Below are 57,671 nucleotides of genomic sequence, written 5' to 3'. Positions count from 1 at the left end.
GGAAGCTTTGGAGCAGATATGTTGGTTTCTATAGAAAATGACGGACCGGTTACCCTTCTTATAGATAGTAAAAAACAATTTTAAATTTACTTATAAAAATATTTGTTATGGTAATTTAAAAATAACAAAATGGATTTTGTACTTTATGAGGTGAGGCTATGCTTATTAAGAGAATTCCAGCTGGAGTATATGCTGCAAACTGCTATATATTAATGGACGAAGTAACAAAAGAATGTGCAGTTTTAGATCCAGGTGGAGACCCTGAGGATATAGATAATTATTTAAGTAAAATAGGTGCAGAGGTAAAATATATACTGCTAACTCATGGGCACTTAGATCATACAGGTGCTGTAGGCTATTTTATGGAAAAATATAAGACTCAAGCACACATAAATGAGGCCGACGGAAGACTTATTATAGAAAATAATTTTATGTTAGGGCCGCTAAAATACAAGGGGCAGGATGTAAAGCTTACAATGGATGTTAAGGAAAATACTAGCTTTAATATTGGAAGCGTTGCAATTGAAGTTATAGAAACTCCTGGACACACTCCAGGGGGAGTATGCTACAAGGCAGAAAATAACCTATTTACAGGAGATACACTTTTTCTTCGTTCCATAGGAAGAACGGATTTAACTGGTGGAAACTTTGAAACCTTAATTCACAGCATTAAAAGCAAGCTTTTAGTACTGGATGAGGCAGTAAATGTTTATCCCGGTCATGGACCAATGACTACAATCGGCTATGAAAAAGAGAATAATTCTTTCCTTTAAACTTAAGGGCTTTAATTAGACCCTTGCAAAGTTTTAATTGCATTTAAAGCTAGGTATTACCTGCATTAAAAAGGGAGTGAAAAATATCCTTTTACAGAATATAAGGAGAGAATTATGATTAAAGTTTACCTTAATGACTTAAAATATAGATATGATGTTTTTCAGATAATAAATTTGTATTTTACACTTTATGACATAGAATTTATAAATGCTAAGGAAGGTAAGGAAAGCAATATTACTAATAATGGTAATGAACCCTTAGCAGATTATTATATAACAATTACAGATGATGAAATTTTAATAAAGGAATCTACAGAAGAATTTAAATATGTTTTTACAAAGGATATAAAGCTTTCAGATGAAATTAAACTAGGAATTTTTTTGTTTTTTAAGAATAAAACTAAAATGAATTTTCCTTGGGGTACTATGCTAGGTATTAGGCCAAGTAAAATAGCCGTTAAGCTTTTAAAGGAAGGCAGCAGGGATAGTGAGATAATAGATTACTACAAGAAACATTACGAAGCTTCAGAAGAGAAAACAAGACTTTGTATAGACATAGCTAGGCTTGAAGACAGCTTTATAAATTCAGATGACAAAAATATTAGTATTTATATAGGAATGCCATTTTGCCCAACAAGATGCTCCTATTGTTCCTTTGCCTCAAATCCAATAGCTAGCCTAGGCAAGCTTGTTGAGCCTTACTTAGAAGCCTTAACTAAGGAAATTATAAATACAAGCAGGTATCTTGAAGAAAAAAATTTAAAGCTTCAGTGTGCTTATTTTGGAGGTGGTACACCTACCTCCATAAATGAAATGCAATTTGAGAACCTAATGAAAACTATATATAATGAAATTATAGTAAAATATAAACCTCAGGAATTTACTGTGGAATGCGGAAGACCAGACAGCATTACCGAAAATAAGCTTATAACAATGAAAAATTATGCTGTAAATAGAATTAGTATAAATCCTCAAAGCATGAATGATGCTACCTTAAAACGAATTGGCAGGGCTCATTCAGCTAAAGATGTAGTAGATAAATTTAATTTAGCTAGGGAAATTGGCTTTGATAATATTAATATGGATATTATTGTAGGGCTTGAAAATGAAGGCTTAGAGGAAATAAATAATACCTGTAGTGAAATTTTAAAACTAAAGCCTGACAGCATTACCGTACATGGCCTAGCTATTAAAAGAGCTTCCAGAATTCATGAAAAGCTTATAAATGGTGAAGAAATAAAAAGGCTATGTCAAGATGAAATCATAAAGATGTATAATAAAACAGCAGAACTTGCAAAGCTTTTAAACATGAAGCCTTATTATATGTACAGGCAAAAAAATATGATAGGCAATATGGAGAACATAGGCTATGCCTTAGATGGCAAAGAAGGACTATATAATATTCAAATGATTGAGGAAAAACAGACTATAATAGCTCATGGAGCAGATGCAGCCTCAAAGGTTGTTTTCCTTAAGGAAGACAGATTAGAAAGGCACTTTAATGTTAAAGATGTAAAAGAGTATATTTCAAGAATTGATGAAATGATTGATAAAAAAAATAAGCTATTAAATAGTTTATATAAATAATTCAACTAGTAGATTTACTTTGAATTATATAAATAATATTTTGGAGGAATGAAAATGGGAGAAGCATTATTAGGACTTAAAAGAACCATAATGTGCGGTGAACTTAGAGACACCCATATTGGAAATAAAGTAACTGTAATGGGCTGGGTTCAAAGGAAAAGAAATCTTGGCGGGCTTATTTTCGTAGATTTAAGAGATAGAACCGGCATACTTCAGATAGTGTTTGGTGAAGCTATAAACAATGAAGCCTTTGTAAAAGCTGATACAGTAAAATCCGAGTACTGCCTTGCAGTGACTGGAGAAATTGTAAAAAGAGAGGCTCCAAATGCCAATATGCCTACAGGTAATGTAGAATTAAAGGGAATGAGCATTAAAATATTATCTGAATCAGAAACACCACCTATATACATAAAAGAAAACTTAGATGCCTCTGAAAACATAAGAATGAAATATAGATATCTTGACTTAAGAAGACCAGATATGCAAAGCATCTTCATGATAAGACATAAGGCAGCTAAGTCTATAAGAGATTACTTAGATGAAAATGGCTTCCTAGAATTAGAAACACCAATGCTTACAAAGAGTACTCCAGAAGGTGCAAGAGACTATTTAGTTCCAAGCAGAAATTATCCTGGAATGTTCTATGCACTGCCTCAGTCACCACAGCTATTTAAGCAGCTTTTAATGGTTTCAGGCTTTGATAAGTATTTCCAAATTGTAAAATGCTTTAGAGACGAAGACTTAAGAGCAAATAGACAGCCAGAGTTTACACAAGTGGATATTGAAATGAGCTTTATTGAGCAGGACGACGTCATTGCCATGAATGAAGGACTTATTAAAAAGGTATTTAAAGATGTATTAGATGTAGAAGTGCAAACACCAATAAAGAGAATGCCTTATAGAATTGCTATGGAAAAATACGGCTCAGATAAGCCAGATTTAAGATTTGGAATGGAAATAGTTAATATAAGTGAAGTTGTTAAAAACGCTGATTTTAAAGTGTTCAAGGATGCCTTAGAAGCTGGCGGCAGCGTAAGAGCCATTAAGGTTCCGAGTTCAGCAAACATGGGCAGAAAAGATATAGATAGACTTGGAGAATTTGTTAAGACCTATAAGGCAAAGGGCCTAGCTTATATTGCCTATAAGGAAGATGAAATAAAATCACCTATATCTAAGTTCCTTAAGGAAGAAGAGATTAAAGAAATATTAAATGTTATGGAAGCTAAACCATCTGATTTAATATTAATACTCTCTGACAGCAATAAGGTAGTTCTTCAAGCACTAGGAGCACTTAGATTGGAACTTGCTAAAAAATTAGAAATATTAAAAGATAACAAAGAATTTAACTTTGTATGGGTAACTGAGTTCCCACTGGTATCTTATAATGAAGAAGAAAATAGATATCAAGCTGAACATCATCCTTTCACAGCACCAATGGATGAAGATATAGAGTATCTTGACACAGATCCATCAAAGGTACGTGCAAAGGCCTATGATATAGTACTAAATGGAGAAGAGCTAGGAGGCGGAAGTATAAGAATTCACGACAGCAGCCTTCAGGAAAAAATGTTTAATATTCTAGGCTTTACAAAGGAAAAGGCCTGGGAGAGATTTGGCTTCTTACTTGAGGCATTTAAGTTTGGACCTCCTCCACACGGCGGATTGGCTTTTGGTTTTGATAGACTTATTATGTTCTTAAGTAATAGGGATAATATAAAAGACGTAATAGCATTCCCTAAGAATCAAAATGCCTTTGATCCAATGACTGAAGCTCCAAATATAGTTGATGATACCCAGCTTAAGGAATTAGGACTTTCAATAATAAAGTAGTATCAATTTCAATTTGAATAGGAAAAAGAGGGAAATAAATGGATACAAAAAAAGACGTCCAGAACCGCTTAAGAAGAATTGAAGGTCAAGTTAAAGGCATTGAAAAGATGATTGATAATGAGGCAAACTGTAAGGATATATTAATTCAGATTGCAGCTATCCGCTCCGCCTTAAACAAAGTAGGGGGAATAGTGCTAGAAAACTTTGCAAAAGACTGCATCGATGGTACTGAAGGAAACTGCTTTCCAAAAAACAAAATTGATGATCTTATGGACTCTCTACTGATGTTTATAAAGTAAAAAACATAATAAAAGCTGCAAGATTTGCTCAATAAGGGATAATGGAGAAAAAGAAGAAACAATAAGACTTGTACGGATTATATTATACTACATAAGAAGTGATTCTTATGTAGTATATTTTTTTAGGGAAACTTATGCAATCAAAGGATAATGATAAGAAAGAAGTATGCTGTTAAGAGTCAAGATATCTATAACACCCTTGTAATCATTTATTTAAAATAAGCATATATTTTAGAGTAATAAAATTACAGGGGGAAAACCAAATGCTGAAAATTCATCAATTGAAGATGAAAAGGTCTTTAATTGCCTTTGTCTGTGTTGTACTTATGGTGATTGGAGCTGTAAATTTTAATTCCAAACCTAATGTAAAAGCAACAAGCAGCAAAGCTAAAAATGTTATTATGCTTTTACCAGATGGTACGAGCATAGAGGCAACAACAATAGCTAGGTGGTATAATGGGGGGGAATCGCTAGCAATGGATGAAATTGCAGTAGGTCTTACAAGAACTTACTGGAATGAAGGTCCTATAACTGATTCTGCACCTGGTGGAACTGCCTATGCTATAGGTTATAAAACTGATGACAAGCACGTTGGGGTAATGCCTAATGACAAGCCAGCAGCAACTTTGATTGAGGCTGCAAAATTAGATGGCAAAGCTACAGGCGTAGTTGTTACCTGTGAAATGATGCATGCCACTCCTGCAGATTTTACTGCTCATGATCCAGATAGAGCAAATTATAATTCACTAATGAAACAGCAGGTTTATAATGGAGTAGATGTAATGCTTGGTGGTGGAGATCTTTACCTTTCACCTGAGGCAGGTAATGCTTCAACTGGTATTAAAAGAGCTGATAAAAAGGACTTAAGAGAAACAATAAGGAGTCTTGGATATGATTATGTAACTACTAAGGCAGATATGGAAAATTCCAACTCTTCAAAGCTCTGGGGGGCTTTTGCACCAACAGATTTAAAATATGATATAGATCGTCAAACAACTAATGATACAACTCAGCCAACTCTTGCAGAAATGACTAAGAAGGCTATAGATATCTTATCTAAGGATAAGGATGGTTTCGTTCTCATGGTTGAAGGAAGCAAGGTGGACTGGGCGGCTCATGCCAATGATCCTGCTGGAATGGCAGGTGATATTGTAGCATTTGATAATGCTGTTAAGGTAGCATTGGATTTTGCTAAGAAAATGGTCATACAGTTGTAGTATCTTCTGCTGATCATGGTACTGGCGGACCTATTATAGGAGGTATAAACCCAAATTACTCAAGTGTAACATTTAAAGAGAGCATAGATAACCTTAAACCAGCCAAAGCTTCCTTGGATTTGGCTAAGGCTGAACTAACTGGAGCAGATGAAAATAAAATTAAAGAGGTTTTAAAAAGTTTATATGGAATAGAGAATCTTACAGCTGATGAAATGGCTATTATTAAGGCAGGAAATGTTAATAAGGTAGTAAGCAATAGAGCTAACATAAGCTGGGCTTACGGCGGACACGTGGGTGGAGACGTTGCTTTATATAACTATGCTCCTGTTGGTATAGAAAAACTTCAAGGTGTGGTTGAAAATACTGATGTAGGAAAATATATGGCAAGAGTTATTGGACTTAATCTTGATGAAACAACAAATAGACTTTTTGTAAATGCAAAGGAAGCCTTTAATGCAGTTGGTGCAAATGTAACTATTGATACATCAGATATAGATAATCCAGTGCTTAAAGTGAAAAAGGGTAATAGGACGCTTGAACTTCTTGGATATACTAACATAGCAAAGTTAGATGGTAAGGAAATTAAGCTTGAAGGTGTAACAGTATGTAATAAGACCAAGACAGGATATAGTGTTGAGAATTCCTTTGTATCTACTCAGGCAGTAAATCTTATTAAATAATCCTTTCTTATATATAATATTTGCATTGTCCAGCAGTAGAGATAAAATACTGCTGGTTTTTACTTGGAAAGATTCTTGCCTTTGAAATTATTTGCTAAATAATGTTATTGATGTTATAATATTGTATATTGTTTAAGTTATAATTTGAAAGGGGTGGCCAAACTTATTGTAGCTAGATAAATTTCATTTATGAGGGGGAATTTTTATGTCAAAACCTAATGTTATAGAAATCATAGAAATTATTATTTTAATTTCTACATTAATATTTTATATAAAAAACTATTTTATTGACTTTAAAGAAAGTACTAATTCTTTTAAAAATATATTATTTCTTTTACTAGGTCTAGTTTTAGTATTTAGTTCTGGTCTATCAATTCTCTATAGTATTGATTTGAATGGTATAGTTATGGATCTTAGCGATGAATTATACAAGGATTCTATTGAGTTGTTGGAATATTTAAATGGTCAAAAACTTCAATATGAGCATATAATTACTATATTAGGTATACTTCAAGGTGTTAGTTTATCTATAATAACCATATTGTTTATAAGTATAAGAAAAGAAATAAAAGAAGCCTCTGCAAAATTTAAAAGTCGTTGGGATTGGGATAATATAAAAAAGAATATGTTATAAATTAAGGCTATGTAAAAAAATAGTGTTGAAATTTTGTTTAGAAAACCCGTCTATATGACGGGTTTTCTAATTGTATTTAAAATCAGCACTATTCTTAAACAGAGCCTATTTTTAAAATTATTTTGTATGAGCACCTAATCTTGCCTTTTGAATAACAAGAAGCAGCTTTGTAATGGTTGAAGCAACTAGGATTCCAACGGCAATTGCTCCGGCGCTTGCTAAGGTATTGAGGCCTGTAGTTAAAAACTTATTTATATCTCCCTGTACAGATGCAAGCATTGTATAATACATACCGCCTCCTGGAACTAGTGGAATAACTGCACAGATTGAAAATATTGTAACGGGAGCCTTTAAGTAACGTGCCTGTATTTCAGAATAAATCCCTGCTGTTAAGGAAGCTAGAAAAAGTGCAATCATAACTGAGGCATTTACACTAAGAGCCAATAGGTAAACAAACCAAGTTACAGCGCCTCCAACGGAAGCAAATATTAGATTCTTTCCTTTTATATTAAAATAAATACCAAAGCCTAATGTGGCAAGTAATGCGTATATAGATTTAATTAACATGTTTAAAACCCTCCGAAATAAGTGAACCATAGTTTGAGCACTGTACCTGAGCCAACAGCTATGGCAACAGCAATTAATAATGCGTCTGTACCTCTGGAAACGCCAGATACAAAATCTCCTGCAATAGTATCTCTAATTGCATTAGTAATGGTAAGCCCGGGAACAAGAAGCATTATAGACCCAATTATGATTTTATCAACATTAGTTGCTAATCCTATTTTTGTTGAAAGCAGTGCGAATAGTGCAGCTACAGCACCTCCGATTACATTTATAATAAAGTCATTAATACTTACTTTACTAAGTAAAATTATAAAGGTTTCAAGTATCATGCCTATAAAAAAGGAAACTAAGAAATCATAAAAGTTTCCTCCAAAGAGTAAGGTGAAAAAAGAAGTAGTTACGGCAGAAAAAAACAAAGTGGTTATAGCTCCGTATCTCTTTTTTTCTGAGATTTTTTGAAGTTCACTAAATACATAATCTACCTCAAGCTTTTCAGGCTCTATTCTTCTAGAAATGTCGTTTACCAAGGCTATTTTTTCTAAATTAACTGTTCTATTTTTTATTCTTTTAACTAGTGAAGTAGTTATGCCTGCAGTATCAGTAGCTGAAATCATAATACCAGTAGGAGTAACATAACTGTCGGCATCCTTTAAACCATAGGCAGTACAGATTCTATTAATGGTTTCTTCTACTCTATAGGTTTCCCCGCCATTTTGTAATATTATTTTACCTGCTTCTGCAGCTAAATGAATTACTCTATTCATATCCATTAAATTCATCCCTTCAAAAAAATATAACATGAAATTTACAGAAGACTCTAGTACACTAAAGAATCCATGATTAAATTTAAGTGTATTAAGCTTATGTAGATTATTTAGTTTCTAATTTATTTTCTTGATTATTATATCATATCTATTTATTGAAATTCATCCACTTCTTATTAAATATTGGTTAAAAATAAGGTGCAGCATTGCAGAAAATTTAGAAGAGTTTTATAATTTACTTATTAATAATGTTATAATTGTGATAAATGTCTAGAGCTTGAAGGCTATTATATGAAAGCCATCAATAGAGAAGGATTATCCTAAGATGCAGTATATACATAATGGGGTAGCTGCAAATGTGGATAAGTAATGTAAGATTAACTACGGGTATAGGCATATGGAGGGTTTATGAATAATACAGAAAACATATTAAAATGTCTTCTTGAAAATTTAGATGTGGGTGTACAAGTTTTAGATATTGATGGAAAAACCATCTATTATAACGAGGCCATGAGCAGGGTTGAAGGTTTTAATATTAATGAAGTTTTAGGAAAAAGGGTAACTGAGTACTTAAATGGTGTGGAGGAGGATTCTTCAACCTTAATGAATGCCCTTAAAACCGGTGAAAAATATGTAGACATTATTCAGCACTACAGCAGCTTTCACGGTAAGGATATAGTTACAATAAACAATACCATTCCTGTAACTCATGACAATAAGGTTTTAGCAGCTATTGAAATCTCAAAGGACTTAACTCAGCTTAAGGAACTAAATGAAAAGATTATAAAGCTTCAGGCAATTAATGAAAATAATACTAAGTATTATACCTTTAAAGATATTATTGGAGAAAGCAGCCAATTAAAAGCAGCAATAAACAAAGCCAAAAGAGCAAGCTTTTCTCATTCCTCAGTTTTAATTTATGGGGAAACAGGCTGCGGGAAAGAGCTCTTTGCCCAAAGCATACATTATGACGGAATAAGAAAGGAGAAACCCTTTATAGCTATAAATTGTGCTGCAATACCCAGTAGTCTTCTTGAAGGCATGCTCTTTGGAACTGTTAAAGGCAGTTTTACTGGTGCTGAAAATAAAAAGGGAATCTTTGAAGAAGCAGATGGAGGGACTCTTCTTTTAGATGAAATAAATTCCTTAGAGCCTAGCTTACAATCCAAGCTATTAAGGGTGCTGCAGGAAGGCTACATCATGCCCATAGGAAGTAATGTGCCAATAGATATAGATGTTAGAGTTATAGCTACCTTAAATGAAGAGCCGGAAAAGCTTATAAAAGAAGGTAAACTGAGAAAGGATTTTTATTATAGGCTAAGTGTTATAAGAATCGACATTCCTCCTTTAAGGGAGAGAAAAGAGGATATTAATTTATTAGTAAAAGACTTTATTAAAAAGTACAATAAGCTTCTGCATAAAAATATTTTAGATATTGATGAAGAAGTAAGAAGTATGTTTATGGAATATTCCTGGCCGGGCAACATTAGAGAACTTAGAAACATAATTGAGGCAGCAATTAATATGGTAGATAATGCGGCTTATTTAACTAAGGAATACCTAGACAGCAGGGTACTAAAAGTAAAGAATGGCTTAGAGCTGGATAATTTAGAATTTAATTTATTGGAGAAGGGATTGGATGATTATTTAGGTGATCTTGAAAGATCAATAATTCAGGACGCACTAAATAAATTTAATAATAACATAACTAAAGCTGCATTATATTTAAAAATTACTAGGCAAAGCCTGCAGCATAAAATTAAAAAATACAAATTGCCGTAATTTCGGCAGTACAGCTGCAAAATAATTTGCAGTAATTTAAAGTTGTTTGACAAATGTATAAGATTCAGATAATTCGACTAAATCGGAGGTTTCTAAAGTGCTGCAAAAATATTTGCAGTAAATGAAAACCTTTACTTAAAGCAATTTAAAATGTGTATAAATATAACAAGATTGAGTAATTTATTCATGCTTGTTATATTTTTTTTGTATTTTTTTAATGTGGCTTTAATAAAAATAAGAAAATTAAGTTGGCATGAATTTTGCTATATATTATTTTGTAAGAAAAATTTTCAAATTTTATTAAGGGGGATTTATTAATGGAAAACGTAAGAGTAATAATGTGCGGACTTGGGGCTATGGGAAGCGGAATGGCAAGAATGATTCTAGACAAAAAAGGAATTGAAATAGTAGGTGCCATTGACAGCTATGAAGGAAAAATAGGCAAGGATTTAGGAGAAGTTTTAGCTATAGATAAAAAGGTTGGAACTATAGTTAGCGGAGACTTTAATAAAACTATAAGTGAAACAAAGGCAGATATCGTTATACTAGCTATAGATTCCTTTGTTAAAAATGTATATCCATATATTAAGACTATAGTAGAAAACAAAATTAATGTTATTACAATAGCTGAAGAAATGTCCTATCCTTTTGTAGTTGCTAAAGAGCTTTCTGAGGATATGGATAGACTAGCTAAGGAAAATGGAGTTACAATCCTTGGAACAGGAGTAAACCCTGGTTTCGTATTAGATACATTAATAGTAACATTATCAGCAGCATGCAGAAAAGTTACTTCAATTAGTGCTTCTAGAGTAAATGACTTATCACCATTTGGAACAACAGTTATGAGGACTCAAGGCGTTGGAACTACACCTGAAGAGTTTGAAAAGGGACTTAAGGACGGATCAATAGTAGGACATGTAGGCTTCCAACAATCAATACCAATGGTTGCTAAGGCACTTGGAATTGAAATTGATGAAATAGTAGAAACTCGTGAACCAATAATATCAAATACTCATAGAGAAACACCATATGTTAAAGTTGAACCAGGAATGGTTGCAGGCTGCGCACATATTGGTTATGGAATGAAGGATGGTAAGGCTGTTATTACACTTGAGCATCCACAACAAATTCACCCACAAAGCGAAGGAGTAGATACTGGAGACTACATAGATATTAAAGGAGATCCAGATTTACATCTTTCAATTAAGCCTGAAGTTCCTGGCGGAATTGGAACTATGGCAGTTGCTGTAAATATGATTCCTCAGGTTATAGCTTCAAGACCAGGACTTAAGACAATGTTAGATATGCCATTACCTCATGCTATAGAAAACAGCTTTGCAGAGGCAGTAAAATATTATAAATAAGGATGGCGAAATACTATGCTAAGTAAAGGAAGCTATGTAGAAGTTGAAAGACAGGTATTAAGCTCAGAAGAGAGAGCTTCTAATATTCCTGAAGAAACTAAAAATACACCTCTTATGCTTTGGGCAAAGGGCTTTTTAGAGGAAGCTAGTGATATGGGAAAGTTAGGAAAGATAGTTACAGTTAATGGACGAAAAGTTGAAGGTATAATAACTGAACTTAATCCTTCCTACACTCATGACTTTGGCGAATTTGTGCCTGAAATACTTTATATAGGTGCGCAGGCCAAGGCTATACTAAGGGGTGAGAAAAATGACTAAGTATGAAGAGATGATGGCTAGAAAAGGCGAGATAATGCTTAAATCTGTAGGTGTAGATTACTCAAAATATGAAAAGGGCAAATTATCCTTTGATTATGAGAAGATGATGAGAGAAGAAGGCTACACACTGCAGGATATTATGAAAATACAAGAGGAGGTTGGAGTAGGAAATACTCCTCTCCTTGAACTAAAGAATATTACAGAGCTAGCTAGAAAGGTTTCTAAAACAGGAAAGGCAGCAAGAATCTTTATTAAGGATGAAAGCGCAAATCCATCTGGGAGCTTTAAGGACAGAAGAGCATCAGTAGCAGTTTATGATGCTAAGAAAAGAGGCTACACAGGAGTTGCATCAGCAACCTCAGGAAACTACGGCTCAGCTGTGGCATCACAAGCGGCAATGAGGGGACTTAAGAGCCTAATTGTACAGGAATGCTATGATTCAAAAAAGATAGGTCAGCCGGAAATACTTGAAAAGACAAGAAAATGTGAGTGCTTAGGAGCTGAGGTTTTAAGACTTACAGTAGGTCCAGAGTTATTTTATACCTACTTAAAGGCACTAGATGAAACTGGGTTTTATAATGCCTCACTATATTCCATTAACGGAATAGCAGGAGTTGAAACCTTAGGCTATGAAATAGCAACTAACTGCAGGGAACGCTTTGGAAAAGATCCAGATGCTGTTGTTATAACTAATGCCGGGGGTGGAAATGTAACTGGTACAGCAAGAGGCTTATTAAAAGCAGGTGCTGTAGATACAAAGATTATTGGAGCATCAGTTGATTTAAGCGGACTTCATATGGCTTCAGATATTGATTTTAATAGAAAATCCTTTACCACTGGACACACAGGCTTTGGAATTCCGTTTATGACAAACCCAGATAGATCAGATGTACCTAGAAGTGCTGCTAGACCTCTTAGATACTTAGACAGATATGTGACTATTCCTCAAGGCCAGGTTTTTTATATGACTGAGCTATTAGCCCAGTTAGAAGGACTTGAAAGAGGACCAGCGGGAAATACTTCCTTAGCAGCTGCCTTTGTTATTGCCCAGGAAATGGAAGATGACCAAATATTGGTAGTTCAAGAAACAGAGTATACAGGAGCTGGAAAGCACATAATTCCACAGCTTAGCTTTGCAAAGAAAAATGGTGTGGAAATAAAAGTAGGAAATCCAGAAGAAGAGATTCCAGGAAAGAATATAATACTGCCAAGTCATCCTTCAAAGCTTACTGCAAAGGAAATAGACTTAGGCAATACAAGAAAATCCTATATTTCAAATGCAGTTAAAAATAAAGGCGTTACTGAAATAGGGAGCTGTGACTTAGACTATCTAAGTGAAGAAACTAGATTAGATAAAGATGCAGTTCTAGAAATACTTAAAACTTTAGATATAAAGGTAGGGTAGATATAAATGAAAAGAGAAGACGATTTTAATACTAGAAGAGAGCATTTAAAAAATTTAAGTGACGAGGAATTATATAACCGCTTTTGGAGCTTAACAGAGCAAATAGTAAAACCTATGGTAGATTTAGCATATAAACATACCTCACCTGCAGTTGAAAGATCAGTTCTACTTAGAATGGGCTTTTCAAGCTTAGAAGCTGGAAGCCTAGTTAAAGAAGGCACAAAGTGGAACTTACTTGGAAAAGGTCTTGGAAATGTTGTGTTAACTTATTCCAAGCTTAAAAATGTTCCTTATTTAGAGGCTGGAGAAGAACTAAGCAGAGGAATAGGCTGGGAGAAAGTTCATGCTGTAATGAGAGGTGAAAACAATGCTAAATAGAAATGAGAAGCTAGATATTAATGAAATATTAAAGGATCTTGAGCACTATGCTCCTAAGAGAAGAGGCTGGCATTGGAGAGAAGACTACCATGAAAAAATGGGAGAATTTGAGTACCAGGAAATATCAAAGCCCCTAACTCAAAGTGAACCACTTCCTGCAGCTAGATCCTTTGCTAAAATAGACCCTCAGCCAAGGCCTGTTATAACAACAGAAATAGCTTCTGGAAGATTTGAAGATGATATAAGAAGAATGAGAATGGCAGCTTGGCATGGTGCTGACCACATTATGGTTATAAGAACTGCAGGACAAAGCCATTACGACAGCTTAATTGAAGGAACACCTGAAGGCATAGGCGGAGTTACAGTTACAAGAAAAGAGGTAAGAGCTTCAAGAAAGGCACTAGATTTAATTGAAGAGGAAGTAGGAAGAGAAATAAACTTCCACTCCTATGTATCCGGAGTAGCTGGACCTGATATAGCTGTTATGTTTGCTGAAGAAGGCGTTAATGGAGCTCATCAGGATCCTCAATATAACGTTTTATATAGAAACATAAACATGATTAGATCTTTTGTAGATGCTGCAGTAGCTAAAAAGGTTATGGTTTGGGCAGATATGCTTCAAATAGACGGTGCTCACAATGCCAATGCAACTGCTATGAAGGGCTATAAGGTAATGCCAGAGCTAATGGTTCAGCATGCTATAAACAGCAAGTTCTCAGAAATGGTTGGAATGAAAAAGGGAAATATTGCACTTTCAACAGTTCCTCCAACCTCAGCTCCAGCACCTTGTATGAGAATAGATATCCCTTATGCTGTAGCACTTAGAGACTTCTTTAAGGATTACAGAATGAGAGCTCAAATGAACACTAAATATATAGAATCCTGTACTCGTGAAGCTACAGTTGGACATACTTTAAATCTAATGATTTCAAAGCTTACCTCTGCAGATATTCAAAGTACAATTACACCAGATGAGGGAAGAAACGTTCCATGGCATTATAACAACATGCATGCAATTAATACTGCTAAGCAGGCTTTAATTGGCATGGATGGACTTATGGACATGATAGAGCTTAAAAAGGAAGGCTATCTACCTGAAAAGGTTAGAGAACTTAAGGAAAAGGCAGTACTATTCCTAGAGGAAATAATCGAAAACGGCGGATACTTTAAGGCAGTTCAAGATGGCTTCTTTGTTGACTCAGGTGAATATCCAGAAAGAAACGGAGACGGTATTGCAAGAAAAATTGAGGGCGGCATAGGCGTTGATACAGTTGTAGAAAGAGAAGATGACTACTTTGCACCTGTATGTGCTCACTTTGGCTATAACAATGTTCCTAAGGAATATGAGCATGCCTGTGATGCAATTGATGGCTGTACATTATGTAAGCATGAAAAGATTAAGTATATAGATGAACTAGATGAAAATGACAATGTTAATGTAAGACTTGAAGCTGTAAAGGATAATGGAACAATAATTCCAGAAGTTCAATGGAAAAATGATGGTATAGTATCTGTAACCTTATTTATACCTGAAGACATAAGAATTGCTGAAGCTGCTGCTATTGAAATGGGTAAAAATATGAACCTAACAGATGTAGAAGTTATTCATAAGCAGGTAATGCAGGAAGCTGAAGGAACACTTGTTGAAATAAAAGGTAAGGTTAACTTTGCTATTGATAAATCAAAGCTTGTTATTCCAGAACCAAAGGTAGTTTTAGCTGATGACGTTATTAGAGATTTTATAAAGAATCATCCTGTAAAGGTTGTTGCTGGTACTGTTGGTGAGGATGAGCATTCAGTTGGCCTAAGAGAAATAATAAATATTAAACACGGCGGTATAGAAAAGTATGGCTTTGAGTGTGAATATTTAGGAACCTCCTGCCCAATAGAAAAGCTTATAGACGCAGCTATTGAAACAAAGGCACAGGTTATACTTGCAAGTACTATAATTTCTCATAATGACATTCACGTTAAGAATATGAAAAAGCTTCATGATCTTTGCGTTGAAAAGGGTGTTAGAGATAAGCTTATTTTAATCTCTGGCGGAACTCAGGTTAGCGATGAGATAGCTAGAGCAAGCGGTATGGATGCAGGCTTTGGCAGAGGTACCCACGGAAACAACGTTGCTACCTTCATAGTAGAAGAGCTTCAAAGAAGAGAAGAGTAAAAATGGGATGTCGTAAAATATAGAAAATGAATCCGCTGCAATATATAAAATCTGCTTCATGAGCTGATGGCTGCATAAGAAGCTCTAAGTTCAGAATAGCCCCAAAACCAAGTGTTTTCGTAAAACTCACATTCGTTCAGACAAACGAACAACACTAAGGTTTTGTGGCTATTCTTTCACTAAGACCTTCTAGATATCGCCAAATGCTTCATTCCGCATATTTTATATATTTCCGCTAAATTTCATTTCTGTAAATTTAAAAACAACCACAATTCTAAATGGAGTGGAGGTGAAATATGAATGAAGGCTGACTATTTAATTTCTGAAGTTGGAAGTACAACTACTGTAGTTACGGCTTTTAAGCTCACCGATATGGGGATAGAGGTTGCAGCTCAGGGGAAGAGCTATACTACAGTTTTAGAGGGAGACGTGACTATTGGTTTAAGGGCTGCCATTAAGGATATGGAAAGAGAGTGCGGGGAGGAAGTTACCTGGAACAGAATGCTTTCTACAAGCAGCGCAGCTGGAGGCCTTAAAATTACTGTACATGGTCTAGTGGAAGACATGACAGTTAAAGCTGCAAAAGAAGCAGCATTAGGGGCTGGGGGAAATATTAAGCTAGTTACAGCTGGAAAACTCAGAAAAAGCGATATTAAAAAAATAAAGGAAATAGATCCAAACCTCATTATGATTGCTGGAGGTACTGATTATGGCGAAAGGGAAACAGCACTTTATAACTCTGAGCTAATAAATACTGAAATATCCAATAAGCCAATAATCTACTGCGGAAATATTGCAAATCATGAGGAAATAAAGGAGATCTTTGAAAATAAGGAATTATATATAGTAGATAATGTATTTCCAAGAATAGATGAGCTTAATGTAGAACCCTCCAGAAAGATAATACAAAATGCCTTTGAAAACAACATCATAAAGGCTCCCGGCATGAATAAAATTAAGGAAATGGTAGACGGAACTATTATGCCAACTCCTGGAGCAGTTATGGAAAGTGCAAAGCTTTTATATGAACTGCTCGGGGATGTACTTGTTCTTGATGTAGGTGGGGCTACAACTGATGTACATTCTGTAACTGATGGAAGCACTGAGATCTTAGATATTTTAGTAAGTCCGGAGCCAAAGGCGAAAAGAACCGTTGAAGGGGATCTTGGGGTTTACGTTAACAGCGCCAATATTATAAATCTTTTAGATGTAAGGGATATAAAGGAAGCTTCAATAGAAAGCATAAGAGAAAATATTAAGCCAATTCCAACTACTGAAGAAGAAATTAATGCAAGCTCTCTCTTAACAAAGAAAGCTGTAGAAATTGCCTTAAACAGGCATGTTGGCTATATAAAGAGAAGCTTTGGAGCAACTAAAACCTTTCTAGCTTATGGAAAGGACCTTTCAAAAATAAAATATATTGTTGGTACTGGCGGAGCCCTAACAAGGCTTCCTTATGGGGAAAATATTTTAAATGATATAAGATACACAAAAGAAGATATGTCCATGCTTCCGAAAAGCTCAGCAAAGGTATTACTGGATAAGAACTATATAATGGCCTGCGCTGGAGTATTAAGTAAGGAAAATAAAGAAGCTGCAATTTGTCTTTTGAGAAATAGCTTGGGGATTTAACTATTGAAGGTGGGGTTTAAATGAAAAAGGAATATCCTTGTATTGAAGTAACTTTAAATAAAATTACACATAATGTTTCAGAGATAAATAAGCTTTGCAGAGAAAAAGGCATAGATATAGTTGGTGTAAGTAAGGTTTTCTGCGCTAGAAAAGAAATTGTAGAAGCAATGCTTGAAGGCGGCATTAACGTAATTGGAGACTCTAGACTAGAAAATTTAAAAAAGCTAAAGGATATAAACTGCAAAAAGCTGCTTCTTAGAATTCCAATGGAAAGCCATGTTACAGAGGTTGTAAAGTATTCAGATATAAGCCTAAACTCTGAATACGAGACAATAGCCATGCTTTCTAGGGTAGCAAAGAGAGTAAACAAGGTTCATAACATTATATTAATGGTAGACCTTGGAGACTTAAGAGAAGGGGTTTTAGAAAGTGATGTATTAACCACAGTAGAAAAGATCCTTAAGCTTCCTAATATTGTGCTCTCTGGAATAGGAACAAATTTAACCTGCTACGGCGGAGTTATTCCTGATAAAACTAATTTAGGGAAGCTAATAAGCTTAAAGGAAGCTATAAAGGATAAGTTTAAAATTGAACTTCCAATAGTTTCAGGTGGAAACTCCAGCAGCCTATATGCAGTTATAGATAACAGCATTCCAGAAGGTATTAATCAGCTTAGAATAGGTGAAGGAATTGTACTTGGCCGTGAAACTGCCTATGGGAAGGATATTCCTAATTGCTACAAGGATGCCTTTATTCTAAAGGGTGAAATAATAGAAATAAAGGATAAGCCTTCAATACCTATAGGGAACATTGGCATGGACGCCTTTGGTGAGACTCCTCATTTTACAGATAAGGGGATTATGAAAAGAGCAATAGTTGCTCTAGGTAGACAGGATATTGCTCCAGAAGGCCTTATGCCATTAGATGCTGGAATAGAAGTTATAGGAGCAAGCAGTGATCATCTAATACTAGATATAACGCACAGCAGTAAAAAGTACGATGTTGGAGGCGTTGTGGATTTCACAATAGACTACGGCTGCTTACTTAGAGCTATGACTTCACCTTATATTAAGAAATATGCTGTATAATTAAAATTCTTATTTTAAGGCTCAACGTTTAATGAAATATATTTATTTTATATGCCAGACCTAGGTTATCTCTGGCATATTTTTTTATGGAAAAATACTCAATAACAGCAGTAAAGTTGAAATTTTTACTTATTAATGGTAAAATTCTTTCTATAAAGAGAAGCTTTTAAAATAAGTAAAATGGAGTCTTAACTTAAACTTATAAAAGTTAAGTTTTAAAGGAGGCTAAAATGTTTTTTAATTTAGATAATTGAGTGGGATATATAACTGAGAATGCTATGAAGCAAGTCTCAGAGGCCTTCGGTCGAAGACTTCAAAATACAACCATAACACGAGTTCAGTGGATTGCACTTTACTACTTAAAAACCCAAAAGAGAATTTCTCAAAAGGATCTATCTAGGCTTATGAATGTTAAGGATTCTAGTGCAGGAAGACTAATTGATCGCTTAGAGAGAGACGGCTTAATTGAAAGAGAGCGAAATGAAATTGATAGAAGAGTTATTTATTTAAACCTTACTGATAAAGGAGACAAACTTATTTCTGATTTAATACCTTTTGGTACTCAGTTCAACGATGATTTGCTAGCGGGCATTGATGAAAAAGACCTTTTGATTTATGATAAGGTATTAAAAAAGATGCTTTCAAATATTGAAAATAAATAAAGAAATTAGATTAATACTTGCTTTTACGGGTAAATAATACCAGTAGGCAAGTATTTTTTTAAAATATTGTTTGAAATTTAACAAATTATTTGCTATACTTAATATATAAATACTTGCTATGCTTAATATTGCATAGACAAGTAAATTAAGGAGGTAATAATATGGCTTATAATGTTAGAGAAATGCTTAATTCATTTGTAGGTGGACTTGAAAACCTTTCAAAAACAAATCCTGAACAGGTAGGAGCTTTTATGGGATTACTAGGTGCATCCTATGAACCAAAGGCTTTGGATCTTAAGACTAAGGAATTGATGAGTGTAGCAATAGGCTGCTACAACAGATGTGAATATTGCATCGTTTACCATAGCTACAAGGCTTTTGAGGCAGGCGCAACAAAGGAAGAGATAATAGAGGCAGCAATGGTTTCAGTAGCTTTTGGCGGTGGGCCATCTATGGCATATTCAGTTACCTTGCTTAAAGAGTGCATTGAGGAATTTGAAGGAGATTTTAAATAAAAAAAGGGGCTTTGCCCTTTTTTCTTTTAAATAGTTTATTTGGAGGAGTATACGATATGAAGTATGATTTAATTATTGAAAAGCTTTCCGGCCATGATACTTCAGGGAAGGTAGGTAAAATAAATAAAAAGGCAGGAGATACTTTAAACTCTGGGGATATTATATTTACCATTGAATCCGGTAAGGGCACTATGATATATATATCAAAGTACAATGGGATTTTAGAACAATTATCCATTACAGAAGGGGATACAATAAAGAAAAATCAAGTTATTGGGAAAGTAGATGGAGAATTAATTAACAAGGAGGCTGAAAAAGCTCAAGCTGCAGCTTCGAATCAGCCTAAAAAGACAGCCTACTCCTTTGGACTTGCAAAGCCTATACAAAAAAGCTTTGAAGTAGATGTGGCTGTTGTTGGAGGAGGACCTGGTGGTTACGTCTCAGCTATTAGAGCAGCACAGGGTGGAAAAAAAGTCCTTATAATTGAAGAGGACAGACTAGGAGGAACCTGCCTAAATCATGGCTGCATTCCTACAAAAGCCCTTGTAAGCAGTGTAGATGCTTTAGAAAAAATCAGAAATGCAGAAAGCTTTGGCTTAGAAGTAGAGACAATAAAATTTTCTCTTGAGAAAATAATGGGGAGAAAAAATGAAGTGGTGAATACACTTGTCTCCGGCATTGAGCATCTTATGGAAGTGCATCAAATAGAATATATAAGCGGTAAGGCTGAGGTAAAGGATTCACAAACACTTTTAGCTAAAAACAAGACAATTGATGCTGTTATTAAGTTTGAGAAACTAGTAATAGCAACAGGTTCTAAGCCTTGTTCTCTTCCAATAGAAGGGGCCTCCTGCCATGATATTCTTACAAGTCAGGAGCTTTTAGAGCTAGCTGAGATTCCTTCCTCCATTACAATTATTGGGGGTGGAGTTATAGGAATGGAATTTGCTTTTATTTATAATACCTTAGGTTCAAAGGTAAATGTAGTAGAATATTTTCCTCAGATTATAAATACTGTAGATGAGGATGCTGCAGATGTTATAAGAACATCTGCAAAAGAGAGAGGAATTAATATTTATGAAGGTGCAAAGGCAGTCTCCATTAAAACTGCTTTGGACGGAATGAAAATTGTTGAAATTAATAAAGATAATGAAACAAAATATTTAATCAGTGAAAAGGTAGCCACGGCAGTCGGAAGAAAAGCAAATTTAGATTCTCTTGACCTAGAAAAGCTTCAGGTTAAGCTAAATGAAAAATGTAATGGTATAATGGTGGATGAATTTATGAGAACAAGTAATCCTAATATATATGCCATAGGCGATATAACAAACAAAATTCAATTAGCCCATGTAGCATCACATCAAGGAATAGTAGCAGCAGATCATATAAATGGTATGGATAATGAAATGTGTTATGACTTGGTACCAAGTGCAATATTTACTATGCCTGAAATGGGGCAGGTTGGAGTAACTGAAAAAGAAGCTCGTTTACAAAAGCTTGATTATATTGTTGGAAAGTTCCCTTTAATGGCAAACGGTAAAGCTCAGGCTATGGGAGAAACAGAAGGCTTCGTTAAGCTAATTGGAAACAAAGAAACAAGAAAGGTCATAGGGGGCACAATTGTGGGAGCACATGCAACTGATATGCTAAGTACTATTAGTAATATTATAGCTTCAGGTTTAACTATTGATAGCGCCCAGCACGTACTTTACGCACATCCAACCATTGCTGAAGCAATACATGAAGCATTATTAACCATAGATGGAAGGGGAATTCATTTTGCGTAAAAAGTTTAGAATATATATTTCTAAATCCGTAGATCCAAAGTTCAATTTATCCTTAGAAGAGTGGCTAATGAAGAACTGTGAACATAATGAAGAAATATTATTTCTATGGCAAAATGAAAATACCATTGTTATCGGAAGAAACCAGAATCCTTATAAGGAATGTGATGTAAAAAAGCTTACAGAGGATGGAGTTCAGCTGGTAAGAAGACTATCAGGGGGCGGAGCAGTCTATCATGATCTAGGAAACTTAAATTTTACTTTTATTGCCTCCGAGGAAAATTATAATGTAGAACATAATATGAATGTGATTTTAAATGGTATTTCAAAATTTGGTATACAGGGCTGTTTCAACGGCAGAAATGATTTGCTGGCAGGTGATAGAAAGTTTTCAGGAAATGCCTTTATTAGCGAAAACGGCATGAACTGCCATCATGGTACGCTGCTTGTAGATGTGGATTTTAATAAACTTAATAGATACTTAACTGTATCTCCCTTAAAGCTTATGTCTAAGGGAATAGAATCTGTTAAAGCCAGGGTAATTAACCTTAAAGAAATATCTACGGAAATAACTATTGAAAATTTAAAGGAAGCTCTCATATCAAGCTTTAATGAGCTTAATAATGCTAAGTGTAAAAGGATAATTTTAGATGAAAATGCAGTTGATGTAGCTTATTACTTTAAAAAGTACGGTTCCTGGGATTGGAATTATTCAGAAAGTCCTGATTTTACAATTACCTTAGAGTCAAAATTCCACTGGGGCCTTATAGAAATTAATATAGAATTTTCAGATGGATTAATTAAAAACTGCAGGTTCTACACAGATGCTCTCTTGCTTGAGGATTTTCAAAGGTTAGAGAAAAAACTTCAAAATGAACAATTTAAGAAGGGAAATATATTAAAAGCTATAGAAGAATGTATTAATAATACTGAGATTAAAAAGGATCTTTGGTGCCTAGTAAATAGTAAACTTCAAGCTTAGTTATTGTAATAAAGCTTAACAATAGAAGTTTTATTTTAACAGGCATCTATACTAAACAAGCTAAGAAAGTACCAGTCTAGTGGTACTTTCTTTTTAACATTAAGAGGATGAATTAATTAAGGCAGTTTAATTGATTCTGAATAATGCTTATATCCATAGTATTTGGTGAATATTTAAGCACCTTTATCAGATTCTTAACTTTATCGCTTATTAAATTAAATTTATTATCTAGCCTCTCACTTAAATTCTTATCAAAGGTTATTTTATCAATTTCAATTCCTATTATATAGCCTGATCTATTCTTATCACCGCATAGGGAATTAAGATGGCTAATATCATGCTTTGTAATGAAGCTGTTAAAATGAGAATTATATTTATCTATGGGCATCAGGGTTATAGTTCCAGGCTCAAGGCTGTAGCAGGTTGCATCCAGCACAAATAATAAATCAGAGTCTTTAAATTCCTCGCAGCAAAAATCTGCAGCAGTTTCTCCAAATAATACCTCTATATTTTCATTAACAAGTTCATCCTTTAGGTCTTCTGCTACTTTTACAGCAATGCCCTCATCACACATAAGACTGTTACCAATAGCAATTAACTTTGTGGACATCAAAATCTCCCTCCTAAATTACTTTATAGAACACGAAGATTATTAATCTTTGTGCCTCCAAAATTTATCATATATAATTATATGCATTAATATACATTATAATAGCATATTAATGAATAAAATCCAAGATATTTTTTTGCTCACCGCCATATTCTATTCCAGTACACTCACCTACATCTTCGAAAACGTTTAAATCATTATTCTTATCAAAGAGCCTAAGATGGACAATCCCTTTAAGATTCTCCTCCAGCATTGGTATCATTTCACTACCTTTGGGACCATAGCAGAGAATGAACCTCTCCTTATTTGTCTTGGTATGAATATACATTTTGTATCTATTGTTTTCAATAGTAAGCTCAACATCTCCACTGTCTTCCACAATATTTATTGTACTTTTATTCATGGTAGTAAATTTATAAAACTTATTATTAAATAAAAAGCCAATGAGAAAGCCTCTAAAGCTGCTCCTTAGAAATGGTATGTGACCGATTGAACAGCTTAAGGCTGCTTTATATTTTTTAAAGCAGTTGCACTGAACCCAAATCCAAGAAAGAGGGAAGGACTTTCCCCAGTTTTTTTCAATGTAGCCTTTTCCATTATTAAAATCTATAATTTCACCATTAACATTAAGACTGCCACTTAAGTCAAGGTCAATAGCACAAACCTGACTGTAGCATTCCATAAAGGGTATGAAATTATAATAGCCCATGCTGCCAGGGCTTATTAAGGAATCCGGCCATTTAATTAAGTTTTTAAAATATATAGCTCCAAAGATCTTAAGTTTATCTTCATTAATATCAATAGACATTTTATCTAAGGAAAAACTGTTTCTTCCTACACCAATATTAAATTTCTTATTATTCCAAGTAAAATCCACAATATCATATTTAAAATAGTTAAACTCTGCCTCATTTCCCCTTAGTAATTGAATAAAGGAATGAGATGTAGTTTCACTACTTCCATAACTTATACCTGGAATAAAAGCAAATACCTGCTGCCTTTTTGCATCCACTACTTTAAAATACCAGCCTTCAAAATAATCTTTTCTCTTGAACTTACCATGATACAAATTAGGATAAAAAATCTCTTTAGACACAACTATTCCTCATAATCTTTCTTATTAATTTTAGTCCTTATTTTTTATTATTGACTATAATAGACTTAAAATACAGGTTAAAATAAGTAGGGGGAAATATATAGACAAATATAAAATATAAATATATACTGATTTTAATAATGTGGATAATAATGGATGCCGAAGGGAGTATTTAAATGGTTAATGAAAAAATAGTTATAGGCGCTGGAACAAGATATCCTTTAAATGGATTATTGACATTACCTGATAATGCTGATGGATTAATTCCTGCAGTTGTTTTGGTTCAAGGCTCAGGTCCAAGCAATATGGATGAAAAGGTTGGAAACAACTATCCCTTTAAAGATCTTGCTGAGGGACTTTCTGACAAAGGAATTGCAGTACTGCGCTATGATAAGAGGACCTTTGTCTATGGTAAAGAAATGAAAAGTGATAGAACACTAACTATTAAGGAAGAAACCATTGAAGATGCCGTTCTGGCTGCTGATTTACTAAGAAAGGATTCACGTATAGATTCAAATAAGATATTTATAATAGGACACAGCTTAGGAGGAATGTTAGCTCCACGAATTGATGCAGAAGGCGGAAACTTTGCTGGCATCATTATTATGGGAGGTTCCCCTCGAAAGCTTGAAGAAATTATGATGGATCAAAGTAATGAGGTTTTAAATTCACTTAATAAATTATTGAAAATAATTGCAAGGAAGCAAATAGCAGCAATGTCATCTAAGTATGAAGGTATTTATAACCTTAGTGATGAAGAAGCAAAAGCAACCTTAGTGATAGGAAAGTATGTCTACGCTTATTACTTTAAAGAAATGGGTGAACATCCATCTATTAACTATCTTAATAATTTGAATAAACCCTTATTGATTTTGCAAGGAGACAAGGATTTTCATGTTTCAGTGGAAAAAGATTTTAAGGTTTATAAAAGTTTATTAGGTGATAAGAAGAACGTTACATTTAAGCTTTATCCTAATTTAAATCATTTATTTATGCCTTATGTTTACGGAAGGATACTTAAAATGAAAAAAGAGTATAAGGTTCCACAGCATTTTGATAAGCAAGTTATAAATGATATTTCCAGATGGATTCTTTCATAACTGCAAGATACATGAATTTTTAATTGCTGCTTAAATAAGGAGGAATAGCCCTTCTTTTGCTGTATTTTTTATACCAAAGTATATTACTTATAAAATTCTTACTTAATCTTATATAGAATTAAGGTTTTAATTTCAAGATGGTCCAAACTGGTAATTTTAACGTATAAGATAGTAAAGGATATTTATAAGGGGTGATAACTTGAAAAAGAAGAAACTAAAAGTCTTGATTATAACTATGGGAGTAATTGCTGGAATGGCTGGCTGCAGCAGTAAAGGCTCAAAAGCTATCAATAATTTAGAAACAAATCCAGTTAAAGATAGCAATTTGGAAAAGGCAGCTGTAATTAATGCTGTAGTAAGTCCTGTATACCCCAAGAGTATAGCTTTTGGGGATTATGATGGATGGTTTTCTGTAAAAAACGACAACAAACTAGAAGAAAGTTTCTCAAATTCACTAAAAAATTTTTCTATAAAATCAACTTCTGAGGTTTTAAAGAATCAAACAAAAAACATTACCTATTCACCTGTAAGTCTTTATATGGCACTTTCGCTTGCAAGCTCAGGAGCAGCTGGAGCAACGCAAGAGGAGCTGCTAAAAGCACTTAGCTCAGGGGATAAGAAAACAGACTTTATAAGTGAACAAAACGGTAAGCTTTTCAGACTCCTATATACTAATAATGATATTGGAAGGCTTAACCTAGCAAATTCCCTATGGCTAGATAAAGGAAACAAATTTAAAAAGAGCTTTTTAGATAATGCCGCAAAGAATTTTTATGCTTCTATATATAATATTGACTTTCAGGATAAAAACTCATCAAAGTTTATGTCTGATTGGATATCTAAAAATACCAATGGAATTCTTGCACCACAAATAAATCTTGAAAAAGAGCAAATTATGTCCATTATCAACACTATTTACTTTAAGGATCAATGGGTAGATAAATTTGATGAGAAGGCAACTAAAAAGGACACCTTTTATTTAAAGAATGGTGAAGACATTAAATGCGATTTCATGAACAGAACCTATGCAACTCACAGCTTTATTAAAGGTGATGGTTTTACTAGTTCAGCCTTAAGTTTAAAGAATTCTAATAGTATGATCTTTATTCTTCCTGACAAGGGCATAAGCGTAGACAGCTTATTGGAGTCACCTGAAAAGGCTGCAAAGCTTTTTGATGAGGGTGATATTAAAAATGGAGAAGTAATTTTTCAGATACCTAAGTTTTCCTACGGCAGCAGCCTTAGTCTTAAGGAAACCTTAAATAGCTTTGGAATAAAAAAGGCCTTTGAAAAAACTTCAGATTTTTCAGGTATTACTGAAGGTACAGCTTTTATTTCAGATGTAAAGCAGGAAGCCCATATAGCTATTGATGAAAAAGGGGTGGAAGCAGCTGCCTTTACAAAAATAGATTATAGTGGGTCAGCTCCTCCAAAGAAAGAGAAGGCAGAAATGATCTTAAATAGGCCTTTTATATTTGCTATTGAAGGAAGCACTGGAGATATATTGTTCGTTGGAATAGTTAATAACCCAAATGAAAAATAAAAAAAGAGGAGAAATTATTATGACAAGAAAAGCATTTAGTGCAGCAGGAGCAGCTGCTGTAGGACCATATTCACATGCAGTGGAGTCAGAGGGCTTAATATTTTTATCAGGACAAACACCAATAGATTCTGAAACAGGAAAACTTGTAGAAGGCGATATAACAGAGCAAACAAAGCAATGCTTTAAGAATCTTTTTAATGTATTAAAAGCTTGCGGTCTTACACCAGAGGATGTTGAAAAAGTAAATGTGTTTTTAACTGATATGGGCAATTTTCAAGCCATGAATACAGTGTACTCTAAGCAGTTTTCCATGCCCTACCCAGCTCGTACAACTATAGGGGTGGCAGCACTGCCTCTAGGGGCACAGGTTGAAATTGAAATGATTGCTAGAAGGAAGTAGCTGATTAAAAACAGTATAAAAAGGGGGGGAGCTTATGGGGAAAATCAATAAGGAAAGCTACATAATAAATGATAAGGAGCTTATTTTAAGAACTGCTGAAGTTCAAGATTCCGAAAGGATAATAAATTTACTAAAAAAGATAGATGAAGAAACTACTTTTATGCTAAGAGAACCAGGTGAATTTCAATTATCTCTTGAGCAGGAAGAAAAGATACTTCAGGATATGCTTGCTTCAAAAACAAGCACCTTAATAGCAGCGGAATTCGAAGGAAAAATAATTGGAACCTGCGGCATAAATGGAAACACAAGAAAAAGGATATCACATATAGCAAGTCTTGGGATTGCAATAGAAAAAGAATATTGGAGCCAAGGGATTGGAAGAAAGTTAATGGAAGCAGGTATTAAGTGGGCTAAGGTGTCAGGAATAACTAGACTTACACTAGAAGTAGACACTGATAATTACAAAGCTTTAAGCTTATATCTAAAACTTGGCTTCGAAATTGAAGGAACTCATAGAAATGATAAACGACTAGCTGATGGCAGTTATAAGAGTGGGTATTCCATGGCCTTGTTGTGGTGAAGAGTGGAATTTTCCACTCTTTTGCTGTTTACTTATGAATTGAAAATTTCAAGATTAATATTTAAAATACTGCGAAAAAAGATTAAACTCTATTTTATTTAATTTTCTGAATATAAAATTTTCGATAAAATGACAGAAAAAAAGTGAAATAAACTTAAAATGATGTTAAAATATTATAGGATAGAAAATTAAAAATTATTTTGTGCAAATTTAATTAAAGTAGCACAGACGAATTAATACATTTAGAAAAGGAGTTTTAATGATGAGTAAACCAATTTTATCAGCTCACTTTGAATCTAGAACACCATCAGACGTTAGATTAGCACAGATGAAATACGAGGAGCGTAAAGTAAAACCTGAAGCTGTTATTAATGTAGGTATTGGAAACGTTTCACTTCCTACAAATCCTGCTATGCAGAAAAGAATGTTTGCTCTTGGAGCACCTGAAAGTCCATTTGCAAAAGGTGTTATAAGATATACAACTACAGCTGGTACTGATGAATGTCAGGCTGCATTTAAAAATATCCTTAAGTGCGAAGGCTTTGATACTAGCAATATATTTGTTCAGGTAACTGACGGCGGATCTGCAGCTATGGAACTACTATTATTAGGTGTTTGTGGTGCTGCTGGCACAGGTGACAAGCCTCTAATGGTAATAGATCCTGCATATACTAATTATATCTCTTTCGCTGAAAGAATCGGACGTAAAATAGTTACTGTAACACGTACCTTAGGCGATAACGGAAAGTTCAGTCTTCCAGAAATAGATAAAATCGAAGAAAGTATTAAAAAGCATAATCCTGGAGCGCTTCTTGTTATACCTTATGACAATCCTACAGGACAGTTCTATAACCATGAAACCCTTAAGGAACTTGCTAAATTATGTGTAAAATATAACATGTGGATGATAAGTGATGAAGCTTATCGTGAGCTTGTTTATGAAGAAGGCAGCAAGCTTGTAAGTATTTGGGGAGTAACTGATGCAGAGGTTCCTGGTATTGAAGGTAGAAGAATCAGTATTGAAACAGCTTCAAAGGTATGGAATGCCTGTGGATTAAGAATCGGTGCACTAATTACAGACAGTGCTGAATTCAACAACCGCTCTGTAGCTGAATATACTGCAAACCTTTGTGCTAATGCAATTGGTCAATATATATTTGGTGGATTAGCTCATGAAACAAAGGAGCAAATTGCCGACTGGTGCATGAGTATCAGAGAATACTACAAAGAGCAAATATTAATGGTATACAATGGACTTAAAGAGCAAGAGCCTAAATTAATTGTTTCCAGTCCAGATGCATCCATATACACAGTAATTGATGTTAGAAATGTAGTTAAGCCTGGCTTTGACTCCATTGATTTCGTTCTTTACTGCGCTGGAGAAGGAGCTATTAATCTAAATGGTGTTGAAACTACTCTTCTAGTAGCACCAATGAAGGGCTTCTACAATATTGATAAGTCAGAGATCAACCCAGGAAATACACAGTTTAGAATTTCCTTTGTTGAATCACCTGAAAATATGGCTAAGGTTCCAGAATTATTTGTTAAGCTTCTAAGACAGTATGAGGCACAAAGATAGGAATTAAACTTAAATTTTAATTATGGCTTTTAGTTATTAATTGAGATTTTAAGGCAAACTTATTGGTTAGTAACCGCCATCTATTAAAAAATGATTTTAATAGCATGGCGGTTTTATATTTAAAAAATAAGGGTTTTGTGATCAACGGGTTCCGTTTAGAGGTTCAAATTTAAAAATAGCATAAGAATAAATAGCATGGAATAACATGATTTATGGTCCAGCAGGTACAGAAGTTTCACAGAGTGAACTTGGCACACAACTCGGTAAGATAAATCGTATAAAAAAACCTATGCCTATGCAAAATGGGGATTCTAACTATGCACCAGTAGAAAGCAAAATTTATGAAATTAAAGGTATTGATATTAATACAGCAGTAGTGATTGGAATTGATGGGAAATATTGGGAATATGTAAAAAGTGGCTCTCTAAATAAATAATATTTACTTCAGAATATTCTTATATGACGCAAGAGCAAAGTATTTCGTATTAAGTTACCATATTGACAATATCTAACATATGATTTAATATAGTTCATATATGAACAGTTCAATTATGAACTATAAGGAGATGTTTTTATGGATTACAATGATTTAAAAGTGAAACAGGCTGCGGATGTAGTTCAATCATTTATGAAAATTAGCAAAACTTTAGCAAGATACACACAACAGAATGCGGTTAGTTTAGGTTTGACGTTGCAACAATTGGGAGTTTTAAATACCATTCACTCTTCTCCGTTAATAACTCTTAAAGAAATAACAGAGAAATTATTCATTCCTAAAAGTACAGCAAGTGTTAGTGTTGAAGAACTTGTAAATTTGGGTTTGGTTGAACGTAAATTATCCAAAGAAGATAGACGTCAAATCAATTTGATTTTAACTGATAAGGGTATTGAAATATCAAAAAAGTCAATTCAAACTCCTGCTTCATATATCGAAATGGTTTCTGCACTAGAAAAAATATCAAAGGAAGATATACATACACTAATCCACATTCACAAGGAGCTTTCCAAGTTTCTATAGTGAAATAATAGTAGTATAGTCAAATGAGAAGGAACATTCTTATCTTTATTTGGCAGGCTAATCCGTAAGGATTGGTGTTTGTGCAATTTGTATATATGAACAAGAGTCGGTAAATAATCTCTTTAAGCTAGATGGAGAAGAATTTATAATATATCTTGCAGCTGTAGATATAAGAAAAGTAAATAGCAATATTTTGAAAAGTTTAAGTGAAGGTTAGATTCAACTTAGGCTTTTTTTATGCACATTTTTATACAATTACAATATCCTAATATTATAATATTAGGATATTGGGATATAACGATATATATCAATCTAAATCTTAAATTTACAAATGTTTAGATTACATAAAGTTGGGAGGCTTTATTTATTTTAAATAAACAGCTTTAACATGTTGATAATATTAAAAATTGGAGGGGAAGAAATGGATTTATTTAATGGAACTTTATCAGGAACAGATAATACCTCGATGGATATTACATTAGTGATACTTATTCTTGGTTTAGCTTTGGGATTTGGAAAAGATACAGGATTTAATACCAGTGATGTAAGAAGCAGCGCACATCATCACAAAAATAGAAAAAGTTCATGCAGAAGTACTGGTGGATGAGGTTTATAAAATTAATCCAAAGTTATTGGATTTGTAAGATGAAAGCCGAAGAATATGTGACATAGCCCAGCTGCAGCAGGAAAAAAACATTATAGCACAAGGAAATACCAAGTAAAAAAAAAGACCTTACTATCTACATAGTAAGGCTTATTTCTGCTGGAGTAAATTGAGATAAATTATAAATACCTAATACTTGTTCAATTTTAGCAATATCATTAACAAAAGGAAGGTAATTATTGCCTTCCTTTTTCTTGTGAATTTGTGTGTGAATTTCAATGATATATTCATTTTTGCACCGCAAAACGGAATCCGTTGTTTTGTGATTAGCAGTTTTTCAGATCTCAACTATATCAAACCACTATAAGACTTTATCTATATTAAACCTATCTAGAAGTTTTCCTTCAGAACTGATGGCAGAAACTTTAATCCCATATGAATCCACATCTACTACAACGAAATGATATTTAGCTAATGGAGCTATTACTACACCGGCCTTATCTTTATACTTATCTCTGAGTTTTTCACCACTGCCGCCTGTAATGACTTGATAGATACATTTTTGATAGTCTATCTTCCTTCTTGAATAATTATGTTCATGACCAGAGAATACTATATTTATATTGCAGTCTTCAACAATTTTCCAGAAAGCATCTCGATCTACGGGGTAAGAGTCAAGGCAATGCCCTAAATGGGCCCCGGTAGGAAAAGCAGGAGAGTGAAGGAAAACAATCTTATTTTTTTTAGCTATAGAAGCTGCTTCTTTAAACCATGAAAGCTGCCTTTTTACAATTTTGTTTATTTCGTTAAAGTGAAAGGCATTAAGTATTATTAGCCTAGTATCTGCATAGTCTACATAAAAAACAGTTCTGTTATAACCATCAAGATAGGTATTTGGAAGCATATCGGAATAAATTCTCCTGAAGATTCTTTCATAACTATCATCCTTGGGTTCATTATTAACTTCGTGGTTGCCAACTACCGGGATTAAAGGTATCCCACAATGATATTTTTCTATTAAGCTTCTTAAGTCTTGAAGCTGATTAGCTAATACATCTTCATTGCTGCTGCCAGCAAGAGTTTATTTTATATACCTTACCTTGGGTACCTTTGCCTATAAGCTCTAAATCTCTTATATTTATATCTGTATTTTGTTTAATTTTAATCACCTGTTTGAAAAATAATTACAATGTCAATATATGCAAGAGAATATATTATTGCAACATTTAAGTTAGTAAGGCAAAAATTTTGGATGCAAAGAGCGAGCTTACTAATAAAGTCCGTAAAAATATAGGTAAGAGTATTTTATTTGGTGGAGGGTTTACAATATTACATATTAGCTCGATAATTATCATAGATAGCATTTACCTAATAATTTAAGGAGAGTTTCTAATTGAAAGAAAAATTGAGGTAATAGATTCTATGCAATAAAATTTTAAAGGGGAGTATTAGGATGAAAAGGGGAGATTTTCTGTGGGGGGCTGCCTTACTTATATGGATATTGATACTTGTTGTTCCAGCTACGCGCACAGCCTTCATAGCAGTTACTGATGCACATCCTTATGCTGGTGGATTTTTTAAATTTGCCATTTTAGCCAGCATGGGGGATCTATTAGGTATAAGAGTTTTAAGAGGTGATTGGCTCATACCTAAGGGATTATTATATAAGGGAATAGTATGGGGTATCATCGGAGTTATGGTTACGCTTGTATTTACAGTTTTTATGGGCGGCGCAGCTGCTGCCATGGCGGCAGGAAGACTGCCTTTTAAAGGCTCAAGCATAGCTCAAGCTTTTTTTGGCAGTGCCATTATGAATGTTACCTTTGGACCAATGATGATGGCTTTCCATAGATTTACTGACATGTTTATAGATACAAAGTATGAGAAAAAAGGTGGAAAGGTAACCTTAAAGGAATTAATTGAGAAAAATGACTGGAACTCCTTAGTTGAGTTTAGCTGGCTTAAGACATGTCCTTTCTTTTGGATACCTGCCCATACAATAGTCTTTTTAATACCAGGAAACTATAGAGTATTGGCTTCTGCATTCTTATCCATTGCATTAGGCCTTTTACTTGCTATTGCTAAAAAGGGTAAGCAAGCCCCAACTAAAGTTTTAGCTGAAATTTAAAGGAGAGCATTATGAACAGCATTGTATTTCTTAATTCAAGCAGAGTTGACTTTGATAATAAGCTTGATTTTTCACAGCTAAAAGAACTAGGCAAAGTTACATTATATGAAAACAGCAGCGAAGGTCAGATTCTAGATAGGGTCACGGATCAGAACATAGTAATTACAAAGGAACTGTCTATTGGAAGAGAATTAATAAAGAAGTTTCCTTCCAGCGTTAAACTCATTTGTGAAGCTGGAACAGGCTACAACAACATAGATATTGAGGCCTGCAGAGAAAGAAATATTAGGGTATGTAATGTGCCGGGCTACAGCAGTGAAGCAGTAGCTCAGCTGGTTATTACCTTTATGCTAAGTTTAAGCTCTTCTATGCATAGGCAGCAGAGGATGCTTACAAATAAAAATTATGATAACTTTACAAAATTTCTTCAAGTGCCTCACTTTGAAGTGCAGAATAAAACCCTTGGAGTTATTGGAGCCGGCGCTATAGGTAAGCAGGTAATGAAAATTGCGGTCGTTCTTGGAATGAAAATATTAGTTTACAGCAGAACACCCAAAGATTTAGGCAGCGCAGCTATTAAGTTTACAAGCCTTGAGGAGCTTTTAAAGGAAAGCGACTTTGTCACTATACACTGTCCGCTAACTGAAAAGACAAAATATCTTATAGATGAGTCAAAGCTTCATCTAATGAAGCCTAATGCTTTTATTATTAATACTTCAAGAGGAGCCATAATAAAAGAGCAGGATTTAATAGAAGCGTTAAAAAATAAAGTTATTGCAGGTGCAGCACTGGATGTTCAGGAAATAGAACCACCTAAGCTTACAAACCCCTTATACAGCATGGAGAATGTTATACTTACTCCTCATATTGGCTGGAAGGGGTATGAAACAAGACAGAGGCTTATAAATTTATTAGGAGAGAATATTGAGGCTTATATTTCGGGGAGAGGTGTTAATTTTATAGTTTAAGATTGATTATGAAGGATTTATAGAAAGAGTGGAGAATGCGAGGTCACTGAAAAAGTGACCTCGCATTCTCCCTATTTTTTTCAATGTAGCCTTTTTTATTTCTAAAATCTATAGTTTCACCATTAATTTTTTGTCTTTAACTTAAGTCTAAATCAATAGCAAATACCTGACTATAACTTTCCATAAAGAATATAAAATTATAATCAAGGAGCTAACCTTCAGTTAAACTAAAGCAGGACGCCTTGGCGGAGTGTGCTGAGCTTGAAGGGGTGAAGCAACGTATTATTGAAATGTAAGAATTCATGAATGAACAGGCATCGGAGATTGAAAGTTATGATGAACAGCTTGTCAGGCGGCTTATTGAAAAGGTCACGGTACACAATGAAAGATATGCGGTTGAATTCAAATCTGGTATGAGTATGGAAGTTGAAAGATGAAGAAAAATGAGTATTTGGCGCTCTACTTTAGTGAAGTGCTTTTACCTATTTCAGAACAGAAAGGTTAATGGATTTATTGACAACGTTTGCCAAAAAGAATAGGATTAATATATATTATATCAAATTAACCAAAAATTGTGACGCAAAACGAAAGTATTTTAAATGGAAAACAGTTGTGTATTTATAAGATAGCTAATGGTAGGCAAAAGAGGTATCACATATGATTTTATTTGATAAAGCGGAATACGATCGTTTCTTTTATCCTTTGTGTTGTAAAAACAGAAGAATATATTATGAGTGCATTTTGCAGTTGATTGAAAAGTCGAAGACTATTCCACTGCTTTATGAAACAGACGCAAAGGATTGCATCATCCTCTATTTGCGAAATTGCACGTATGCAGTAGAGGATGAGGGTGGTAGTGATAATGGTGATGAGAATATTAGTAGTAAAAAGTCTGACACTGAGAATGCCAGTGCTATATTAAGATACTTTCGTTCTTGTGGCTGGATTTCTGAGCGAGAAATTGGTCGAAATGGAGACAACATTGCTTCGGTAATGCCGTATTGCAGGAAGATGATTGATTCGATTCAACGTATCTTTGATCGTGATACGAGCGGTGCACTGACAAATCATATATTTGCGATTTATGATACTTTAAAATCCGCATTGGATGCAGAGCATGGACGAACAATCAGACCTTATTCAAATATTCTGATTCCGCTTACGGATAATGTTTCAGATTTAAAAAATGAGCTTCTGATTTTGAAAGATAGTATACGCACAATAATGCGTATAGTCATTAAGATGACAGAAGTAAATACTTTTGGTCAGTTTTTGATTAAAGATGAGATGATGAATTTATTCTTTAATGATTATTTTTTCATAAAGAAAGATGGACTTATTCCTGGTTACATAGCCGAAATTGAAAAGATGCTTAGGCAGGTTATGAATACTGATGTATATGATAATATAATCCATGAATATGAAACATTAAATCAGGTGGATGAGTATAAGGCTAGTGAAATTATTGATGGACAATTTACTGAAATCCATGGATTTATCAATTATGACTATGTTAAGGAAATGGATTACATAGATAAAAAGATTAACAATTATTACAATTTGTATTCAACCAGAATATTGATGGTACTCAGTAATAATACAAATATGCAAACTTATCTGAATGACCTGTTGATGATATTAAAGGAAATGGATGCTGAAGAGCGAGAAATAGTACTTACTGAAATTTCAAAAAGTTATCAGCTATCAACTTATAAGTATATTGGAAGAAAATCCATTGAGAGAAGGAAGAAAAGACGTCCAAATATAAAGAGTGGTGCAATTGTTATAAGCTCTTTATCGGATGATGAGAAAGCAAAATTGACGCAGGAGCTTTTATATGAGTATCCTGATCGATATAGTGTGGGCCAGGTCGCTAGTTATTTCAACGCATTATTAAGTGACAAAGTGTCAGTTGCAACTAGTGATCAGAATATAAAAAACAGAGATGAAGCTATGATGATAGCAGCAAGTATTATATATTCTGGTTCGGATGAGTTTCCTTATGAAGTAGAATTTCTTGGTGGAATGGTCGAAACAGAGGTTGCTAGTATCAGCAATATTAGAATAAAAAGGAAGAGGTAAATGAGCGACATTAAACTAAATATATCAATTAAAGAAGAAAATAATATATTGTTTAAGCGATGTATACGCAAACTTTTGGAATCAACATTTATTGTTGGAGATAAAGATGAAAAACTATATGCGTTTATTTCTAGAGAATCTAATAGACAAGATATTTCGGACTATCTGCGAATGATTGGTTTTGATGTACTCGTGGATATAAATGTGAAGATTGCTATGCTAAAGACACATGAAGCAGATGAAGACGCTGTAGGTATCAAAAGAGCTAATATTGTAACCTTTACAACAGAGCAATATCATTTGCTTTTGGTACTTTGGGAGGTTTATCTTGAAAACCTTGGATATAATGAAGAGAATGTAGTTATGCGTGGTGATCTGATTGATAAAATCAAAGCTTATGAGGTAGACATAGACAGTAGAAAATTGTCTGCAGCAATGGAATTATTTAAACGATATAATTTGATTGATTTTGATGCAAAGGACAAAACGGAAGATGCAATCGTTACTTTATATCCTTCATTACAATTTGGCTGGGATGTGGCACAGTTTCAGACAGTATCTGCTGAATATATGAAGGATGGTGGATTAGAAGAGGAGCAGGAGGGTTCTGAAGAAGAGGAGGATGAGGAATGATATTATTAAAATCCGTTCGCTTAGTGAACTGGTATGGCTTTAATTATATAACAGTTCCCATAGGTTACTTTTCTTTAGTTGCTGGAAAGAATGGTAATGGTAAATCTGTTCTGTTAGATGCTATTAAGTATGCTTTGTATGGAGATACAGTATTTAATAAATCTACAGAAAACAAAGGAAGCAGAACTTTGTCTTCATACACTAGAGGATTATTAGATGCAACTGCGGGAACATATATGAGGCCTGCAGATCAGTTTCCGAATGTATATACTCATATCGTATTGGAAATGTATGAAGAGGAAATGGGGCGAAGTTTTGTGCTTGGTACCGTAATAGAGACAAATTCTGCAAATGGTGTTAGCACAAATCGATACATTATAGAAAATGCAAAACTATCTGATTTAGATCATGTGTATAAAGAAAATGGTTTAACTATTCCATTTGATGGCATTGGATTACAGAAAAAATACATCTTTAAAATGCTGGATGCAAAAGATGGTATTGCAAAGTTTATGCAAAGGACAGGATTGCGATTAAGCGAGCAACAGATAGTAGCGTTTCGCAGAAAACTACGCAGCATTATGTCTTATGATCCAGATGCGAAGATAGATCAGTTTATTCGAGAAAGTGTCCTTGAAGAGAAGAAGGTTGACTTTTCAAAACTAGTAGAAGCCAAGAATAATATTGATACATTGAATTCCACATTTGAGAAGATAGATGCAGAAATCAAAGAACTTGAGGAAATACTTGAGCTATTTGATGGATTGCAGAACGCTAAAAATGTTATTATTGCTGATGACGTGAAAATTGCTTATAAAAAGCTGCTTGCAATCAAGCGGGACATTGATGAAGCGATATCATCTATTGATATGGCAAAGAGACAGTTGGAAGAGGATGATAAAAGGCTAGAAGTGCTTAAAAAGGAAGCAAAGGATATTCGTGGAAGACTTAAAAAAGTGGAAGATAGCCTGGATGATATGGATTGTACAAAGGCAATTCGTGCTGCTGAAGAACGTGTGGAACAACTTACTTTACAGAAAAATGATTTAAACACGGAGAGAAAAAACTTAGAGGCATTTCAAACCAAGATAAGTGAATTGATTAATTGGTTTTATGGAAAAAAAATAGATGTTAATAACCAGTCAATTTTATTTTCGCTTATAACAACTGAATACACAGCAGCCCAAAAAGCAAATAGTATTGACGCTTTCTCAGTTCAAATTGGAAATGTGAGAGATGATTTATTTGCAACAATCACAAGACTCCAGGATGAGATAAAAAAGAATCAATCTGCGCAGGTACAGCAGCAGAGATTAATTGATGATTGCAATGCCAAGAAAACTACTTTTTTAGAAATACCAGATTATGTTGCATTAAAGGATGAAATAAATAAGGAGCTTGCTAAAAAGCATATCAGTTCAGAGGCAAAATTTGCCTGTGAATATGTAATTGCACTTAAGGATGAAGGATGGAGAGATGCGATTGAATCTTATCTTGGAAAGAGAAGATACACAATTCTTGTGGAACCGGAATATTACGATATTGCAGATGATGTGTTAAATGCATCTTCACACCGATATGCACATTTATTTAATACGAAATTATTGATGAAAAAGAAACTTTCTCCCGAAGAAGATTCTGTTGTTCGTTATATTGAAGTGAAAAATCCTGTGGCGAAACAGTATTTTGAATACCAACTAGGTCGTATGCATGCAGTAACAAAGGAACAAGTGCGCAATTTCGAGAATGCTATTTCTAAAGAGGGAAGAGTAGCTGTTGCTATGGATAGTTACTTCATGCAATTTGATAGAATACGTTTTTATTACTTGGGACAGGAAACAATAGAGCTTAATCGAATTCGTGCAGAAAAAAGATTACAGGCGCTAGTTAGTGAAGCGGAAACGTTACGAGAACAGATACATGAGCAAAAACAGAACAAAGAATATTTAGAGACAGCACAAGGATACTTTGGTAGCTATAATTATGAATCATGCCAGATGTATGAGGATATTTTGCTTAAATGTGAGGAAGCATCCAATGAGCTTGAACAGTTGAAACAGGCGCAGCAAAATAATATGGAATATCTGGAAATGAATCAGCTTTATATAAAATATCAAGGAGAGCTTGAAGCAAATGATAAAGAGCGTGGTAAAGTTCAAGAATCTCAGGTAAATATGAAGACACAGCTAGCAGTCAATCAAAAAAAGAAGGAAGAAAACACGGGAGAGCTGGAAAAATATAATGGTATTATGAATGAATACCAAATACAGAATTATGATGTGTACAAAAGAGCCATTGAAAGCTACGACAAGTATATAGCCAATGGCAAAACTGGTGCTGGTGGTACATTAAAAGATCGTGATCGTTCAGAGCGCGCTCTTAGAAAAGCTGATGAAAATTTGACAATTGCACAGTCTGCTTATAATGCGCGTAGAAATGCAGAAAGTTGGCTTCCAACTGGAGATGATCAGCGTTTTGCATATGGGACAAGAAAAACTCAAATTTGGATGGATGATCTCCAGGAAATCAAAGAAAAACTTAGAGAGCAGACTAGGCGATACGAGGAAATATTCAAGAAGGAATTTGTACTTACAGTGCTAAAATCCTGTGAAAGCGCAAAAGATGACTTGAAGTTAATCAATGCAGAGCTTTCCAGATTAAAATTTAAATCAAAATATGAGTTTTATGTGGAGTATGTAAAGGATGGTTCTTACTATGAGAAAATTCTGGAGTATGCCCGATATTTAAAGGAACGAGAAGCTTTAGGGGCGTCCGCTGGTCAGATGACATTATCAACATTTACGAAGTTTTCTGAAGATAAGGGAGAAGAACTAGAAAAGGAAATTCGTAATATTATTAATCATATTATTGACAGTAATGATAAGGATCAGATTGAACATTATGCAGATTATCGCAATTATATGACATATGAAATTTTGCTGACTAATGATGTTTTGAACAAGGCAAAATTGTCAAGGCAATCGGGATTTAACTCAGGGGCGGAGGTTCAGATTCCATATATGCTGATTTTATTATCTGCATTATTAATGATATATAACGACAAATTAAATTCTACAAGGCTTGTGTTTATAGATGAGCCATTTGCCAAAATGGATCCTAGTAATGTAAAAATCATGCTTGATTTCATGAAGAAACAGAAGTTGCAGATGATTTTCTGTGCACCAGATAAGACAGAGCTAATTGGTAATGAATGTAATGTTATTCTTCCGGTGCTTAGAACAAGAACAGATTTAATGGAAATAGGAATTATTGAAATGCATGAAGGAGTGTAGATTTTGAATTGGGAAGAAAAAATACTTGTGTATCTAGTAGATAATTATAGGAGAAGTAAGAAAGATACTGGAGATAATAAAACCAATCGCAGAACCCAGGTTAAACCTAATAAACTTTATAAGAAATATCAGGCAAATGATGGTGACTATGATGTGATCACTGCAATAAATCATACCGTGGCTGAACTCTGCAGAATAGGTTTTTTAACTTGTGAGCGGGAAAAGTTTGGTACGTCACTTCAATGTATTTATCTTGTAGATAAACAGATTGAGCAGGTGGAGGATTATCTACATAAAAAATATGCTTTTATTCCGAAAGGAATGAAGAAAGACGATGTGCAGAATATGATTGCCAAATATCATGACTTATCGGAAATCTGCGGTATGGAATGTGATCGTTTGTTAAAGGAACTGGATATCAATAAAATTCCCAATGATTATGAAAGCCTTCCTAAAATACTAGATGCAGTTGCTTTTATAGAGAATAATCGAACAGAATTGTATGTAAGAGAAGTTTCTATGAAAGTTTATGGTGATTCAAAATATTTTGAAGAGAATACATTGATACAAGTTTGTCAGATGCTTCGCAAATATAAAAATAAACCATGTAACACAGATGAACTTATGGATGAAATTTTATCAGACTATATGATAAAAAAGGAGCCTCAAAAATTCAGTATTAAAGGGAATTTTATATTATCTATTAATAAAAAGGAACTGGATTTCAGCGTTCTTCCAGATGGTATTGAGCTGGATACGAATTCTCTTAATAAAATTGATTGCATAAAGGTAGAAGCTCAGAAATTTATGACGATTGAAAATAGGACTTCTTACCTGAGATACTCTGCTCCTGATACAGTCACATTTTATCTGGGGGGGGTATGCAAATCGTTTTCAACGTGATTTTATAAAAAAAGTTTATGATGACAATTCTAGTTTAGAATTCTTGCATTTTGGTGATATCGATGCTGGAGGACTTTGGATCCATCATAATCTGTGTGAAATAACAGGTGTTAATTTTAAGACATTTTGTATGTCGAAGTACGAACTTTCACAGAAACAATATGAAAGTTGTCTTCATAGATTAACAGACAATGATACTGCGAGATTACAAGAATTGAAGGAAATGAGGGTGTATGCAGATACGATACAGTATATGCTTCAGCACAATGTAAAAATGGAACAAGAGATTATTAGTTTAGAACTGATGAAGTAAAGGGGGATTTTTATAATCGCTTTGACGAATTTATATGGGAGCATAATTCCTCAATATCTACTTCACACATCAGATACTCTTTATAAAACTTTTCAACTAACGCTGATAAAAAATACGGTATTGTATCCGGAGCTATAGGTAAGCAGGTAATGAAAATTGCCCAAGCTCTTGGAATGAAAATATTAGTTTACAGCAGAACACCTAAAGATTTAGGCAGCGCTGCTATTAAGTTTACAAGCCTTCAGGAGCTTTTAAAGGAAAGTGACTTTGTCACTGTACATATTCCACTAACTGAAAAGACAAAACACCTTGTAGATGGGTCAAAGCTTCAGCAAATGAAGACTTAATGCTTTTATTATTAATACTTCAAGAGGAGCTATAATAAAAGAGCAGGATTTAATAGAAGCGCTAAAAGATAAAGTTATTGAAGGTGCAGCACTGGATGTTCAGGAAATAGAACCACATAAGCTCACAAATCCATTATACAGCATGGAGAATGTTATACTTACTCCTCATATTGGCTGGAAGGGATATGAAACAAGACAGAGGCTTATTAATCTGCTAACAGAGAATATTGAGGCATTTACCGAGGGAAGGGCTATTAATGTTATTGTTTAGGATTAATTATAAAGGATTTAGATAGAGAGTGGAAATTTCCACTGACCAACTGTTGAGTTTGGTAAAACAAACGAATCGTTGACACATATACGTAATCAAGGCATTGCAGCGTAAGAAAGTCAACGATTCATTGATATATATCAACTAACTCACGATTGTTTCCTGCCTGTTTAGATTGTATAATTCGGTTATAAAGCAGTTAATAATTGAATGGAGGAATGATTGTGAATATTAAGATCGGGGCGAGGATAAAAGAACTGCGCAAACTTCAAAATGTCACTAAGGAAAAGCTTGCCGAAGCGCTGGGGGTGACAAACCAGGCAATATCCCGATCGGAAAGCGAAACCGGCTATCCAGACATCGAGTACATCATACCAATAGCCAATTTTTTTAAGGTTACTGCGAATTATTTATTAGACGATGGCAGCAATGAAAAACTGTTGAAAATGGAAATTGGCGAAGAGAACGGAAGCAATAGTCAAATCAAGTGTTCATTTTGCGGAAAAAGTAAGTCGCAGGTTAAAAAATTACTAGTGGGACCTGAAAAAATTTCTATTTGTAACGATTGAGTTTCAAGGTGCGCTAGTATAATGTTAGAGCACTGATGATGAAAGCTCTACTGTGAGATTAGTAGCGATACCGAATCCTGTATATAGCTTTGATGGTTGGTATTAAGATGGGAGTTAGGCCTTCTAGAATTTAATAACAGCGCTAAGAGATAAAGTTATTGCAGTTCAGGAAATAGAACCATCAGAACTTACAAATCCCTTATACAGCATGAAGAAAGGTATACTTACTCCTCATATTGGCTGGAAGGGGGTTGAAACAAGACAGAGGCTTATAAATATATTGGCAGAGAATATTGAGGCATATATTTCGGGAAGGGTTGTTAATGTTATAGTGTATGATTAATTATGAAGGATTTAGATAGAGAGTGGAAATTTCCACTCTTTTGTATTTTTCTGCAGGAATTGGGAGGTAATTGTAGAATACTTAATTTTATAAACATTAAGTGTCTAAAAGAAAAAAAGGGGGACAAGGAGCAATCCTATAAACAGATGAAAACTAATATAGATAATTCAACAAGATTGATTCTACCTAAAAATATACAAAATGCCGTTCCCTACAGTGATAAAATAGACTCTAGAACATTCTCAAGATTATTAGATGATGACAAAGTAGTTGCTAGCTATAAGATGTATTGGCTATTAGGGATTATTGATGAAGTTAGTATTGGAAATGTGGAAATATACTTTGAGCAGATAGTGGCAAGGATGATAGTATATGCCTGGTATCCAATACTTCAGTATAAGCTAAGCTTCGGAAGATTTGATAATTTAAAGAAGCCAGTTAACTATGTATACTGTAAGGAAAACTTTGCTTCAAACTATGATGAAAAAAAGCTGTTAGCTTATCTAACAAGCAGTGATGATAAAGAGCTGAAGTTTATGATGAAGGAATTAACTTATAATGTACCCTACAGATTACTATCTCCATTCTTTTTCGAGGAACTTCATGGTGTAAAGGACAGTTCTAAAAATAAGATGATAACCTACTTATCTCAAAACAGTGATAGATGTTTATATAAAATTATAAAAGGAGATAAGAATAAAATACTTTTAAGTGAAGGCTGGGACGAGTATCTAAAGGACAACTATAAATTGATTAAATCATGGATTTATTACAAATTAGTATGCTTTATTCAAAAGAGAAATCCTAATGTGCCAGCAGTAGCCTTTAAACTTGAGGCTCCAAAGACTAGAAAGCTAACAAGTGCAACAAAGCTTTGGAAAAACATAATCTCATGCAAGGGGATAAGTGATTTATATACCGGTGAAGAGTTTAATAAGGATAATTACGAGAAATATGGAGTTTTAAGCATAGATCACTTTATACCTTGGAGTTTTGTTTTACATGATGAGATATGGAACTTAGTACCTACCTTTAAAAATATAAACAGTAAAAAGAGCGACAATCTATTACTCTTTGATAAATATATTAATGAATTTTGTAAAATCCAATACAAGGCATTTTCCTATTTATGTGAGAAGAAAGTAGAAGCAGCACTTGAGCAATATATTGATGTATTAAGGCTGGATAATCCATATGATTATTATAAATTCAGCCCAATGGAAAGTTTTAATACTAAGCTAAGGCAGTGTATTTCGCCTTTATATCAGATAGCTGAAAATCAAGGCTTCCAGGTGGTAAATAAGCTATTTAATTAAATTTAACAATATTTAAATGATGGGGGAAAATAAATGAAAATATATAATAAGCTTATAAGAGATAAAATACCACAAATAATTGAAGCAGATGGGAATAAGTATGAGATAAGGATAGCAGATAAAGAGGAGCATTATGCTCTTCTTGAGGCTAAGCTACAGGAAGAGGTTAAGGAGTTTTTAGATGGTAAGAATCTAGAGGAGCTGGCAGATGTGATGGAAGTGTTATTTGGGCTGGCGGAGAGTTTGGGGTATAGTGAAGAGGATTTGATTAGGAAGAGAGAAATGAAGAAAGAGGAACGTGGCGGGTTTAAGGAGGGAATTGTGCTGGAGAAGGTTTATTAATATCATTATGTGAATTTTTATATTGAATGCATAAAAAATAAGAACTATAAAAGCATTTTACATAAAAAAATTTATTAAAGTTAGCTCATTTAAACGATAATTAATGTAAATAGTAAGAAACAACATTGAAAAGGGGACATGATGATGGTAAATAATTTTTTTCTATTGGGAAAGTTTAAAAACGATCAAACACAAATAATTAAGTATATTAAGAAAAGTTTAGAAGAGGGTATAAAATATCATTATTATATTACAGACGAAAATGACCGGCCAACTCTTGAGAAATTAAGACACCATAGTGAGTTTGAGATGATTTTTATTATTTTTGAAAGAAGAGAAAGCGAATATCATGCATTAGAATTATTCCTAGGACATGGAGAAATTAGCAGGGATAATAAGTTAGATTACAAAATTTTATTTAGTACAGATTCAAAAATAGTAATTGATAATTTTATAAATAGTTCTGGGTTAGATTTAAAAAATGATTTTATGGTAAATTCTTATTTAAGTATAGAAACTTCTAGAGAATTGTTTAAACAAATTGAATTTGCGCTAAAGGGAAGTTATGTTGTAGAGTCTGTAAGTTACAATGAGCAGGTGTACGGACCTATTCCATTAGAAACTAATTTATGTACTTTAAGTCAAAAAAATGAGCACTGTAAAAGAGCAATTGCTATAAATAGTGCAGATGGATTTCGTGGTGAGTTTCAGAGAGATCGTGAACGTGTAGTACATGCTAAAGCGTCAAGAAGGTTAGTAGATAAAGCTCAAATATTTACATCAACAAAGGGAGATCATTTTAGAACAAGAATGACACATACGCTTGAAGTATCTCAAATAGCGCGTGGTTTAGCACTTAGGTTAAACGTAAATCACGATTTAACGGAAGCTATTGCTTTGGCACATGATATTGGACATACTCCATTTGGACATCAAGGGGAGAGAACACTGAATAGTATATTAAGAAATGAAATTAAAATAATTCCATGTGCTGATGAAATAGATTTTGGAGGGTTTAAACATAATTATCAAGGACTCAGGGTTCTGTCCTATATAGAGGAAAAATATTTTAGTCATGAAGGTATAGATTTATCATATCAGGTTTTAGAAGGTGTTTTAAAGCATACTGGTGGCAAAGTTAAGGATTGTGAGAATTGTGACTTAGAAACATGTACTAGAAAATGCTTTGATATAAATGAATTTTTAGTTCATGGAGAATCTGATTATTTATTTCTAGAGTATAAGTTTCCAACTACAATAGAAGGACAGATAGTTGCCATTGCTGATGAGATTGCCCAAAGAGGACATGATTTAGACGATGCTTTTGCTGCAAAGCATTTAAGTTTTGATGAATTATTGTCTTATAGTGAAATAAGAAAAATGAAACCAATTAAAGATATCTTGAATAATATCCAAGAAGATATGGAAAAAATCAAAAATGAAAATAAGATATTTATTGACGAAAATGATATGTTGAAATCTAGGCTGGTTCCTGAAATTTTAAGCTATTTTATTCAAGATATCGTTAACCAATCACAAATTAATATAGCTGAATTTAATATGGAAAATGAACTATATAGAAAATATCATAGAGTAAAAGAAAAATTAGTTGAATTTAGTAAAGAAGGAAAATTCATTTTAGAATACCTTGAAAGGATAATAACGAAGAAAGTTATAAATAGCTTTGAAGTATCAAGATTTGATGACAAGGCAAAATTTATAATTACTTCATTATTTAAATCATATTATAACAACCCTAAATTATTGCCTGATACAACTCTTGCACGAATATATAGAGATATTAGAAAGATTAGTAATAATGTTATTGATTTTAGGAATGGAGATCCAAAATTGATTGCTGATGAATTTAGCATGATATGTTACAGTGAGCCTAGAGATGAAGGCGGAAAGATTGATTTAAATAATGAATATATCTGTAAAAGGGAAATTCTTGTAAGAAATATTGCAGATCATATTTCTGGTATGACAGATAACTATGCAATGAATGAATATAATACTATTTATGGTATATAAAATAGTTTCTTTAGCAAAAGAAATTATATTTGAAATTTTTCAATATCTCAATTTGAGTTCTCATTTTCCCTTTTCAGATTTCTATCTTTCTCCTTATGGGCTTAAATTACCGCTACAAGGATATGGTATGTTATTTTTCTGCAAGGTTAATAGGACAAGCAGTACTTACTGAAATAGTAAATAAAAGGTGGTAATGATATAATTAATATGAATCAGAACGAAAGTATAAGCTTAATTAAAAAAGGCATATGCCGGTTTTAAATAAATAATAATTTGTGAGAATTGTCAGTCAAAAAAGTCTAGCTTAAAAAAAGTGAAAGTATTGACCGGTAATTTTTCAATATAAAAGTGGTTGTAATGATAATATAATAAATCATGAGTTAACCGATTATCTTTTTTAATTTTAGTGTCGTGGAATGTTATGATATTAGAATTAGACAAGTTGATACTGAATTTGAATAATAAAATGAGGAATACACCAGCAGCATTAAGTGTTAACTTGCATTTTGGAGGGATTAAATATATGGAAGACAAGGCTAGTTATAAGATTATACATCATTCATTTGATAAAATAATACATGATTTAGAACGTGAGGATATGGAGCAACGAGATCGAGGTACCTTTTTTGAATTGTTAGCTACAGCATATTTGAAACATGAGCCGATGTATGCACGTTTGTTTGATCAAGTATGGATGTTACGGGATATTCCTGAAGAGTATGGAGTTCCTAAGAAAGATACTGGAGTAGATTTGGTCGCACGCAATAGGGAGACTGGCAAGCTGGTTGCTATACAGTGTAAGTATTACTCGAAAGATACAACAATTCAGAAATCTCATATTGATTCTTTTTTAAACGAAGTAGGGAAGAATTACTATGCTGAGGGTATCATTGTAACTTCAACGGATAAGTGGAGTAATAATGCAAATGATGCTCTGCAGAGTCGGGATAAGAATATTGCTCGTATCGGGTTGTCTCAATTACGTGAAAGCGAGATCGATTGGTCTAAGTTTTCTGTGGAAAAACAGAACTTAGTCGAATTGAAACCATCTAAGCGACCACTTCCTCATCAAATTCCTGCAATCGAGGCAGTTACCAGTGGATTTAAAACCAGTAATCGGGGGAAGTTAATTATGGCTCCAGGTACAGGTAAAACCTATACCTCTTTAGTAATTGCAGAAAAGATGGCAGAAATGAAAGATGGTACATTTAGAGTATTGTATCTTGTTCCAAGTATTCAGTTACTTTCTCAATCATTAAGAAATTGGACTGCTGACTCTAAGTATCGCGATAGAATGGATACTTTCGCTGTTTGTTCAGATAGAAAAGTTACGAAAAATGTAAAAAATGAGAATGAAATTGAGGATATTACTGCAGTTGACTTAGGCTATCCTGCGACAACAGACTACCGAAAGCTGTTAGAACGGCAGAAGTGTATTAACTTATCAGATGGCCAAAGTAAGTTTTTGGTAGTATTTTCGACATATCAGTCAATAGATGTAATAATTGAATCGCAGAAAAATGGCTTTTATGAATTTGATTTGGTTATTTGTGATGAGGCTCATCGTACAACTGGTGCTACAGAAGTAGGGTCAGAAGCTAGTCCTTTTGTAAAAATACATAGCGATAACAACATTAAGGCTAAGAAACGTTTGTATCAAACAGCTACACCTCGTATTTACGGTGAAGATGCCAAGCAGAAAGCAGATGAAATGTCTGTAATTATAGCAGATATGAATGACAAAGATATTTACGGGGAAGAGTTTTATCGTATTGGATTTGGCGATGCTGTAAATAAGGGGATTTTAACTGACTATAAGGTTATGGTCCTTGCTGTTGATGAAGAAGCAGTTGCTCGGTCATTCCAAACTATGTTGGCTAACAAACGAGATACAGAACTTGAATTCGATGATATAACGAAAATAATTGGTTGCTGGAATGGTTTGATTAAACGCAGAAGTAATTCTAACGTGATTTCACTAAATCCTATGAAGCGTGCGATTGCTTTTGCTGGAACAATTCGTGATTCAAAATTGATTAAAGAAATGTTCACTGAAGTTGTGGAGATGTATTTAAATGAGTCAGGAGGCGAGGTAGAGCCAGTTCGAGTAGAGATAGACCATGCAGATGGTTCAATGAATGCTTTGCAGAAGAACGAGAGGATTTCTTGGTTGAAAGCAGAAGTTCCAACAAACACTTGTCGTATCCTTTCTAACGCCAGATTTCTTACAGAAGGTGTAGACGTGCCTGAACTAGACGCTGTAATGTTCTTAAAACCTCGTAAATCTCGTATTGATATAGCACAGGCGGTCGGCCGTGTTATGCGTAAAGCTGAAGGAAAAGATTATGGTTATATCATTCTTCCAATTGGGATTCCGGCGGGTGTTGATGAAAGTACGGTTTTAGATAAGAATGAGAAATATCAAGTAGTTTGGGATGTTTTAAACGCATTACGTTCGATAGATGAACGTTTTGATGCAACAATCAATAAGTTGGAATTGAATAAGAAGAAACCTGAACAGTTACAGGTTATTGGAGTAGGTTCCGCACCAAATGAAAGTGAAGGCGGATTTACTGTTGCAAAGCCAATAATACAGCAGCTGAGACTAAACCTTGATGGAGAAGAATTCACGAACATTGAACGTGCAATCTATGGAAAGATTGTGAAAAAGGTTGGGAATGTACGTTATTGGGAAGATTGGTCTAAAGATGTAGCACAAATTGCTCAACAACATATTATGCGTATAAGGGTGATGTTGGAAGATAGCAATAGTGAGGCTTATAAGGCATTTCAAAAGTTTGTATCAGGGCTACGCCATAACATCAATGCTGCTATTTCAGACCAACAAGCAATTGAAATGTTATCGCAACATTTAATTACTAAACCAGTATTTGAAGCCTTGTTTGATTCATACAGTTTTGCCAATGACAACCCTGTCTCAAGAGCTATGGATACGGTTTTAAAGGTTTTGGATGAATATGGTCTTTTAAAGGAACAAGAACGTTTAAAAGACTTCTATATGAGTGTACGTGTTCGAGCTGAGGGAATTGATAATCTTAAAGCAAAACAAGAAATTATTATTCAGTTGTATGATAAGTTTTTTAAAGTTGGGTTTAAAGAAACAACTGAACGCTTGGGAATAGTGTTTACACCAGTTGAAATAGTGGATTTTATTATTAACTCTGTTGATAAGTTGTTAAAAAAACATTTTAGCAAATCGATAAGTGATGAAGGGGTTCACATCCTTGATCCATTTACTGGCACAGGTACATTTATCGTGCGGTTATTACAAAATGGATTAATTTCTAAGGAAGATTTGGTGCGGAAGTACACACAGGAACTTCATGCAAACGAGATTGTGCTATTAAGTTATTACATTGCTGCAATAAATATCGAAGAAACATTCCATTCTATTATGAATGAAGATTATAAACCGTTTAATGGTATTGTTTTGACTGATACTTTTGAAATCACAGAAAAAGCAGATTCATTTATAGATGAATTATTTGGAGATAATAATGAGCGTATTGAACAACAACAGAAAGAATCCATTTTTGCGATAATTGGTAACCCGCCATACTCAGCAGGCCAATCAAGTGAGAATGATAATAATGCAAATAATGAATATCCTTATTTAGATGATAGAATTTCAAATACTTATGCAAAATATACTAATGCAAAGATGAAAAAAACTCTTTATGATAGTTTTATTAGAGCTTTTAGATGGTCTTCCGATAGAATTGGTAAAAAGGGTGTTATTGGATTTGTTACTAATGGTTCATTTTTAGATAGTCAAGCTACAGATGGATTAAGAAAATGTTGGTATGAAGAATTTAATTATATTTACTTCTTGAATCTTAGAGGTGACGCTAGAACATCTGGAGAACAGCGAAGAAAAGAGGCTGGAAATGTTTTTGGAGAAGGCAGTAGATCCTCAGTTGCAATAACAATGCTTGTGAAAGATGACTCGGAAAATCATGAAATATACTACCATGATATTGGAGATTATCTATGTAAAGAACAGAAATTATCAGCCATTGCTGATTTTAAATCTATTGATAGAATTTGCTGGGATAAAATTATTCCTGATAATAATAATGATTGGTTAAACAAAAGAGATGAAAATTATCAATCTTTTGTTCCGGTATATTCTGAATCCAGAAATAGAATATTTAATGAAATGATGATTGGAGTTACTACCAGTAGAGACTATTGGGTATACGGATTTTCAAAAGAAAAAACAATTGAAAATGCTGAACGCATGGTTGCGAACTATAATTCGGAAATAAAGCGACTAAAAAAAATAGGGGAACAGGGAAATGTTAATTTAATTAACACAAATGGGTCATTTGTAAACTGGAGTAGGGCATTAAAGAAGAAATTTGAGAAATCTCAGGTTATAAGTATTGATAAAAATAACGTTTTTTTAAGTCAATATCGACCTTTCTGTAAAAAGTGGCTATATTATGAAAGTGATATTATTGAGATGCCTGGCAGATATCATAACTTTGATATTAATTCTGTTTATTTTAAGTATATTCAAACACTTGGTTTAGGCTCCAAGAGAGATTTCTCTGCAATAGTTGGAAAATGTATTCCGAACTTTCACCTTATGGATACTGGGAAAGTTTTTGTTAATCAAATAAATTATCCCGATACCTTATTTGGAAATGAATCTTATAATAATGAGTCGGAGTTCGCTATGGAATTATTTGGAATGAATTGTGAAGAATTATTTTACTATATTTATGCAGTTCTTCATTCTTCTCAATATAAGGAAACATACAAGAATGATTTATCTAAAGAACTTCCCAGAATTCCTCTTTTGGAAAATAAAGACAAATATATTAAAATTGGTCGTGAACTAGCTGATTTGCACTTAAATTATGAATCAGTTGATCCATTTTATGGTATTAAACTTGAAGGGAAATTAAATCCTTCATATAAAGTTGTAAAGATGAAATATTCTAAGAAAGGTGTTTTGGATAAGATTATCTTCAATACTGATATTACTATTTCAGAGATTCCCTTGAAGGCATATGAGTACGTTGTAAATGGTAAATCAGCAATACAATGGATTATGGACCAGTATCAAGTGAAAGTAGATACGGACTCTGGTATCGTTGATGATCCAAACTTGTACTCTGATGATGAACGCTATATTTTTAATTTACTATTACGGGTAATTAATCTATCCATTCAAACTGTAGATTTAGTTAATAGTTTGCCGCCGTTTAAAATCGTAGATATAAATTTGAAATAAGTCGTATACTTTTGAAATTAATCACCTATGGAGTATTTCATAGGTGATTAATTATTATTGACTATTTAATATAAATTCTCATCTATGCAATTGCCAAATAAGTCGGGGTATGGAACACCAAGCAAAATTATGGTGTTACTAAAAGCATGTAGGGATAGGTTTGTAATCATAATTCAAGAAAAGGAATGTGTTTAGTGGTTTGTATAAATTCTACAGTTTTTTATTTACTAATATCTAAATGTTGATTAAATATATTGAACGTAATCTTGAAAGGAGCTATTTCAAGCAAATATTTTTATAATTTAAATTTTGTGTAGATAAATGTCAATTTTTATATTTGTCCCAATATTGACATATGTGTCCCAATGTGGTATAATGTATATAAAGAAAAGAAAGCAAGGAGCGTGCGTAATATGAAAAAGAAAAACGTTATAAATTTAATAAAATATTATTCAGAAGATAATGATGCTGGGTTTAGAAGTGAAGCGTACGAAATTGCAAAAGATTTTGATACATCGGGAGATTATCAGTTAGCAGAATATATTATGGCCTTAATGTCTAACGCAAATACATTTATTCCACAAATGAATCAAAATGAGTCTGCATTATTTGAAAAGGTTGAAGCGAAAGGTGAAATGCTTTTACTTCCAGATGTCATTATGCAAGATTTATTAGGAATTGTAAATGCAGTTGCTCATAATGCAGGAATTAACAAGTTCCTACTTCAGGGAGCACCAGGAACAGGAAAAACGGAAGCTGTAAAGCAATTAGCGCGTATATTAGAGCGAGAGATATATATGGTAGATTTTGCTGCAATAATTGACAGTAAACTTGGTCAGACACAAAAAAATATTTCCGCATTATTTAGGGAAATAAATAATTTTGTTCATCCAGAAAAGGTCATAGTCTTATTTGATGAGATTGATGCAGTGGCTTTAGATCGTACAAATTCTAATGACTTGAGAGAAATGGGCAGGGCTACATCTGCCATGTTAAAAGGTATGGATTATATGGATGAGAGGGTAGTATTGATTGCAACTACAAATTTATTTGAGCATTTTGACAAGGCTTTAGTTCGCAGATTTGATTCTGTAATAGATTTTAATAGATATACACAAGAAGATTTAATGTCGGTGTCAGAAGAAATGCTTAATAAATTTTTGACTAAATTTAAACTTGCAAATAAAGATGTAAGACTGTTTCGCAAGATACTTAATTTAAAGTCGCCAATTCCTTATCCAGGCGATTTGAAGAACATTATAAAAACAGCAGTTGCATTTAGTGATCCGGATGACGGCATGGATTACTTTAGAAGATTGTATTATGCAGTTTGTTCTGAGAAGTCAGAAGATTTAAAAAAACTACAATCACAAAAATTTACTATACGAGAAATTGAGATTCTAACAAAAAAATCGAAAAGTAGTGTTGCTCGTGAACTAAAGGAGGTAGGTGAAGATGAATAACATATTACAATTAAAAGGACAGTTTCAACAAAGAAAAAATTCCAATTTATTTGGTCCCACTAACTTACCTAAAGGAGCAATTGTTACAGCACAACATATTGAGGAACTTAAAGAGCAACTTCAGAGGATTTTAGTATACTGGGAAAAAAATCAGACAATAATAGGCGGCGCACTGGTTAGTGTACACTATAGACATGTTGTTGCAAAGAGTAATCGTCTGAAAACCTTATTGGGAGAAGGAAGTAAATCTCCTAAATTATCTATTCGTGGTGCAAAGTTTGTTTGGGGACCTGAAATGGAAAAGGGAGGGCTTAGACAAAAACATGTTTTTACGCACTTTATAAATCTTAAAGCAATTCAAGATTCTATAGAAAAATTAGATGCTTCTGTAAGAATTGTCCGAGAAAAATATAAAGGAAAGATTAAAGATAAGGATACAGAGCAGATTAATAAAGGAAATTATAGTGACAGCTATATTTCAAAATCTACTTTCTTAAATGTGATTGTTGACGCACATTTTGTGGAACAATTTGATATAGATAGAGATACAAAAAAAATAGAAGAAGAATCTATTATTACAATATATAAAACGGGAGTTGAAACATCGGAGCTACTCAGACAATTTGGAATAGATATGATAAATGCAAAAATGATTGATGAGACAACGTTAAGACTTGATCCGGATGAAATCAGGATGCTTCAAGAGAATGCGCCTTATTTGATAGCTATGAATGTGATTGATCTTTCAGAAATCGCGCGTGAAGATATATTGGATTTTGATGAAGATGAAAATAACAGAATTATTACAATTCCGAGACCGAATCAAGAGCCGGTTGTTGGTGTGATAGATACTCAGTTTGATAACCGGGTGTATTTTCATGAATGGGTAAAATATGAAAAAAAATTATCATCAGACATTGAAATAGAAGAAGAAGATTACAAACATGGAACTGCGGTTTCATCTATAATTGTAGATGGACCAGCATTCAATCCTGGATTAGACGATGGCTGTGGAAGGTTTCGTGTGAGACACTTTGGCGTTGCCAAGGCAGGTAAATTTAGTTCCTTCACTATATTAAAGCTTATTCGAAATATCGTGGCTGTAAATAGAGATATTAAGGTTTGGAATTTATCTTTAGGTTCTGCAATGCAAATAAATAACAATTTCATCTCTCCAGAAGCAGCAGAATTAGATAAGATTCAAAGTGAATATGATGTGATATTTGTTGTTGCTGGAACCAATAAAGGAAAGAGGATACAAGCACCATATAAAATAGGTGCTCCAGCAGATTCTTTAAATTCTTTGGTGGTAAATGCTGTTGATTTTACTGGAAAATCAGCATCTTACACCAGAATTGGACCAGTACTGTCTTTTTTTCATAAGCCTGATGTCAGCTATTATGGGGGGGATGGTCCTGAAAAAATTGTAGTATTCGAACCGTTAGGAAAAGCATATGTTACGGGAACCTCTTTTGCAGCTCCATGGATTACAAGAAAAATGGCATATCTTATTCATATTATGGGGCTGAGTCGAGAAGTAGCAAAGGCATTGTTAATTGATTCAGCTGCAGGATGGAAACGTAAGGATGATGGTTCATTTCGTATTGGTTATGGAATTGTACCTAAGCGTATTGAGGATATTTTGCATTCTAAAGATGATGAAATTCGCTTTATTATGACCGGGTCAATTGATGAATATGAAACTTACACTTATAATATACCAGTTCCGCAAGATATGAATGCACATCCCTATTTTGCAAAAGCTACACTGGTATATTTCCCTAAAAGTGACCGTAATCAAGGCGTAGATTATACAAGTACCGAAATGGACATCCACTTCGGACGCATTATGGATAAGGCTGGCAAGGCAGTTATAAAAACTATTGATTGTAATAATCAGGCAGAGGATGGAGTAATCACTATTTATGAAGAAGAGGCACGCAAAATGTACCGTAAATGGGATAATGTAAAACACATTAATGAAACAATTAAAGCTGGCGCCAGACCGCGAAAGGTTTATGATTCAGGAATGTGGGGATTAAGTATAAAGACTAAGGAACGCCTTGAACCCAAAGCAGGACGAGGACTTCAGTTTGGAGTCATAGTTACCTTAAAGGAAATGAATGGTGTTAACCGTATTGATGATTTCATAAAGATGTGCATGGTTAGAGGATGGATTGTAAACAGGCTTGATATTGACAATCAGTTCGATGTTTACCATAAGGCAGAAGAAGAAATTGATTTCGAATAATTATTAATTTTTTTGATAAAAAAGATATTTTTATAACTTACAGATATCTATTTGCATAATCTCAACCTTGCTCAGTTAATATGTGCCACAGATGTACATTAACTTATTAGAACAGATAAAGCATGGTTTATCAATAAAAATTTTTTTTAAGAACATAAAATGTAGAATAAAAAAAGCACCGAATTGGCGTTCGGTGAAGAGCAAATTGACAGAAGTACCAGCGTATAGTACACTCATCAACTTATATCATTGATATTGTACTACAAATTGAAGCTTGTTACAATAGGAAATCTGTTAATAGAAAGGTAAAAAATGCTATTTTTATTCTGCTTTATGATTATATATATTGTCACATAATTTGGAATAAAAAGGAGAATGATTATTATTAGTAAAAAAATATTTGTTTCAGATGTTTGGAACTTGGGATGTAAAGGACATGAAAATTTTGAGTTTATTGATGTGGCTTTAAATAGAGATAATTTACTATTTATTGATCCATGTCTACTTGAAAAATTAAATGATAATTGGTCAAAAATGGCTATTTCTACAATAAACTCTTTCTTTTATGAATTTTATACGGCTTATAGAAATAGCGATACATTATTAAAGTATAGCCTATTAGGTCATGCAAGAGAGCAGAATGCAACCCGTTTAGGGTATGGTAATGGAGATAATGGAAAAGGAAACTCACCAGAGGGACTTATTCATGATTTTCGACCTCTTGAATCACTTATTGCTAAGATTAATACAATAGGTATTCCACAAGATATTACTATACTTATTCCTGGATTTGCCGAAGATGGCTTTTCAGATTTACTTACCAATGTGATTCATAAAGAACTAAATGATTTCACATTAGCTCAAATGAGTAAATATGGAATAGATCCCAATAGTAGCACTAAATTTTATACATGGGACATGGAATTACGGGTATGGATAGAGGTTGAATCACCTTGCTATAGATATGGAAAGGATGAAATTCTCTTAGTTCCAAAGTCTATTGTCAGAAGGAATTATTTATTTGGTGTTGGGCAGTATTTTGGTAGAATTATTCTTGAAAGAAAAAGAGAAGAAAATGGATGGCGAGATGACAAAGGCAAACTTATTCCTAAACGAGAGCTTGAAAAACAACTTCGAACAAGTGAGGAGCATTGGAAATATGAATATGCCATAGACTATTCTAAGAAGCACAATGATGCATTAGAGGAATATCATAAAAAGTTACCATTATTCTATGCAGAATATGGACAACCTCTTGATAACGATAAATTGGATAAAATTCTTTATTAAAACTAAGTTGAGTCTGCGTAAGAGAAAAATGGAACATTGAATCAAAGAGTAATAGCTGGGAGCTAACTCTTAGTTATCTCCTAGCTTCTCAAAGGAGCTGCCATCAGTCTTTCTTATCATTAATAAGGCATGGAAAACGGCAGTCATGAATGTACATATGAAAATTGCCGAGATCTTTGCACACCGAAGCAAAAGAAATAAAAGTTAGCAGTGGTGTACTTCAGAGAAAAGGAATAAAGTAAGAACGTAAATAGATTTGTAGAAATCAAATCTATTTACGTTCCATTTTGTCTAGCATTTAGGGGTACATTGGGCAGATACCCCTTTTAATTATCTAACCTCCAGTGCAGTAACATTTCTCTCAGTAATCTGAGCAGAATGTTTTGTTACAAGGTTGCCGCCGGATGACTTAAATATATTTTTTGCTATTATAACATCCATGGCAGCAGATACTTCATTTTGAGTAACATCATCTCTTACTCCGGCAAGTGTAATACTTGCTCTTGAGCCTAATTCGTTTAAGAAAGTCATTACTAAACTTTTATCTGCCATTATATTTCCTCCTTTCAATTAGAATTTTGTAATCTAACATTTACAATGGGCCAATTACTAATTATGCATTTAGAAGTATGTTGTCGTCACTTCTTAAGATATCTGTGATTTCATATTGCAATAGAGGAGCTAAAGCATTTGCAGTATCTAATATGCTTTGATCGTCTGCTGTTACTTTTATGTTTGAGAACTTCTTTGCCTTGATGACATCTTTACCAGTTAAGTCGATGCCGTCTTTGTATTTAATTGTCATAGAAGATTGAGCTAATACACTGTTGTTGATTTACAATTAATATTGACCCCTCTTTTACATTGAAAATTGACCCCTCCACTTTAAAATATTATCCTTTAT

49 protein-coding genes and 3 pseudogenes (1 of these 52 running past the window's edge) are annotated in these 57,671 nt (G+C 33.7%); 45 read left to right on the top strand and 7 right to left on the bottom strand.

What is annotated here, in order from left to right; all coding sequences use genetic code 11:
• The 7 genes and pseudogenes from dtd to ACJDUG_RS10415 form a co-directional block, all read left to right on the top strand.
• Positions 1–84, top strand: partial view of a D-aminoacyl-tRNA deacylase gene (gene dtd / locus ACJDUG_RS10445; RefSeq protein ID WP_406769924.1) — the end only. The gene continues 366 nt to the left of window position 1, outside the view; only the last 84 of its 450 coding nucleotides appear in the window; its start codon lies beyond the left edge, outside the window; its stop codon occupies positions 82–84.
• A 74-nt stretch (positions 85–158) separates the two neighbouring features.
• On the top strand, positions 159–773 hold the full coding sequence (locus ACJDUG_RS10440; protein ID WP_406769837.1) for an MBL fold metallo-hydrolase: 615 nt from the start codon (positions 159–161) through the stop codon (positions 771–773).
• A gap of 111 nt (positions 774–884) precedes the next feature.
• Positions 885–2,360 carry a coproporphyrinogen III oxidase gene (locus ACJDUG_RS10435; protein ID WP_406769923.1) on the top strand — a complete coding sequence of 492 codons (1,476 nt, stop codon included), beginning with the start codon at positions 885–887 and terminating at the stop codon, positions 2,358–2,360.
• 54 nt (positions 2,361–2,414) lie between these two features.
• A complete protein-coding gene (aspS, locus tag ACJDUG_RS10430) occupies positions 2,415–4,190 on the top strand; it encodes an aspartate--tRNA ligase (protein ID WP_406769836.1) in 1,776 nt (591 codons plus the stop codon).
• 38 nt (positions 4,191–4,228) lie between these two features.
• A complete protein-coding gene (locus tag ACJDUG_RS10425) occupies positions 4,229–4,489 on the top strand; it encodes a metal-sensitive transcriptional regulator (protein WP_406769835.1) in 261 nt (86 codons plus the stop codon).
• Between the two features lie 263 nt (positions 4,490–4,752).
• Positions 4,753–6,386: pseudogene (locus tag ACJDUG_RS10420) on the top strand (alkaline phosphatase).
• A 205-nt stretch (positions 6,387–6,591) separates the two neighbouring features.
• Positions 6,592–7,020 carry a hypothetical protein gene (locus ACJDUG_RS10415; RefSeq protein WP_406769834.1) on the top strand — a complete coding sequence of 143 codons (429 nt, stop codon included), beginning with the start codon at positions 6,592–6,594 and terminating at the stop codon, positions 7,018–7,020.
• 117 nt (positions 7,021–7,137) lie between these two features.
• On the opposite strand, the gene ACJDUG_RS10410 is transcribed toward ACJDUG_RS10415, so the two are convergent.
• The gene (locus ACJDUG_RS10410) at positions 7,138–7,587 is read right to left on the bottom strand and encodes a threonine/serine exporter family protein (RefSeq protein ID WP_406769833.1); all 450 of its coding nucleotides are present in this window, start codon (positions 7,585–7,587) and stop codon (positions 7,138–7,140) included.
• A 2-nt stretch (positions 7,588–7,589) separates the two neighbouring features.
• A complete protein-coding gene (locus ACJDUG_RS10405; RefSeq protein WP_406769832.1) occupies positions 7,590–8,357 on the bottom strand; it encodes a threonine/serine exporter family protein in 768 nt (255 codons plus the stop codon).
• 402 nt (positions 8,358–8,759) lie between these two features.
• On the opposite strand from ACJDUG_RS10405, the gene ACJDUG_RS10400 reads away from it, so the two are divergent.
• The 12 genes from ACJDUG_RS10400 to lplA all read left to right on the top strand — a co-directional run bounded on the left by ACJDUG_RS10400 (position 8,760) and on the right by lplA (position 22,428).
• Positions 8,760–10,133 (top strand): sigma-54 interaction domain-containing protein, encoded by a 1,374-nt coding sequence (locus tag ACJDUG_RS10400; protein ID WP_406769831.1) that lies wholly within the window; start codon positions 8,760–8,762, stop codon positions 10,131–10,133.
• Positions 10,134–10,450: 317 nt separating this feature from the next.
• A complete protein-coding gene (ord, locus tag ACJDUG_RS10395) occupies positions 10,451–11,497 on the top strand; it encodes a 2,4-diaminopentanoate dehydrogenase (protein ID WP_406769830.1) in 1,047 nt (348 codons plus the stop codon).
• A gap of 15 nt (positions 11,498–11,512) precedes the next feature.
• Positions 11,513–11,815, top strand: coding sequence for a 2-amino-4-oxopentanoate thiolase subunit OrtA (ortA, locus tag ACJDUG_RS10390; protein WP_406769829.1), 303 nt, complete (start codon positions 11,513–11,515; stop codon positions 11,813–11,815).
• Entirely contained in the window at positions 11,808–13,220 is a 1,413-nt protein-coding gene (ortB, locus tag ACJDUG_RS10385) for a 2-amino-4-oxopentanoate thiolase subunit OrtB (RefSeq protein ID WP_406769828.1), read from the top strand. Before ortA ends, ortB begins: the two co-directional genes overlap by 8 nt.
• A 6-nt stretch (positions 13,221–13,226) precedes the next feature.
• A complete protein-coding gene (locus ACJDUG_RS10380) occupies positions 13,227–13,598 on the top strand; it encodes an ornithine aminomutase subunit alpha (RefSeq protein WP_406769827.1) in 372 nt (123 codons plus the stop codon).
• A complete protein-coding gene (gene oraE / locus ACJDUG_RS10375) occupies positions 13,588–15,765 on the top strand; it encodes a D-ornithine 4,5-aminomutase subunit OraE (RefSeq protein ID WP_406769826.1) in 2,178 nt (725 codons plus the stop codon). Before ACJDUG_RS10380 ends, oraE begins: the two co-directional genes overlap by 11 nt.
• A gap of 300 nt (positions 15,766–16,065) precedes the next feature.
• Positions 16,066–17,397 (top strand): GlmL-related ornithine degradation protein, encoded by a 1,332-nt coding sequence (locus tag ACJDUG_RS10370; protein ID WP_406769825.1) that lies wholly within the window; start codon positions 16,066–16,068, stop codon positions 17,395–17,397.
• Positions 17,398–17,417: 20 nt separating this feature from the next.
• The gene (gene orr / locus ACJDUG_RS10365; RefSeq protein ID WP_406769824.1) at positions 17,418–18,485 is read left to right on the top strand and encodes an ornithine racemase Orr; all 1,068 of its coding nucleotides are present in this window, start codon (positions 17,418–17,420) and stop codon (positions 18,483–18,485) included.
• A gap of 278 nt (positions 18,486–18,763) precedes the next feature.
• Positions 18,764–19,147 carry a MarR family winged helix-turn-helix transcriptional regulator gene (locus ACJDUG_RS10360; protein WP_406769823.1) on the top strand — a complete coding sequence of 128 codons (384 nt, stop codon included), beginning with the start codon at positions 18,764–18,766 and terminating at the stop codon, positions 19,145–19,147.
• 161 nt (positions 19,148–19,308) lie between these two features.
• Positions 19,309–19,662 carry a carboxymuconolactone decarboxylase family protein gene (locus ACJDUG_RS10355; RefSeq protein WP_406769822.1) on the top strand — a complete coding sequence of 118 codons (354 nt, stop codon included), beginning with the start codon at positions 19,309–19,311 and terminating at the stop codon, positions 19,660–19,662.
• Positions 19,663–19,718: 56 nt separating this feature from the next.
• On the top strand, positions 19,719–21,449 hold the full coding sequence (lpdA, locus tag ACJDUG_RS10350) for a dihydrolipoyl dehydrogenase (protein WP_406769821.1): 1,731 nt from the start codon (positions 19,719–19,721) through the stop codon (positions 21,447–21,449).
• Positions 21,442–22,428 (top strand): lipoate--protein ligase, encoded by a 987-nt coding sequence (lplA, locus tag ACJDUG_RS10345; RefSeq protein ID WP_406769820.1) that lies wholly within the window; start codon positions 21,442–21,444, stop codon positions 22,426–22,428. Before lpdA ends, lplA begins: the two co-directional genes overlap by 8 nt.
• Before the next feature lie 112 nt (positions 22,429–22,540).
• On the opposite strand, the gene ACJDUG_RS10340 is transcribed toward lplA, so the two are convergent.
• Together ACJDUG_RS10340 and ACJDUG_RS10335 are read right to left on the bottom strand one after the other, a co-directional pair.
• Positions 22,541–23,038 carry a hydrogenase maturation protease gene (locus tag ACJDUG_RS10340; RefSeq protein ID WP_406769819.1) on the bottom strand — a complete coding sequence of 166 codons (498 nt, stop codon included), beginning with the start codon at positions 23,036–23,038 and terminating at the stop codon, positions 22,541–22,543.
• Positions 23,039–23,147: 109 nt separating this feature from the next.
• The gene (locus tag ACJDUG_RS10335; RefSeq protein WP_406769818.1) at positions 23,148–24,134 is read right to left on the bottom strand and encodes a tocopherol cyclase family protein; all 987 of its coding nucleotides are present in this window, start codon (positions 24,132–24,134) and stop codon (positions 23,148–23,150) included.
• 176 nt (positions 24,135–24,310) lie between these two features.
• Between ACJDUG_RS10335 and ACJDUG_RS10330 the strand changes: the two genes are divergently transcribed.
• The 8 genes from ACJDUG_RS10330 (at position 24,311) to ACJDUG_RS10295 (ending at position 30,961) form a co-directional block, all read left to right on the top strand.
• Positions 24,311–25,234 (top strand): alpha/beta hydrolase family protein, encoded by a 924-nt coding sequence (locus ACJDUG_RS10330; RefSeq protein ID WP_406769817.1) that lies wholly within the window; start codon positions 24,311–24,313, stop codon positions 25,232–25,234.
• A 199-nt stretch (positions 25,235–25,433) separates the two neighbouring features.
• Positions 25,434–26,777 (top strand): serpin family protein, encoded by a 1,344-nt coding sequence (locus ACJDUG_RS10325; RefSeq protein WP_406769816.1) that lies wholly within the window; start codon positions 25,434–25,436, stop codon positions 26,775–26,777.
• A 19-nt stretch (positions 26,778–26,796) separates the two neighbouring features.
• A complete protein-coding gene (locus ACJDUG_RS10320; protein ID WP_406769815.1) occupies positions 26,797–27,177 on the top strand; it encodes a RidA family protein in 381 nt (126 codons plus the stop codon).
• A 34-nt stretch (positions 27,178–27,211) separates the two neighbouring features.
• Positions 27,212–27,757, top strand: a complete 546-nt coding sequence (locus ACJDUG_RS10315; RefSeq protein ID WP_406769814.1) for a GNAT family N-acetyltransferase — start codon at positions 27,212–27,214, stop codon at positions 27,755–27,757.
• A 262-nt stretch (positions 27,758–28,019) separates the two neighbouring features.
• Entirely contained in the window at positions 28,020–29,336 is a 1,317-nt protein-coding gene (locus ACJDUG_RS10310) for a pyridoxal phosphate-dependent aminotransferase (RefSeq protein WP_406769813.1), read from the top strand.
• A gap of 205 nt (positions 29,337–29,541) precedes the next feature.
• A complete protein-coding gene (locus ACJDUG_RS10305; protein WP_406769812.1) occupies positions 29,542–29,772 on the top strand; it encodes a hypothetical protein in 231 nt (76 codons plus the stop codon).
• Between the two features lie 138 nt (positions 29,773–29,910).
• Positions 29,911–30,354, top strand: a complete 444-nt coding sequence (locus ACJDUG_RS10300) for a MarR family winged helix-turn-helix transcriptional regulator (protein WP_406769811.1) — start codon at positions 29,911–29,913, stop codon at positions 30,352–30,354.
• A gap of 421 nt (positions 30,355–30,775) precedes the next feature.
• Positions 30,776–30,961: a hypothetical protein gene (locus ACJDUG_RS10295; RefSeq protein WP_406769810.1), complete on the top strand. Its 186-nt coding sequence runs from the start codon at positions 30,776–30,778 to the stop codon at positions 30,959–30,961.
• Between the two features lie 358 nt (positions 30,962–31,319).
• Here ACJDUG_RS10295 and ACJDUG_RS10290 read toward each other — a convergent pair.
• A pseudogene (locus tag ACJDUG_RS10290) lies at positions 31,320–31,982 on the bottom strand (metallophosphoesterase family protein); the annotation flags it as partial.
• A gap of 429 nt (positions 31,983–32,411) precedes the next feature.
• On the opposite strand from ACJDUG_RS10290, the gene ACJDUG_RS10285 reads away from it, so the two are divergent.
• From ACJDUG_RS10285 to ACJDUG_RS10200, 18 genes and pseudogenes are all read left to right on the top strand, one after another.
• Entirely contained in the window at positions 32,412–33,086 is a 675-nt protein-coding gene (locus tag ACJDUG_RS10285; RefSeq protein WP_406769809.1) for a hypothetical protein, read from the top strand.
• A gap of 11 nt (positions 33,087–33,097) precedes the next feature.
• On the top strand, positions 33,098–34,054 hold the full coding sequence (locus ACJDUG_RS10280; protein ID WP_406769808.1) for an NAD(P)-dependent oxidoreductase: 957 nt from the start codon (positions 33,098–33,100) through the stop codon (positions 34,052–34,054).
• A 302-nt stretch (positions 34,055–34,356) separates the two neighbouring features.
• A complete protein-coding gene (locus ACJDUG_RS10275; protein ID WP_406769807.1) occupies positions 34,357–34,491 on the top strand; it encodes an integrase in 135 nt (44 codons plus the stop codon).
• Positions 34,492–34,711: 220 nt separating this feature from the next.
• A complete protein-coding gene (locus ACJDUG_RS10270; protein WP_406769806.1) occupies positions 34,712–36,136 on the top strand; it encodes a Wadjet anti-phage system protein JetA family protein in 1,425 nt (474 codons plus the stop codon).
• Positions 36,137–36,769, top strand: a complete 633-nt coding sequence (locus ACJDUG_RS10265; protein ID WP_406769805.1) for a DUF4194 domain-containing protein — start codon at positions 36,137–36,139, stop codon at positions 36,767–36,769.
• Positions 36,766–40,062: an SbcC/MukB-like Walker B domain-containing protein gene (locus ACJDUG_RS10260; RefSeq protein ID WP_406769804.1), complete on the top strand. Its 3,297-nt coding sequence runs from the start codon at positions 36,766–36,768 to the stop codon at positions 40,060–40,062. Before ACJDUG_RS10265 ends, ACJDUG_RS10260 begins: the two co-directional genes overlap by 4 nt.
• Positions 40,063–40,089: 27 nt before the next feature.
• Positions 40,090–40,965, top strand: coding sequence for a hypothetical protein (locus ACJDUG_RS10255; protein ID WP_406769803.1), 876 nt, complete (start codon positions 40,090–40,092; stop codon positions 40,963–40,965).
• Positions 40,907–41,278: a Wadjet anti-phage system protein JetD domain-containing protein gene (locus tag ACJDUG_RS10250; RefSeq protein WP_406769922.1), complete on the top strand. Its 372-nt coding sequence runs from the start codon at positions 40,907–40,909 to the stop codon at positions 41,276–41,278. The genes ACJDUG_RS10255 and ACJDUG_RS10250 overlap by 59 nt, the downstream gene beginning before the upstream one ends.
• A gap of 104 nt (positions 41,279–41,382) precedes the next feature.
• A pseudogene (locus tag ACJDUG_RS10245) lies at positions 41,383–41,896 on the top strand (2-hydroxyacid dehydrogenase); the annotation flags it as partial.
• 224 nt (positions 41,897–42,120) lie between these two features.
• A complete protein-coding gene (locus ACJDUG_RS10240) occupies positions 42,121–42,465 on the top strand; it encodes a helix-turn-helix domain-containing protein (protein WP_406769802.1) in 345 nt (114 codons plus the stop codon).
• Between the two features lie 208 nt (positions 42,466–42,673).
• Positions 42,674–42,808, top strand: coding sequence for a hypothetical protein (locus ACJDUG_RS10235; protein ID WP_406769801.1), 135 nt, complete (start codon positions 42,674–42,676; stop codon positions 42,806–42,808).
• Positions 42,809–42,954: 146 nt separating this feature from the next.
• Complete coding sequence (locus ACJDUG_RS10230; RefSeq protein ID WP_406769921.1) at positions 42,955–44,124, top strand: HNH endonuclease domain-containing protein; 1,170 nt, start codon at positions 42,955–42,957, stop codon at positions 44,122–44,124.
• Between the two features lie 33 nt (positions 44,125–44,157).
• The gene (locus ACJDUG_RS10225; protein WP_406769800.1) at positions 44,158–44,466 is read left to right on the top strand and encodes a phosphoribosyl-ATP pyrophosphohydrolase; all 309 of its coding nucleotides are present in this window, start codon (positions 44,158–44,160) and stop codon (positions 44,464–44,466) included.
• 165 nt (positions 44,467–44,631) lie between these two features.
• Complete coding sequence (locus tag ACJDUG_RS10220) at positions 44,632–46,500, top strand: deoxyguanosinetriphosphate triphosphohydrolase family protein (RefSeq protein WP_406769799.1); 1,869 nt, start codon at positions 44,632–44,634, stop codon at positions 46,498–46,500.
• 523 nt (positions 46,501–47,023) lie between these two features.
• Positions 47,024–51,763 carry a DEAD/DEAH box helicase gene (locus ACJDUG_RS10215; RefSeq protein ID WP_406769798.1) on the top strand — a complete coding sequence of 1,580 codons (4,740 nt, stop codon included), beginning with the start codon at positions 47,024–47,026 and terminating at the stop codon, positions 51,761–51,763.
• 413 nt (positions 51,764–52,176) lie between these two features.
• Positions 52,177–53,226 (top strand): AAA family ATPase, encoded by a 1,050-nt coding sequence (locus ACJDUG_RS10210; protein ID WP_406769797.1) that lies wholly within the window; start codon positions 52,177–52,179, stop codon positions 53,224–53,226.
• Positions 53,219–55,477 (top strand): S8 family peptidase, encoded by a 2,259-nt coding sequence (locus tag ACJDUG_RS10205; protein ID WP_406769796.1) that lies wholly within the window; start codon positions 53,219–53,221, stop codon positions 55,475–55,477. The genes ACJDUG_RS10210 and ACJDUG_RS10205 overlap by 8 nt, the downstream gene beginning before the upstream one ends.
• Before the next feature lie 375 nt (positions 55,478–55,852).
• The gene (locus ACJDUG_RS10200; protein WP_406769795.1) at positions 55,853–56,767 is read left to right on the top strand and encodes a hypothetical protein; all 915 of its coding nucleotides are present in this window, start codon (positions 55,853–55,855) and stop codon (positions 56,765–56,767) included.
• A gap of 330 nt (positions 56,768–57,097) precedes the next feature.
• Here ACJDUG_RS10200 and ACJDUG_RS10195 read toward each other — a convergent pair whose 3' ends face one another.
• Positions 57,098–57,319 (bottom strand): DUF2922 domain-containing protein, encoded by a 222-nt coding sequence (locus ACJDUG_RS10195; RefSeq protein WP_406769794.1) that lies wholly within the window; start codon positions 57,317–57,319, stop codon positions 57,098–57,100.
• A 61-nt stretch (positions 57,320–57,380) separates the two neighbouring features.
• Positions 57,381–57,602 (bottom strand): DUF1659 domain-containing protein, encoded by a 222-nt coding sequence (locus ACJDUG_RS10190; protein ID WP_479723035.1) that lies wholly within the window; start codon positions 57,600–57,602, stop codon positions 57,381–57,383.
• Between the last annotated feature and the right edge of the window lie 69 nt (positions 57,603–57,671).

It is taken from the genome of Candidatus Clostridium stratigraminis, assembly GCF_045310675.1.
GTDB classification, from domain to species: Bacteria; Bacillota; Clostridia; order Clostridiales; family Clostridiaceae; genus Clostridium_AT; species Clostridium_AT stratigraminis.
Note: the sequence above shows the minus strand (reverse complement) of the source record. Positions and strands in the feature narration are given on the sequence as shown.

Bases quoted from the DNA above. Each gene is read 5' to 3' on its own strand.
- ACJDUG_RS10355 (WP_406769822.1), top strand. From the start codon at position 19,309: ATGGCTTATAATGTTAGAGAAATGCTTAATTCATTTGTAGGTGGACTT.
- ACJDUG_RS10280 (WP_406769808.1), top strand. From the start codon at position 33,098: ATGAACAGCATTGTATTTCTTAATTCAAGCAGAGTTGACTTTGATAAT.
- ACJDUG_RS10275 (WP_406769807.1), top strand. From the start codon at position 34,357: ATGAATGAACAGGCATCGGAGATTGAAAGTTATGATGAACAGCTTGTC.
- ACJDUG_RS10320 (WP_406769815.1), top strand. From the start codon at position 26,797: ATGACAAGAAAAGCATTTAGTGCAGCAGGAGCAGCTGCTGTAGGACCA.
- ACJDUG_RS10285 (WP_406769809.1), top strand. From the start codon at position 32,412: ATGAAAAGGGGAGATTTTCTGTGGGGGGCTGCCTTACTTATATGGATA.
- ACJDUG_RS10300 (WP_406769811.1), top strand. From the start codon at position 29,911: ATGGATTACAATGATTTAAAAGTGAAACAGGCTGCGGATGTAGTTCAA.
- ACJDUG_RS10270 (WP_406769806.1), top strand. From the start codon at position 34,712: ATGATTTTATTTGATAAAGCGGAATACGATCGTTTCTTTTATCCTTTG.
- ACJDUG_RS10360 (WP_406769823.1), top strand. From the start codon at position 18,764: ATGAAGCAAGTCTCAGAGGCCTTCGGTCGAAGACTTCAAAATACAACC.
- ACJDUG_RS10410 (WP_406769833.1), bottom strand. From the start codon at position 7,587: ATGTTAATTAAATCTATATACGCATTACTTGCCACATTAGGCTTTGGT.
- ortB (WP_406769828.1), top strand. From the start codon at position 11,808: ATGACTAAGTATGAAGAGATGATGGCTAGAAAAGGCGAGATAATGCTT.
- ACJDUG_RS10215 (WP_406769798.1), top strand. From the start codon at position 47,024: ATGGAAGACAAGGCTAGTTATAAGATTATACATCATTCATTTGATAAA.
- ACJDUG_RS10310 (WP_406769813.1), top strand. From the start codon at position 28,020: ATGAGTAAACCAATTTTATCAGCTCACTTTGAATCTAGAACACCATCA.
- ACJDUG_RS10305 (WP_406769812.1), top strand. From the start codon at position 29,542: ATGATTTATGGTCCAGCAGGTACAGAAGTTTCACAGAGTGAACTTGGC.
- ACJDUG_RS10225 (WP_406769800.1), top strand. From the start codon at position 44,158: ATGAAAATATATAATAAGCTTATAAGAGATAAAATACCACAAATAATT.
- ACJDUG_RS10195 (WP_406769794.1), bottom strand. From the start codon at position 57,319: ATGGCAGATAAAAGTTTAGTAATGACTTTCTTAAACGAATTAGGCTCA.
- ACJDUG_RS10415 (WP_406769834.1), top strand. From the start codon at position 6,592: ATGTCAAAACCTAATGTTATAGAAATCATAGAAATTATTATTTTAATT.
- ortA (WP_406769829.1), top strand. From the start codon at position 11,513: ATGCTAAGTAAAGGAAGCTATGTAGAAGTTGAAAGACAGGTATTAAGC.
- ACJDUG_RS10205 (WP_406769796.1), top strand. From the start codon at position 53,219: ATGAATAACATATTACAATTAAAAGGACAGTTTCAACAAAGAAAAAAT.
- ACJDUG_RS10330 (WP_406769817.1), top strand. From the start codon at position 24,311: ATGGTTAATGAAAAAATAGTTATAGGCGCTGGAACAAGATATCCTTTA.
- ord (WP_406769830.1), top strand. From the start codon at position 10,451: ATGGAAAACGTAAGAGTAATAATGTGCGGACTTGGGGCTATGGGAAGC.
- ACJDUG_RS10370 (WP_406769825.1), top strand. From the start codon at position 16,066: ATGAAGGCTGACTATTTAATTTCTGAAGTTGGAAGTACAACTACTGTA.
- ACJDUG_RS10440 (WP_406769837.1), top strand. From the start codon at position 159: ATGCTTATTAAGAGAATTCCAGCTGGAGTATATGCTGCAAACTGCTAT.
- ACJDUG_RS10200 (WP_406769795.1), top strand. From the start codon at position 55,853: ATGATTATTATTAGTAAAAAAATATTTGTTTCAGATGTTTGGAACTTG.
- ACJDUG_RS10265 (WP_406769805.1), top strand. From the start codon at position 36,137: ATGAGCGACATTAAACTAAATATATCAATTAAAGAAGAAAATAATATA.
- aspS (WP_406769836.1), top strand. From the start codon at position 2,415: ATGGGAGAAGCATTATTAGGACTTAAAAGAACCATAATGTGCGGTGAA.
- ACJDUG_RS10210 (WP_406769797.1), top strand. From the start codon at position 52,177: ATGAAAAAGAAAAACGTTATAAATTTAATAAAATATTATTCAGAAGAT.
- oraE (WP_406769826.1), top strand. From the start codon at position 13,588: ATGCTAAATAGAAATGAGAAGCTAGATATTAATGAAATATTAAAGGAT.
- ACJDUG_RS10295 (WP_406769810.1), top strand. From the start codon at position 30,776: ATGGATTTATTTAATGGAACTTTATCAGGAACAGATAATACCTCGATG.
- ACJDUG_RS10405 (WP_406769832.1), bottom strand. From the start codon at position 8,357: ATGGATATGAATAGAGTAATTCATTTAGCTGCAGAAGCAGGTAAAATA.
- ACJDUG_RS10425 (WP_406769835.1), top strand. From the start codon at position 4,229: ATGGATACAAAAAAAGACGTCCAGAACCGCTTAAGAAGAATTGAAGGT.
- ACJDUG_RS10400 (WP_406769831.1), top strand. From the start codon at position 8,760: ATGAATAATACAGAAAACATATTAAAATGTCTTCTTGAAAATTTAGAT.
- orr (WP_406769824.1), top strand. From the start codon at position 17,418: ATGAAAAAGGAATATCCTTGTATTGAAGTAACTTTAAATAAAATTACA.
- lpdA (WP_406769821.1), top strand. From the start codon at position 19,719: ATGAAGTATGATTTAATTATTGAAAAGCTTTCCGGCCATGATACTTCA.
- ACJDUG_RS10340 (WP_406769819.1), bottom strand. From the start codon at position 23,038: ATGTCCACAAAGTTAATTGCTATTGGTAACAGTCTTATGTGTGATGAG.
- ACJDUG_RS10315 (WP_406769814.1), top strand. From the start codon at position 27,212: ATGGGGAAAATCAATAAGGAAAGCTACATAATAAATGATAAGGAGCTT.
- ACJDUG_RS10380 (WP_406769827.1), top strand. From the start codon at position 13,227: ATGAAAAGAGAAGACGATTTTAATACTAGAAGAGAGCATTTAAAAAAT.
- ACJDUG_RS10260 (WP_406769804.1), top strand. From the start codon at position 36,766: ATGATATTATTAAAATCCGTTCGCTTAGTGAACTGGTATGGCTTTAAT.
- ACJDUG_RS10235 (WP_406769801.1), top strand. From the start codon at position 42,674: ATGAAGAAAGGTATACTTACTCCTCATATTGGCTGGAAGGGGGTTGAA.
- ACJDUG_RS10230 (WP_406769921.1), top strand. From the start codon at position 42,955: ATGAAAACTAATATAGATAATTCAACAAGATTGATTCTACCTAAAAAT.